Here is a 55,131-nt window from a genome sequence, read left to right as displayed (position 1 = left end):
ATCTTCACGCGGAAGTCGGCTCGCCCCTCCAGGAACATCGCGCCGTGCTCGTCGCGGCGCACGAGGTCGCCGGTGCGGAACCAGCGTTCGCCGTCCGCGTGCACGGGGTGGTCGCCGAACCCTCCCGGTTCGGTGCCGTGGTAGCCGGGTGACTGGAACGGGGTGCGCACCACGAGCTCGCCGGTGCCGGGCCCGGTGAGCACCGCGCCGTCGTGCACCAGGTCGGCCAGCACACCGGGCAGCGGCTCGCCGAGCGGCAGCGCGGCGCGGTCCTCGTCGCCGGGGAGCAGCTCGTGGTGGAAGCTGTCGTTGGTCTCGGTGCAGCCGTAGATGTTGTGGAACCGGGTGGCGGGGAAGACGGTCCGCAGTGCGTGCAGCTGGGCGGGCCGCATCGCGTCGCCGGTGACGATCGCGTGCTCGACCGAGGGCAGCGGGTGCTCCGCCGCGCCGGCGACCAGCTGGTAGAACAGCGGCACCGCCTGCACGACGTGCGGGGTCGTCGTGCCGAGCAGATCGGCGAGCCGGGCGCCGTCGGCGGCGGTGGCCGCGTCGACCAGCACCACGCACCCGCCGTGCCGCAGCGTCGCCCAGATCTCGAACAGGCACAGGTCGAAGTTCAGCGGCGCGTAGTTCAGCACGCGGCGGCCGGGACCGACGTCGAACCGGTCGTGCACCCAGTGCGTGAAGCGCTCGACCGCGTCCGCGTTGAGCGGCACCAGCTTCGGCATCCCGGTGGACCCGGAGGTGGTCAGCATGAACGAGACGTCGTGTGCCTGCCCGGCGACGGGTGTCGCGGCGCGGGAGCCGAGCACGGCGATGTCGGCGGCGGTGACGACCGCGCCGCAGCCGGCCCGCTCGAACAACGCGGTGAGCGTGTCCTCCGGCAGGGCGGGGGAGGGCAGGACGGCGGTCCGGCCCGCGGCGAGGCACCCCAGCACGAACGTGACCGAGTCGGCCGACTTCTCCGCCCGTACCCCCACCGGTCCCGGCGGGAGGCCCGCGACCCCGGCCGCGGCCGCCCGCACCCCGTCGGCCAGCTCGCCGTAGGTCACCACGGTGTCGCACCACACGAGCGCAGGGGCGTCCGGCCGCTCGTGTGCGTGCAGTGCGACGGCGGTGGCGATGGTGTCGGTCATGGCAACCTCCTTCTCGGGGCACGGGTGGGCACCCCGAGGCCCTTGCGCTGTGCGGACTCGTACAACCGGTAGGCCAGCCACACACCGCCCGCGTTCACCCCGGGCAGGTCGACCAGCACGATGTCGTCGGGGGCGCACCGGCCGGGATGCGTGCCAGCGAGCACCTGGCCGAGCCCGGCGCGGCCGGGGCCGGTGCGGTCGTCGGTGAACACCTGGTCGGCCAGCGACACCACGTGTTCCGGCGGGGGCTGCCCGGTCGCGTTCACGATCAGCGCCCCTCGCGGCGGCAGCCACTCGCCCCCGCACGGATCGGTGAGGACGACGAGGTTCGCGCCGAACGCCGCGTCCTGCGCCGACACGGGGCACGCGAGTCCCACGCCGGCCAGCTCGAGGTCGTCGGCGAGGTCGTCGGGCACGCCCCACCCGTCGGTCGCGTGGATCGCGACGTGGCTGGTGCCCGGCACGTGCACGGCCAGTTCGGCGAGCACGGCGTGTGCGGCGAGACCGGACCCGAGCACGGACACCGTGACGACCCGCGAGTGCAGGAACACCCGTGCGGCGCTCACGGTCAGCGCCGCGGCGCGGACGGCGCGCAGCCCGGCCGCGGGCAGCAGCATCCCGTGCCCCGCGCGTTCACCCCACAGCAACGCGAACCCGGTGCGGGGTACCGCGTCGAGGCGCCAGCTCCCGACCCGGCGCGTGGTGGTGTCACCGCCGACCTCCCGCCAGACGAGCTCGTCGACCACGGTGCGCGGCGCGTCGATCCCGGCGAGTGCCGGGGGCACCTCGTGGGTGCGCAGTCGCAGCAGGGTGTGCATCGGCGGTCCTCTGGTCGGCTTCGTCATCGACGTGGTCGTCGACGGGACCAACGGTGCCGGGACCGGCTTCTCGTGCACTTCTCAGCCGCTTCTCATGAACTTCTCGCCGGCGGCCATCCGGTGGGAAGCGGACGGGAAGCCGATCGGAAGTGAGCGAGAAGCGGCGTGCGGTCTGCTGGTGGAGCACCGGCGGAGAGGCCGCCGACAGCGCAGGAGGAGTCGGTATGAGCATCGTCCGCAGGTTCACGCTGTCCCTGGTCGTCGCCGTCGCGGCACTCGGCTGGCTCGGCGCCGCCACCACGGCGGCCGTCGCCGCGCCGGGAGACCACCAGATCTCGACCGCGGACGGCGTTCCGCCCGAGGACACCCACTGGTGACCCGCGGGGCGCACGTCACCGGCGCCGGGGCACTCCGGGGCGTCCTGGCGGGGCAGCGCCGGTCACCCGCGCCGCCGCGGCGAGCACGTCGGCGGCCGTGATCGTGCCGGTCCGCAGCGCCACGTGCCGTGCGCGTTCCGGCGGCGGCCCCCACCGCTCGGGTGGCGTGGGCCCGAACAACACCACCGACGGCACCCCGTAGGCGGTGGCGAGATGCCCCACCCCGGTGTCGTTGCACACCACCGCCGCAGCGTCAGCCACCGCGGCCGCCAGCCGCGCGAGGTCCAACCGCCCAGCCAGCACAGCGGACTCCGGCAAGCCGGCCCGAGCGGCCACCGCGCGGGCAAGGTCCCGCTCGGCGGCACTCCCGGTCACGACCACCCGGTGGTCCACGGCCAGAGCACGTGCCACAGCGGCGAACCCGTCGACGTCCCACCGTCGCGCGGCCTCGCTCGCCCCCGGATGCACGACGACCGCTCCCGGCGCCACACTCGCCACTCGTGGCCGCGACAACGACAGGTCCTCGGGCGACGCCGCGATCCCGTACCACTCAAGCAAACGGCACCACCGCGTGACCTCGTGCTGCTCCGCGACCCACTCAGGCCCCGCCACGGCAGGAAAAGCGGGATGCCGGTGTGTCAACACCCGGCCAGGTGAGGTTGCCAGCAGGTCGGCGATGCTCTCCGGCCCAGCGCCGTGCAGGTTCACGGCCACGTCCGGCGACCGATACCGCAGGGACCCCAACCCCGGTGTCGGCAGCGACTCGTCCACGCACCCGGTCAGCGCCACCAACGGCGTCAACCACGACGGCGCCGCCAGCACCAGCCGGTCGGTCACCGCGCGCAGACCGCGCAGCGCGGGGACCGCGACGAGCAGGTCCCCGATCCCGAGCGCACGCAACACGAGCATGCCCGGCAGGTACCCGTTTTCACCTCCCGTACGCGGGAACCCGGGAAACATGAACGTGTTGCTCTGGCACGTCCACGGTTCGTGGACCGACGCCTTCGTCCGCGGCGACCACCGCTACCTCCTGCCGACGCTGCCCGAGGGCGGCCCGTGGGGTGGCGGCCGCTGCGGCCGTGACTGGCCCGCCACCGAGGAGATCGTGCCCGAGCGGCTCGCGGACACCGACGTCGACGTGGTGGTCCTGCAGCGGACCGAGGAGATCGAGCTGGCGCAGCGGTGGCTCGGCCGCACCCCGGGACGGGACGTGCCTGCCGTGTTCGTCGAGCACAACACGCCCAAGGGCACCCCGCACCCGCTGTCCGAACGCGACGACGTGCTCGTCGCCCACGTCACCCACTTCAACGCGTGGATGTGGGACAACGGCACGGCTCCCACGACGGTCGTCGAGCACGGCGTCGTCGAACCCGCCGCCCGGTACACCGGCGAGCTGCCCAGGGTCGGCGTGGTGACCAACGAGCCCGTGCGGCGGTGGCGGATCACCGGCACCGACCTGCTGCCCCGGTTCGCCGACGTCGCGCCGCTCGACGTGTTCGGCATGGGGCTCGACGGCCTGGGAGACGTGGTAGGGATCGGCGCCGACCGGCTCACGTGCCACGGCGACCTGCCGCACGACCGGCTCCACCCCGAGCTGGCCCGGCGCCGCGTCTACCTGCACCTGCCGCGCTGGACGTCGCTGGGCCTGTCGCTGATCGAGGCGATGCAGATCGGCATGCCGGTGGTGTGCCTCGCCGCCACCGAGGCGGTCGAGGCCGTGCCCCGGGAGGCCGGTGTGCTGTCGACCCGGCTCGACGTGCTGGCGGACGGGGTGCGGGAACTGGTCGCGGAGCCAGAGCGGGCCGCGCAGCTGGGCAAGAAGGCGCGGGAGTACGCGTTGCGGCGGTTCGGGCTGGGCCGTTTCCTCGCAGACTGGGACCGCGTCCTGGCACGCGTGCGCGCGGGGAAACCTTGACCATGGTCGTCGCTTCTTCGTAAGTTGCTCACGGGTGATCATCCACGACGCCGTGAGCGAGGGAACCCGTGCCACAGAACAACGCCGTCCCGGTCCGGCTGGTGGTCGCCGTGCTGGCCCTGTTGCTGGCGCCGCCCGTGCTGCTGGCGCCGTCCGTCGCGGCCGCCTCCCCGGGCGCCGGTCCGGCCATCACGGTGCTGTCCGGCCGCCCGGACACCGTGACCGGTGGTGACGCGCTGCTGCGGGTGTCCGCGCCGGCGTCGACCCGGATCACCCGCAACGGCACCGACGTGACCAGCGCGTTCCGGTGGGATCCCGCCTCCCGCACGTTGACCGGGCTGGTCGACGGCCTCCGTCTCGGCGACAACCGGATCGTCGCGTACGCGCCCGGCCACCCGCCGGTGGCGTCGCGGCTGGTCAACCACCCGATCGAGGGCCCGGTGTTCTCCGGCCCGCACCAGCGGCCGTTCGTGTGCGAGACCGGGACCTTCCGGCTCCCGGTACTCGGACAGACCCTCGGCGCACCGCTCGACGACGACTGCTCGACCGCCACCAGGGCCGACCACTTCTACCGCACGACCGGAGCCCGGTACCGCCCGTGGCCGCGGGGCGCCACGGACTACCCGGACGACCTCGCGACCACCACCACGGCGCGCGGCGACACCGTGCCGTTCATCGTGCGCATGGAGACCGGCACCGTGAACCGCGGCATCTACCAGTCCACGGTGCTGCACGACCCGCTCACCGAACCGGAGCCGACGCCGTTCGACCGGCCCGCCGGGTGGAACGGAAGCGCGATCTACACGCTCGGCGGCGGCTGCACCGGCGGCTGGTACCGGCAGGGCAACGCCACCGGCGGCGTCGACGACGCGTTCATGCTCGGACAGGGCTTCGCGGTCGTGTCGTCGTCGTTGAACGTGTTCGGCATGAACTGCTCGGACCTGACCGCGGCCGAGACCGCGATGATGGTCAAGGAGCGGTTCGTCGAGCGCTACGGCCCGCCGCGGCACACGATCGGTTACGGCTGCTCCGGCGGCTCGTACCAGGCGCACCAGATCGCCGACAACTACCCGGGGATCTTCGACGGCATCATCCCGTCGTGCTCGTTCCCCGAGGTCGGGTTCGGCACCGTGTACATGATCACCGACGCGTGGCTGCTCGACACCTGGCTCTCCGGCGCGGACGGGTGGACCGCCGAGCAGAAGCGCGCGGTCACCGGCTTCGTCACCTACGCGACCGCGCCCAACGTGGCGCAGGGCGCCCGCCGCATCGACCCGCGCGTGTTCTGCGGCGTCCTGCCGCCGGACCTGCGCTACGACCCGGAGACCAATCCGGACGGCGCGCGCTGCGACGTGTACGACCACGCGGTCAACGTCTACGGCGCCGACCCGGCCACCGGGTTCGCCCGCAGGCCGCTGGACAACGTCGGCGTGCAGTACGGGCTCGCCGCCCTGCGCGACGGCACCATCACGGCCGAACAGTTCCTGGACCTCAACGAGGGCGTCGGCGGCTTCGACGCGGACGCGAACATCGTGCCCGCGCGGACGGAGGCGGACCTGTCCGCGGTCCGCGCGGCGTACCGGACCGGCAGGCTGACCAACGGCGGCGGCGGGCTCGCGGACATCCCGATCATCGACTACCGCGCCTACTTCGACGACGCGCCCAACGGCGACATCCACGTCCGCTACCACAGCTTCTCGATGCGGGCGCGGCTCGAGAAGGCCAACGGCACGTCGGCGAACCGGGTCAGCCTCCTCGAGGACGGCCGCCACGGCTACCTCAGCACGGCGAGCCCGATGGTGCGACACGCGATCACGCAGATGGACCGCTGGCTCACCGCGCTCGACCGGGACACGTCGCACGCGCCGAGGATCGACAAGATCGTGCGGGCCAAGCCCGCCTCGCTGCGCGAGGGCTGCAACACCCGCACGGCCTCGCCGGAGTTCGTGGCCCAGCCACTGGACCGCGACCCGGCGAGCACGTGCGAACGCCTGTACCCGTCGGGGTCGTTCCCCCGCGAGGTGGCCGGGGCGGACGTCGCGGCGGACGTGATCAAATGTCGCCTGACCGCCCCGGACCGCGCGGACTACGACGTCACCGACGCGGAATGGGCGCGGCTGCGCGACATCTTCCCGTCGGGCGTGTGCGACCACACGCTGCCCGGCGTCGAGCAGCAGGACCTCGCGGGAACGTGGCTGCGGTTCTGAGCCCGCCCGGCCGGTGCCGGTAACGCTCGATGACTCGCTGCCTCGATAGGGTCGGAGCCCTGCGGTGCTCGACCCGAGAGGCGTGATGTGGCCAGCCAGTTCGGCGCGTTGTTGCGGCAGCTGCGGTTGCGGGCGGGGATGACGCAGGAAGGTCTCGCCGAGCGGTCCGAGCTGGGGGTGCGCACGATCCGCGGGCTGGAGACCGGCGAGCGCGGCGACCCGCGTGTCGGCACGGTGCGCAGGCTCGCCGAGGCGCTGGCGCTGGACGGCACCGAGCGCGGGGAGTTGTTCGCCGCCGCCGGGCACGTCGCCGGGGAGCGGGAGCCCGGACCGAAGCCGGTGTCCCCGCCGGTGTCCCCGCCGGTGTCCCCGCCGGTGTCCGCAGTGGACGCCCGGCTCGCCGAGGCCGCCGGGCAGCTCGCGCACGCGGTCCGCGCCCGCTGGCAGCGGGAGGAGGAACAGCGCCAGATCCACGACCCGTTCCCGCTGCCGGTGCGGTGGCGGACGGTGGACGGGGACCTGATCGACTCGTGGGCCAACATCCGCCGGGCCGGGGCGGGCGGACGGGCCGCGCCACTCGACCTCTCCGGGCAGCTGGGCGACATCGTGGACGTCTACCGCAGGGTCGAGTCCGGGCGGCTGGTGGTGCTCGGCCGTGCCGGGTCCGGGAAGACGATCCTGACGTTGCGGTTCGTGCTGGAGCTGGTGAAGGACCGCGCGCCGGACGACCCCGTGCCGGTGATCTTCGGCCTGTCGTCGTGGCAGCCCACGACGACGCCGCTGCGCGACTGGCTGACCGAACAGCTCCTGCGTGACCACCCCGGGCTGAGCGCGCCCGGCCCCGACGGGTCGACGCTCGCCGCCGCCCTCGTCGCGACCGACCGGATCCTGCCCGTGCTCGACGGGTTCGACGAGATCGCGGGCGGGCTGCACCGGGCGGCGCTGGAGGCGCTCAACGGCACCACCCTGCCGCTGCTGTTGACCAGCCGTCCCGAGGAGTACGCCGCCGCCGTCGCCGGGACCGACGTGCTCACCGCCGCGGCCGGGGTCCGGATGACCGACCTGACCCTGACCGACCTCGCCGACTACCTGCCCCGCACCACCCGCAAACGGAACGGTGCCGCCTGGGCGCCGGTCCTCGCCGAGCTGCGCGACCACCCGCACAGCACGGCGAGCACGAACCTCACGCGGGTGCTGACGACGCCGCTGATGGTCGGCCTGGCCCGCACCGTCTACAGCGACACTCCCGACCACGACCCGGCCGTCCTGCTGGACACCACCCGGTTCCCCACGGCGGAGTCCGTGGAGGAGCACCTGCTCGGCAACTTCGTGCCCACCGTCTACCGGAACCAGGCCGACGACCACCGGTTCGACCCGGAACGCGTCGAGCACTGGCTCGGCCACCTCGCCCACCACCTCACCCGCCTCGGCACGCACGACATCGCGTGGTGGCAGTTCGGCGCCTCCCTCAGCCGGATCGTCCGCGTGCTCGTGGTCAGCGTCCTCGTCGCGGTGGGGGTCGCGGTGACGGACATCGTCGTCGAGACCGCCATCACCCGCGCCGTCAACGGGCCGCAGGTGGTGTTCGGGGTGCTGCTCGGGGTCACCGCGGGGCTCGTGTTCGGACTGGCGTACGGGCTCGCCGCCAGACGCCTGCCGGGGGTGCTCCAGCCCTCCCGCGTGCGCGTGCGGTTCCGGCGCGGTGTGTACCGGCGGGGCCACTTCACGACCCGCTTCCGCATCGGGGCGCTGGGCGGGGCCATTCTCGGGTTCGTGCTCGGCCTCATGCGCGAGTCGGTGCGTGCCCTGTTGGCCGGCCAGGGCCGCGGGATCGTGGTCGGGATCGCCGACGCGCTGATCTTCGCGGTCGTGTTCGCGCTCGCCGCGGGCCTCGTGTTCGGGCTCATGGCGCTGGGGGAGACGCCGCTCGACATCACCTCCGTGGGCAGCCCGGCCGAACTGCTGCGCGTGAACCGCAGGACCGTGGTCGTGCAGGTCCTCGTGTTCGGGCCGAGCTTCGCGGTCGCCGTCGCGGCCACGAGCTGGCTCGCGGTGACGCTGCTGAACACCCTGCCACCCGGGTGCCTGTTCGGCCTGACCTTCGAATGGAACCCGTTGTTCGGCCTCTCGTTCGGGTTGACGGGCGGGATCGGCGGCGCGTTCGGGTTCGCGCTCGCCCTGACCGCGTGGGGTCAGTGGGTGCTGTTCGCCCGCGTGTGGCTGCCGCTGACCGGGCGCCTGCCGGTCGCCGTCCACGCGTTCCTCGACGACGCGTACCGGCGGGGGGTGCTGCGCCGCGCAGGCGCGGTCTACCAGTTCCGCCACGCCCGCCTGCAGGACCACCTCGCGAACCGGTTCGCGGTCGGCCGCTGACCCGTTCTCGCTGGTGAGCGCGCACCGGCCAGATATGGCCGGTGACCTGGCCTGGCTCACCGCCGCCCCCGCTCCGAGCATCGGCGGACCGAGCGAAGGGGGCGACGAGGTGGAATCCGCGCGGTGGCTCGCGAGCTACGAGGAGATGCTGGCGCGCACGGCCGCGAACGCCGCGGCGGTGCGCGCGGCCGTGCGCGCCACGGCCGGGCAGGCCACGTCGCCGGGCGGCGAGGTCACCGTGACCGTCCGCGGGGGCGGTGCGTTCGACGGCGTCACCCTGACCCCGGCCGCGGGCGCACTGCGACCCGAACAGCTCGCGCGGCTCATCGTCGCCACCGCAGGGGAGGCGCAGCGGGCGGCCGGGGGCCGGGTCGCCGCGATCATGGCGGACTACCTCGGCCACGGCCCCGCCCTCGAGCACGTCACCCGCCACCTCCCGCCGGGCCCACCGCGGTGACCGAGCGGCCGGGGGAGGCGCACGCCGGCAGCCTCGACGTCGTCGCCGACCAGCTGGCGGTCGTCGCCGAGCAGCTGCCGGACGCGCTCGGTGACCGGCCGCTCGGCGCCTTCACGCAGTTCGTCGTCGCCGGGCTGCGGGACGCCATGGCCGAGACCGCCGCGGCCATCACCGTCGCGGTGTCCACATCGGACGCACTGAGCGCGGCGCTGCGCCGCGGCGACGCGGCCCCGGGTGGGCAGGCCGTCGACGGCCCGCCCACCGAGCTCACCGCCCTCGTCGCCGTCGCCGAGGCCGTGCGGCAGAAGACGTGGCTCGCCGACGCCGTCGGCGCCGACCACGTCCTCCCGGGCACCGCCGTCCCACTGTCCGGTATGGACGTCGCCGGACTCGGCTGGCTGACACCGTTCGTGTCGTTCCTCGCCGAGCCCCTGAACCAGCTGCGCGGCAACCCGGCCCCGGTGACCGAGGCGGCGCTGGAGTTCGAGCGTGCCGCGGCGGACGTGGCGGCGGCCGCGGCCACCTACCGCAGGGCCACGGCGCACCCGCACTCCGGGTTCGCCGACGGGCTCACCGTGCTCGCCGGGAGCGGTACCGTGCTCGCCGACGCGCTGACCGGTGCGGCCGACGCGGCCGCACGGGTGGTCCGCGCCGTGACGTGGATCGTCGCCGAGGCCGTCGCCGCGATCGTCCCGATCATGGTGGAGGCGATCGCGCGGGCGTCGGCGACGCTCGGGCAGAGCGTCGCCGCGGCGATCCCGAGGTGCGTGGCGATCGCGGTGACGGCGGGCGAGCGGACGGCGGACCGGCTGACCGCGCTGTTGGCGAGCGGACAGGACCTGCTCGAACTGGTCGGCGCGGCGATGGCGGTCACCAGGACCGCACGGCAGGCGTTCGAGGAGATCGGCTCGATGCCCTGAAAGACGCTCGCGGCCCGTGGCCCCGAGGGAGCGGACCGCGAAACGGGACGTGGCATGCGGACGAATCTGTTGCGCCGCTTGGCTCAACTTCTTCACAGGGGGCGAGCAAACGTTCACAAGAGCACGGTGCGGAACAGTCTCACTCTCTTGTGTGACCGGGCTCATTGAACAAATGTGGAACGTGTTCGCGCGAACATCGCTCGATCTCCAACCACAGCCGGGCCCCGACGAGGGCCGGGGCTCGGCTGCCCTGCAAAAGGAGAAACCACGCCATGGGAGAGTCACGCGCAAGCTCGACGAGACGAGTTCTCGGGGCTTCGCTCACAGTGGCCACCGCTGCGTTGATCGGTCTTGGCTTCGGTACGACGGTGGCACAGGCGGCCGAGGGTGACGTCCTGAACGCCGGCGCGGCCAACGCGATCAAGGACAGCTACATCGTCGTGTTCAAGGACTCGGCGATGTCCGCGTCGAGTGTGGCCGACCGGGTGTCGAGCCTGGCCGAGAAGTACGACAGCAAGGTCGACTACACCTACAAGTCGGCACTGCGGGGCTTCGCGGGCACGATGAGCGAGCAGGCCGCGCGCCAGCTCGCCGCGAACCCGCAGGTGGCCTACGTGGAGCAGAACCGCACCGTCCACACCACGGTGGACCAGCTGAACCCGCCGTCGTGGGGCCTTGACCGGGTCGACCAGCGCAACCTGCCGCTGGACAGCAAGTACTCGTACTCGACCACGGCGAGCAACGTCACCGCCTACGTGATCGACACCGGTATCCGCACCACCCACAACGACTTCGGTGGCCGTGCCGTGTGGGGCACCAACACCACCGGGGACGGCAACAACACCGACTGCAACGGGCACGGCACGCACGTCGCGGGCACCATCGGCGGTGCGGCGCACGGTCTCGCCAAGGGCGTCCGGCTCGTCGCGGTGAAGGTGTTGGACTGCAACGGTTCCGGCTCGTTCGCCGGGGTCGCCGCGGGCATCGACTGGGTGACGCAGAACCACACCTCCGGCCCGGCCGTGGCGAACATGAGCCTCGGCGCCTCGGGTTCGAACACGGCCACGGAGAACGCGGTCCGCAACTCGATCGCGGACGGCGTGACCTACTCGATCGCGTCCGGCAACTCGAACTCCAACGCCTGCAACTTCACGCCGGCCCGTGTCGCCGAGGCGATCACGGTGAACGCGTCGACCAGCTCCGACGCGCGTGCCTCGTTCTCGAACTACGGCACCTGCACCGACATCTTCGCGCCGGGGCAGAGCATCACGTCGGCGTGGAACACCAGCAACACGGCGACCAACACGATCAGCGGCACGTCGATGGCCGCCCCGCACGTGGCCGGCGCCGCGGCGCTCTACCTGGCCGCCAACCCGTCCGCGTCCCCGGCGACGGTCCAGTCGACGATGAAGACCAACGCCACCCCGAACAAGATCACCAACCCGGGCACCGGCTCGCCGAACGCCCTGCTGTACACCGGCACCGGTGGCGTGACCCCGCCCAACCCGTGTGCGGCGGTCACCAACGGGAACAACTACAACATCAACGACAACTCGACGGTGAACAGCCCGATCACGGTCTCCGGCTGCTCGGGCAACGCCGGTTCGGCTGCGACGGTCGAGGTCCACATCGTCCACTCCTGGATCGGTGACCTGGTCGTCGACCTCGTCGCGCCCGACGGTTCGGTCTACAACCTGCACAACCGCACCGGCAGCAGCGCGAACAACATCGACCAGACGTACTCGGTGAACCTCTCCGGGGAGTCGGCCAACGGCACCTGGAACCTCCGCGTCCGCGACGCGGCGACCTACGACACCGGCTACATCAACTCCTGGACGCTCGACGTCTGATCGTCCATTGGTGACAGTCACGTGAAGGCGGGGGGCGCCGGTCATCGACCGACGCCCCCCGCTTCGCGCCGTGCGCACCGCTCCCGCGTGACGAGGTCGAAACCCCGTGTCACTCCTCGGTGCCACCCGGCACGGCCACCCACCCGACCCCACCCCGCGTGTGTTCGGGCGGGCGGCCCCGCGCCCCTCGAAGACACGACGACGGCGCCGCGCGATCATCACGCGGGATCCGTGAGACTCACCCCCGTGGGCTACCGCGGAGCGGGGATGAGCGCGAGGCGCGCGTGCAGACCGGTGGTCGTCATGGCGCGGCGCGCCGCCTTGCTGCCCGGCACGATCAGCAGCGAACTGCCGATGGCCGCGCACAGTTCGTGGTGCTCGACCAGCACCGACAACCCGTCGGGGCCGAGGAACGTCACCCCCGTGAGATCCACGACGACGGGCGCGGGCGGCGACACGGCCGCCTCGGCGTCGGCGAGTGTCGCGCGCAACGTGTCGGCCGTGACGCCGTCCAGCTCACCCGTGACGCGCACCAGCACCCACCGGCCCTCGACGACCCGCTCCGCACGCAACCGCGCCGTCGGCTGGACGGAACGCCGAGCGTGTCTTCCCGACCGCATGCCACTCGCCATTGGACGGCCTCCCCACCAGCGCGTATGACACTCAGCTCCCTCCGTGTCACCCTAAGCACGCGCACGTGGCGCCGCCAGTCGACGCAGGTCAGAGGCCGTTCAGGCGAGGAGTTCGCGGGTGAGCACGGCCCGCCACCACTGCTCGACCCGGTCGGGTGACCACCCGCGTTCGCCGGTGAGCGTGGTGAAGACGTCGATCGTGCACACCGCGGCGTAGACGTCGACCGCGGTGGGCTCGTCGGTGCGCAGCGTGCCGGGCGGCCACGAACCGAAGACCTGCCCGCGGACCTCGTCGGCGGCGGCGCGCCCGTCCGCGTAGAGCCGCGCCAGGTCGGGTTCGGTCCGGCCCGCCTCGCGGACCAGCGCGATCACGTCGCCCGCGCGTTCGAAGAGGCGGCGGTCGAAGGCGATCATCGCCGCCAACTGGTCCGCCGGGGCCGTCGCGGTCTCCAGTTCGGCCAGCTGCCGGGACCGGTCGCCCGCCAGGGCCGCGGCGTCGACCAGTGCCTGCGCCAGGCCGGCCTTGCTGCCGTAGGCGGCGTAGACCGTCGGCACGGAGACCCCGGCGGCCGCGGCCACGTCCCGCACGGTCGTCGCGGCCCAGCCCCTGGCCACGAACAACTCGCGGGCGGCGTGGGCGATGTCGGCGCGGGTCTCCTGTGCCTGGGTCGCCCGACGCATCGACTCGTAGCGGCGCTTCGAATTCACCTTACGCATGCTATAACGAATACATGGATGTTCAAAGTCGAGTCGGTGGTGTCGCGGTCATCGGCTTCGCCGCGGTGATCGTCGGCGCCAACGTGATCGCGGTCAGCGGCGGTCTCCCGCTGCCCGGTGCGGGCATGGCGGAGGTCGGCGACTTCTTCGGCACCTCGTCCGCCGCCGCGCTGTCGTCCGCGTTCACGCCACTGGCCTGGTTGCTGGTCACCGTGTTCGGTGCGAGCGCGGTCGCCGCGTTGTGGCGGGCGGACCGCGTGTGGGCGCTGGTCGGGTTCGCGGGCGTGCTGCTGCAGAACGCGACGTTCGCGGCGATCATCGCGACCCGTCTCGCGCTCACCTCAGTCACGGACGACGCGTTGTGGGCGCTGCACAACGGGTTCTTCGCGCTGAACGGCACGTTCCTGGCGATCGCGCTGGTCGGGTTGTCGATCGCGGGCACCCGCGCGGGGCTGGTCCGTCCGTGGCACGCGACCGTCGGGTACGCGGCGGCCGCGCTGCAGTTCACGTCGGCGTCGCTGGCGTTCGCCGTGGTCGACGGGGACCTGGGTTTCGTGGGGCTGACGGGCTGGGGGCTGTGGGTGGTGTGGCTCGTCGCCTACGGCGTCGTGTTGCTGCGCGGGTCAGACACCCGGGTCCACGGTGGTGAGGCGACGGCGTAGGTGCGCGCGTTCCGGGTCGGTGCCCGCCAGGTCCAGCGCGGTCCGGTAGGCGGCCGCTGCCTCGGAGTGCCTGCCCAGCCGGTGCAGCAGGTCGGCGCGAGCCACGTGGTAGGGACCGTAGGCACGCAGCAGCGGCTCGTCCGCCAGCCCGTCGAGCAACGCCAGCCCGGCGTCCGGCCCGTCGCGCATCGCCACGGCCGCCGCCCGGTTCAACGCGACGACCGGAGACGGGGTGAGCGCGAGCAGCACGTCGTAGAGCGCCACGATCTGCGGCCAGTCCGTACTCGCGAGGTCCGCCGCCTCGTCGTGCAGTGCGGCGATCGCGGCCTGCACCCCGTACGGCCCGGGTGGTCCGCCGGTCAGCGCGACCGCCGCCAGGTCAGCGCCCTCGGCGATCATCGGCCGGTCCCAGTGACCGCGGTCCTGGTCGTCGAGGAGCAGCAGCTCGCCGCCGGGCCCGGTGCGTGCGGCGCGACGGGCGTGGGTGAGCAGCATGAGCGCGAGGAGCCCGGCGACCTCCCGTTCGGCGGGAAGCAGGCGGCGCAGGATGCGGGTCAGCCGTATCGCTTCCTCGGCGACGTCGGTCCGCTGCAGGTCGGGGCCGTTGCTGGCGGCGTAGCCCTCGGTGAAGATCGAGTACAGCACCCGCAGCACGCCGGGCAGCCGCTCCGGCAGCTCGTCGGCCTCGGGGGTGCGGAACGGGATGCGCGCCTCGCGGATCTTCTTCTTGGCGCGGGTGATCCGCTTCGCCATCGTCGCCTGGGGGACGAGGAACGCGCGGGCCACCTCGGGGGTGGTCAGCCCGGCGAGGCAACGCAGCACCAGCGCGCCCCGGTCCTCCTCCGCGAGCGCCGGATGACTGCACGTGAAGAACAGCCGCAGCCGCTCGTCGGGCAGGTCGCCGGTCAGCTCGGCGGGTGGCACCGGGCCCGCCCGGTCCGCCTCCACCCGCAGGACGGCGAGCCGGGCGGTCAGTGCCTGGTCCCGGCGGAGCCGGTCGACGGCCTTGCGGCGCGCGGTGGTCATCAGCCACGCGCCGGGCTTCGGTGGTACGCCGTCGACCGGCCAGTGCCGCAGCGCCGCCTCGATCGCCTCGGACGTGACCTCCTCGGCCAGGTCCAGGTCGCCGAAGCGGCGGACGAGAGCCGCCAGCAGCCGCCCGTGCTCCTCGCGGAACACGGCGGCCACCGACGCCGTCACCTCGGTCACCGCTGCTCAGACCCCGAAGTCGGCGACCGGCCGGACCATGACCGAGCCGCTGCCGCGCGCGCCAGGGCACCGCGCCGCCCATTCCAGCGCGACGTCGAGGTCCGGCACGTCGATCACGTAGAACCCGCCGAGCACCTCCCGCGTCTCGGCGAACGGGCCGTCGGTCACGGTCTTCGCGCCCTGCGCGTCGACGCGCACCGTGGTCGCCGTGACCAGGTCGGCGAGCGACTCCCCGGACACGAAGGCCCCGGACTCCTTGATCTCCTTGTCGAAGACCATCCAGTCCTCGGGCGTGCACTCGGTGTTGTCGCCCGTCTCGTCGACCGCCCCGGCGTTGATCAACAGCATGTACTTCAAGGTCCGACTCCCTCATCCCGTGGTGGTGTCACGCGGCGACCGTCGCCGCATGACACCACTACGGACGGGGCCCGGCCAAATGGACACACCTCCGGAGATTTTTTCCCGGTGGTCTACCGGCCCGCGGCCGCCGCGGTCGTCGCGTGGCGCGGGGCGTGGTGGTGCGGGGACGGGATGACCGCCACCGGGCACTCGGCGTGGTGCAGCGTCGCGTGGCTGACCGAACCGAGCAGCACCCGGTGCAGGGCGCCGTGGTGGTGGCACCCGACCACGAGCAGCCGCGCGCCGGCGGACCGGTCGACCAGCGCGTGCGCCGGCCGGTCGGCGAGGACGTCCGTCCGCACCCGCACTCCCGCGTACCGTTCGCGCCACGGGGCGAGCAGCCGTTCCGTGTGCTCGACGCCGTCGCGCAGGTGGCCGGCGTGGATCGCGTGCAGCGGGGCGTTCTGCCTGGCCGCGAAGTCGAACGCGAACCCGACCGCCGGATCGTCCGCGGTGGTGCCCGCCAGGCCCAGCACCACCGGGGCGTCACCCGCGATGGTCGGAGCGTGACGGACCGCGACGAGGGGGCGTGCCACGCTGTGCACCATCTCGGCCGCGACCGAGCCCAGCACGAACCGGGCGACCGGGCCGTGTTCCGCGGCGCCCAGCACGACCAGTGCCGCGTCGGTCTCCTCGGCCAGCTCCCCGAGCACGTCGCCGGGATGACCGGCCCGGATGGTGGTGGACACCGCCAGGTCGGGGTGAGCGGCAACGCAGTCGGCGGCCAGTTCGCGCACCGCGTTGTCGCAGTGCGTGGACCTCGGCCAGCGTTCGCGCAGGCCCACCGGGGTCCACGACAGGTCGGTGATGTCGATGGGGCGCTCGTACGCGCGGGCCAGCAGCAGTTCGCCGCCGCGGCGGGCCGCTTCCGCGGCGGCCCACATGACCGCGGTCCGCGCGGTCGTGGAGCCGTCGAAACCCGCGAGCACAGGGCGTTTCCGGGTGGCTGATGTCATGGGGTCGGACATGTGGAGCTCCTTCCCGGGGCCACCCTCCATGGTCGCACCCTCCTGTGTGGTCATCAATCGTTTGCCCCGCGCCCCGGTTTCCGGCATGTTGGACCACGGTGAGCACCGGAATCGCGATCGTCGTCTTCGTGGTGGCGTACCTCCTGATCGCCACGGAGCGGGTGCCCAAGACCGCGGCGGCGCTCGGCGGCGCCGGCGTCGTCCTCGGGCTCGGCGTGGTCGGGTCGGAGGACGCGTTCTACTCGGCCGAGACCGGCGTCGACTGGGACGTCGTCTTCCTGCTGCTCGGCATGATGATCATCGTCGGGATCCTGCGGCGCACGGGTGTGTTCGAGTACGTCGCGATCTGGGCTGCGAAGCGGGCACGGGGCTCACCGGTCCGCGTGATGGTCCTGCTGGTGCTGATCACGGCGGTCGCGTCCGCGTTCCTCGACAACGTGACGACGGTGCTGCTGATCGCGCCCGTGACCCTGCTGGTCTGTGAACGGCTCGACATCAACCCCGTGCCGTTCCTGCTCGCCGAGGTGTTCGCGTCCAACATCGGCGGCGCCGCCACCCTGATCGGGGACCCGCCGAACATCATCATCGGCAGCCGCGCCGGGTTGACGTTCAACGACTTCCTCGTCCACATGGCACCGATCGTGCTGGTCGAGCTGGTCGTGTTCACGCTGATCCTGCCGTGGCTGTTCCGCGGCTCCTTCACCGTCGCGCCGGACAAGGCGGCCGGGGTCATGGAGCTGAACGAACGCGAGGCGATCCAGGACACCCGGCTGCTGGTCAAGTGCGGCCTCGTGCTCGCCGCCGTGCTCACCGCGTTCGTCGGGCACTCGGTGTTCCACGTCGAGCCGTCCGTGGTCGCGCTGCTCGGCGCGGGTGTGCTCGTGCTGATCTCGCGGGTGCCGCCCCGGCACTACCTGGACAGCGTCGAGTGGGAGACGCTGCTGTTCTTCGCCGGGCTGTTCGTCATGATCGGCGCGCTGGTCAAGACGGGCGTGATCGGTGACCTCGCCTCGGTCGTCACCGACGCCACCGGTGGTGACGCGCTCCTCGCCGTCATGCTGATCCTGTTCGTGTCCGCGCTGCTGTCCGGGGTGATCGACAACATCCCGTACGTGGCCACGATGAGCCCGCTGGTGCTGGACCTCTCGCACAGCATCGAGAACCCGGAGCACGCCCAGGCGCTGTGGTGGTCGCTCGCGCTCGGCGCGGACTTCGGCGGCAACATGACGGCGATCGGGGCCAGCGCCAACGTCGTCGTGCTTGGCATCGCCGCGCGGGCGGGCAGCCCGATCTCGTTCTGGGAGTTCACGAGGAAGGGCGTCGTCGTCACGGCGATCACGGTCGTGGTCGCCGCGCCCTATCTGTGGCTGCGGTACTTCGTCCTCGGCTGAGCGCTCAGCGGCCGAGCGCGACCTGCAGCAGGCGGGACGCGGTGATCACGCCGACGAGTACCTCGTTCTCCAGCACCGCCGCGAGCGGGCACTGCAGGCGCGCCATCACGGCGGCCACCTCGACGATCGTGTCGTCGTGGTTGACGACCGCCAGCTCCGGCCGGTCGTCGCGCACGAGCGAGCGCACGGTCTTGCCCCTGAGCTTGTCCGCGACCCGGTCGGCCATCGACTCGGACAGCACACCGGCGAGCGACGGGTCGTCCTGGACGTAGCTCGGCACGAGCATCCGGACGACCTGCGACGCGGGAAGGATCGAGTGCGGGCGCCCGTCCGGCGGTTCGGTCACCACGAGCCCGGGCAACCGGTGCTCCGCCAGCAGGGTGACCGCTTCCCAGGCGTCCGAGTCCAGCCCGATCACGGGGAAGTCCTCGGCCATCTCACGTGCGTGCACGCCCCCAGGCTACGGCCGGCGCGTGCCCCCCGCACCGACGTAACCCCGCGAGTCGCGCGCCCAGACATAGCGAGTTGTGGGGGGGGGGGGGGGGGTGGGTGTGGGTTCTAGAAGGCAACAACTGACTGCGGGGGGGCGCGCACCGCGGCGCGCCCCCCGCCCTGTTGGGGGGGGGGGGGGGGGGGGGGGGGCGCCGCCCCCCCCCCCCCCCCCACAACTCGGTGTGCGCGAGAGCGCGACTCGCGGGGTTGGGGCGTTGGTCAGTGGGTGGCGCGCAGTGGCATCGCCGGCTGCTCGTTGGTGAACGCCGGGGGCATGACCTTGTCGGTGAACGTGTAGAGGTCCAGCACCGTCCGCAGTCGTGGCGTGAACCTCGCGACCGTGGCGTTCAGCGCGTGCGGGCTGGTGTTCGGCCAGCGGCCCGTCTCGATCCGGGTCAGCAGCGCCCCCAGCGCCACGACCTCGTCGGCCGCGCTGAACGCGCCGTGGTTGCCGCGGTCGACGTACAGCTGCCGCAGCCGGGTGGGCTTGCCGTGCAGGCGGACCTGCTCGCCGTACCAGCGCGCGTCCGACGTGATGAGTCCCTCGCCGAGGCCGTGCAGGGTGACCACCGGCACCGGCGTGGTCCCGGCGCTGACGCCGTACCGCTTCGCCCACGCCACCGCGGCCGGGTCCGCCGCGATCCTGGGCGCGTCGGCGAGCGCACGCAGGTCGGCGCCCAGGTCCACACCCGCCGCCCGGTACGCCTCCCGCACGAACGGCAGGTCACCGGACCGCACCAGCTGCCGCGCGTAGTCGACCCCGGTGTTCCACGACGGGTTGCCACCCGCCCGGCGCTCGATGTCCACCCGGCCGCTCGGCCCGAGCGAGGCGACGTAGGCCGACTCGGTCCACCACGCCTGTGCCCGGATCGCCGTCTCCACGTCGGCTGGCGGCCGGTCGTGCGCGCTCGCCCACCTCGGCAGCTGACCGATCGCGCCGATCAGCGCCAGCCGCGCCCGGCCCGCGGGCGTGGTCAGCGCCTGCCGCACACCGTCCCGCAGCACCCGCACGCTGTGCGCCGGGTCGGTCGCCTTCACCAGCTCGAGCTCCTGGTCGTCGGTCAGCAGGGTGCGGATCCCGAACGTGACGTCCAGGCCGCGGTTCAGCGTCGCGGGCACGTCGTGCTGCGCGCCGATCACCAGCGCACCGTCGAACCGGTCGGGGTGCCGCTCCGCGAGCCGCGTCGCGATGCCGCCGCCCATGGAGAACCCGCTCGCGACGGTCCGCCTCGGTTCGGCGACGTGGTCGGTGAACCAGTCGAGCAGCGCGATCTGGTCCGTCAGCGCCTCCTGGATGGCGAGGCCGGTCCGGCCGCGGTAATCGGAACCGGCCAGCGCGAACCCGTGGTCGAGCAGCCACTGCTCGGTCTCCGCCCGCACCGAGAGCGTGACCCCCGGCGGGATCGGCACACCTTCCGGTATGTACCCGTGGCTGTACAGGACCAGCGTGCCGTTCCACCGCTCAGGTGTCTCGACCCGGTACTCGGCGCCGTCGATGGCCCCGGTGTAGGTGTGCCGCCCCGGCCACAACTCCGCGGCGGCCGTGCTCTGCCCGGTCACCAGGGCCGCGATCGCCGCGACCAGTACGACGAGCACTCGCAGTCGTGTCATCTGTCTTTCCTTCGCTCGCATCGGCGTTGTCACCGGTACGTCGAAGCGGCGGAGCCGAAATCGACAGGACACGAACAGGGGCCGCGGCGGCGTGGGTGGCCGGGTCGGGACAGCTCGCCGTGATCGCGGTCCTCACCGGGGACACGCGAGGACCGCGATCGTGATCAGCAGTCCGGCACCGGCCAGGAACGGCAGCGACACCGCGGTGAGCGCCGTCAGCCCACACGAGACGACGCGCCTGCCCCGCCCGGGCACCGGCGTGTCGTGCCGCAGCCGGGCGATGCGGAGGTCGACCGCGTTCTGGGCCATCGGCAGCGCCATGCTCGGCGCCCCGTGCCGCGCGACCGTCAGCAGCGCCGTGCGCACCGCGGCGCGGCCGCACGTCCGGACGGCGGCGACGTCGGCGCACAGCTCGACCAGGTCCCGGATGGCCCTGGGCGCCGCGCGGAACAGCGGCACGAACGGCAGCGTGCCGCGCAGCGCGTCGACGACGGCGATCAGCAGGTGGTGCCGACCGGCGAGGTGCGCCCGCTCGTGCGCGAACACGGCGGCCACCTCCGTCTCGCCGAGGTGGGTGGTGAGGCCGTCGGTGGCCACGACCACGCCCGGCCGCCCGGCCATGCTGAACGCCAGCGGCGTGGCGTGCGCCAGCCACAGCACGTCGGGCGGCCCGTCGTGTTCGCGGCCGGCGAGGCGGAGCACGTCGTAGCTCTCCCGCCGCTTCCGTGCCCGTTGCCGGGCGCCGCTGGTGAACACGACCAGCACCCGCACGGCCAGCGCGCACAGCAGCGCCACACCGAGCAGCCCGGTGAGCTTCTCCACCTCGGGCGGCGACCCGTGCTGGATCACCAGCCAGCAGTGGTGCAGGACCGCGAGCACCGGCGCGCCGTGCCCGGGCAGGAGCAGCAGCACCACCCCGGTCACGGCGGCGAGCACGGCACCGGTCATGGAAAGCAGCCACGCCACGACGACCAGTGCCGGGTCGCGTCGGCGCAGGTCGAGCCGTCGCAGCAGCACCGGCGCGAGCCAGCCCGCGGCGACCGCGCACGCGAGCACCGTGAGCGCGGGGATCACGTGCGCCGCACGCGCTTGCGCCGCAAGGCGCTGCGCAGGATGTCGGTCTCCTCGTCGGACCCGGACGCCACGAAGTGCATGAGCACCGCGTGCGGGTCACCGGAGGCCGCCAGCACCTCGCGGAGCGCACGCGCCGCGGCCTCCTCGCGGGTCAGCGTCGGCCGGTACAGGTAGGCCTTGCCGTGCAGCTCCCGCTCCACCCACTGCTTGCGGTGCAGGTTGTCGAGCACGGTCATCACGGTCGTGTAGGCGAGCGACCGGTCGAGCCGGTCCAGCACGTCGCGGACCTTCCTCGGTTCCGCCGCGCGCCAGAGCACGTCCATGACCGCGGCTTCCAGCTCGCCGAGACCGTGCATGACACCTCCTCGTCGGGGCTCATGCTACGAGAACCCCGGGCGACGCAGGTGTTCGACGGACTCCGGCGGGGAACACGTCAGCATCCCCGACTGCACGGGAGCACGAGATGACCGACTCCGCCGAGTACGAGGACCTGCCAACGGGGGCGCTGCGTGACCGCGTCGGCTCGCTCACCGCGGACGACCTCCGGCACCTGATCGACGAGGAACGGGAGCACGACAACCGGGCGCCGGTGATCGAGGTGCTCGAGTCCCGGCTCGCGCAGCTGCGGGAGGGCGAGGCGCCGGGGTAACGCGGTCAGGACCGCCACGCCGCGAGGCGCAGACGGCTTTCGAAGCGGCGGCGTTCACCCGTGACCGGGTCGTCGAACGCCAGCACCTTCGCCAGCAGCTGCAGCGGGCGGGTGAAGTCGTCGAGCGGCCGGTCCTCGAGCACGGGGTAGAACGGGTCGCCGACGATGGGCGCGCCGAGACCGCACATGTGCAGCCGCAGCTGATGGGTGCGGCCGGTCGACGGCAGGAGCCGGTAGCGGGCCAGCCCGTCACGGTGGGCGAGCAGTTCGACGCGGGTCTCCGCGTTCGGCGAGCCGGGCACCTCCTGGGCGGTGAGCACGCCGCGTTCCTTCACGATCCGGCTCCGCACCACCGTCGGCAGCGCCAGGCCCGGCCGGTGCGGCGCGATCGCCTCGTACTCCTTGTGGACGCGGCGGTCGCGGAACATCGTCTGGTACTTCCCGCGCAGCTCGCGGCGCACCACGAACAGCACGAGCCCCGCGGTCGGCCGGTCAAGCCGGTGCGCGGGCACGAGGTCGGGGAGCCCCAGTGAGGTCCGCAGCCGCACCAGCGCCGTCTCCGCCACGTGCTGCCCGCGGGGGATGGTCGACAGGAAGTGCGGCTTGTCGGCGACCACGATGTCGTCGTCCGCGTGCACGATCCCGACCTCGAACGGCACGGGAACCTCGTCGGGCAGGTCGCGGTGGAACCACACGAACCCGCCCGGCAGGTAAGGGCTGTCGGCCGCGTAGGGCCCGTCGACGCCGACGAACCGCTGCTCGGCCAGCATCGCGTCGATCCGTGCCGGGTCGACCCGCGGCAGCCGCGCGACGAGGTACGCGCGGACCGTCGGCCACGTGCCGTCCTCGGGCAGCCGCAGCCGCGCCGGGTCGAGCCCGCCGCGTTGCGGCAGTGGGGAGACGGTGGTCCGGCGCACGGCTCGTGTCTACCAGGCCCCCGGTCACCACCACGGCGGACACCCCTCTTGCCTGCCCGCCGTGGTGGTGCCACCCGACACGTTATGCCTGGTCAGCACGCCCCGCGACGGTCGTTCGACCCACACGAGACGCGAAAGCCGCCTCCGGGACGTCGAGTGTCCCGAATCCGCCCGTCCGGCGAGGACCCCCCGGAGGGAAACCCTGCACCTACAGCTCGTCGAGCCCGACCAGACCGTCCTGGATGGCCCGCGCCACCAACGCCGCCTTGGTCGAAGCGGGTCGGCCGACGTTGGCGTACCGGATGCGGACGCGGTCGATGTAGCTGTTCACGGTCCGCACCGACAGGCCGAGCTTGCGGGCCACCATGTCCTTGGACTCGCAGGCGAACCAGTTGACGAGCACGTCGACCTCGCGCGGCGTGAGGCCCGGGCGGCCGGGCCGGTTGTCGGTGCTCATGGCGCGCGCCATCAGCGGCGGCGTGTACGGCAGGTGGCTGCCCGCCGCGTGGATCGCGCCGACGAGATGGCCGGGGCCCTCGGTCTTCGCGAGGAAGGTGGACACGCCGATGTCGAGGCAGGTGAGGATGGTGTCGCGGTCCTCGCGCATGGTGTAGACGACCACCTGACGGCCGTTGTCGACGAGGCGCCGCAGGTCGGTGAACGCGGGTACCTGCTCGGTCAGCTGCAGGTCGAACACGACCACGTCGGCGTCGGCGCCCGGCCCGGTCCACGCCACCGCCGGGGTGGGACCGGAGTCCACGACCTCGATCGGCGGGTCGGCCGCCGCGCACCACGCCTCGAGCCCGGAGACGATCGCCGGGTGGTCGTCCACGACGACCGCCGTCGTCACGTCCGCGCTTGCCATGTGGCCTCCACCCAGACCTCCTTCCCGTCCACCAGCCTCGTCACTGTGACGCCGTCACCTCCCGTCGGTTCCGGTTCCGGTCCCGGCACCTCTCGTGCGTCGGCGACGACGCTCACCGTGACCCCGTCGGACGAGCCGAGCACCGTTACCCGTGCCCGCGTCCCGGCGGCCGCGAGCGCCCGCAGCACCGGTTCGGTCAGCGCGCGGCGGGCCGTGAGCGGGGGCGTCGGGTGCTCGCCGCACGAGCCGAGGTAGACCGTGACCCCGTTGCGTTCCGCCAGGTCGAGACAGGCGCGCAGTTCGTGCAGCAGCGGGTCGACCACCTCGTCGTGCTCGGCGAACAACCGGCGCAGCCGCGCGGCCGCCACCGCGTAGGTGGTGCGCACGCGGTCGTCGGACAGGTCGGCGGCGCCGGTCTTCAGGTCGGTCAGCAGCGGCACGGTCGACGTCGCGAGGTCGCCGTACCTGGCGCGGCGGTCGGCGTGCAACTGCTCGGCGATCGCGTCGGCGGTGCGCATCCGCGCCACCCGTTCCGCCGCGGCCGCGGTCCTCGCCGTGAGGCTGCGCAACGCCATGGCGGCCGCGAGCACGGGCAGCTCGCAGCCGAGCACGACGGCGGTGACGACGACCAGGTCCGCGGCCTGCCCGCCCTGCCCGGTCGCGACGAGCTGGCCGAAGCTGCCGACCGTGTGCACGCCGAGGAACACGGCCGTGGCGAGCGCGCTGTGGTCGACCAGCAACAGCAGCCCGAACCAGCCGATCACGCCGTAGGACCACTCCGCCTCGGACATCAGCTCCTCGGCCGGGATGGCGGTGGTGGCGAGCGCCGACGCCGCGAACACGGCCGCGACGAGCACCCAGCGCGGGCGGCCCAGCGGCCGGTCCCGCAGGATCTGGACGCCCACCACGGCGACGACCACGGTCAGGACCGCGAACGCGAGCCACTGCCGCGGGAGGCTCCGGTAGACGTCCGGGTTGGCCAGCAGCAGCGGCAACGCGAGCCCGTACAGGGTGCCCGCGGTGATGGCGAGGGTGGCGAGGCGCAGACCGCGGAAGACGTTGCCCGCGACGAGTAGTTCAGTCATGCGGCCACTCCAGGCGGACGCGGGTGCCCGCGCCGGGGCTGGTGGTCACCGTCGCGCGCCCGCCCGCCCGCGTCATCCGCTCCTCGATCGAGCCGGAGACGCCGCGGCGGTGCGGGGAGACCCGCCCTGGCGCGAAGCCGTGGCCGTGGTCGGTGATCTCGACGGTCACGGTCCCGTTCGCACGGGCCACCGTCACCGTGGCGGTGTCGACGCCGGCGTGCCGCGCCACGTTCGTGAGGGCTTCCCGTGCCGCCGCGGTGATCGCCGCGGCCGGGGCGGTGGGCAGGGGGACGGCGCCGAGTGCCTGCCAGGTCACGCGCACCGGCCCGTCCCGTGTCACGTCGTGGAGCGCCGCCACCAGGTCGACGGCCGAGTGGTCCGCCGCGAGGGTGTGGTGTGCCGCAAGGGCTTCCAGATCACGGGCCGCCTGCCGGGACAGCCACGGTTCCGACCCGTCGACCATGTGCGCGCCGACCGCCAGCAGGGTGGCCGCGGCCGTGTCGTGGAGTACCGCCAGGTGTTCGCGTTCGTCCGCGCGGCGGGCGGCGGCGACCGCGGCGGCCCGGCGTGCCCGTTCCGTCGCAGCCACCGCACGGTCCGCTCGCCGCGCTCCCGTGCGCACCAGCAGGAACAACACCCGCGACAGTGCCGCCTCCGCGAACGTCCACAGTCCAATGAGGACGGTATCGGCCCAGAGCTCCGGTGCGGCGAGGAGAACGCCGAGCAGGTGTGCGCTCGTGACGGCGGTCGTCAGCAGCACGGCACCGGTCATCGTCGTGAACCACTGGTGTGCCACGACCGTGATCGAGACGATCGCGAGCACCCAGTTCGTGCTGTCGCTCAACGAGTCCGGCGGTACGACCCACCGTTGTGTGAAGCACAACGCCACGACCACCGACGTGTCCGCGGGCAGCAGCCACCGGCGGGACGAGTGCCGCGCGTACACGGCGGTCCACGAACCCAGCGCCACCACCGCGATCGCGACGGCCCAGCCCGGGTTCTGGAACGACCCCGCGGCACACGCGCACACCAGGACCGCCGTGCGGACGAGCACGGCGTAGCGCCGGCCGAGCCTGCGAAGCTCGATTTCGGTGACGGATTCCATCCACCGCTTATGTTATCGGTCAGCCGGCACTGCGGTAACGGCGCCGCGCGGGACTGCGGCCCATGTACGCCGTCAGGTCGGTGACCGCCCGCGCCAACACGCCGAGGTCCTTCGCGACCAGTGCCTGCGCGCCGTCGCACAACGCCTGCTCCGGCTGCGGGTGCACGTCGACGATGATGCCGTCCGCGCCCGCGACGATGGCCGCCCGGCTCAGCGGCAGCACCAGTTCCCTGCGCCCGCCCGAGTGCGAGGGGTCGATGATCACCGGCAGATGGGAAAGCTGCTGGACCACCGGTACCGCGGAGACGTCCAGTGTGTTGCGGGTGGCGGTCTCGAACGTGCGGATGCCGCGCTCGCACAGCACGATCTCCAGGTTGCCGCGCTGCGCGATGTACTCGGCGGCCATCAGCCATTCCTGGATGGTCGAGTTCATCCCGCGCTTGAGCATCACCGGCACACGCGTCTCACCGATCGCCTGCAGCAGCGCGAAGTTCTGCATGTTCCGCGTGCCGATCTGCAGCATGTCCGCGTACTCGGCGACCATCGCCACCTCGTGCGCGCTCACCACCTCGGTCACGATCGGCAGCCCGGTCTCCTGGCGCACGTCGGCGAGGATCCGCAGCCCCTGCTCGCCGAGGCCCTGGAACGCGTACGGCGACGTCCTCGGCTTGAACGCGCCGCCACGCAGCATCGTCGCGCCGGCGGCCTGCGCCATCTGCGCCGCGGCGAGGGTCTGCTCCGGCGTCTCCACCGCGCACGGACCCGCGATCAGCGTGACCGTGTCCGGCCCGATCGGCACGCCGCGCACGTGCACCACGGAGCGTTCCGGGTGGTGTTCGCGGCTCACCAGCTTGTACTCGGTGGACACGCGCGTCACCTGGGCGACACCGGGCATGCCCGCGAGGTCGAGCGCGGAGAACGTCTCGACGTCGCCGATCAGGCCGATGATCACCCGGCTCACGCCGCGGCTCACGAACGCCTGTCCACCGACGGCCTCGACGCGGGTCACGACGGCATCGACGGCCTCGGTCTCCACACCCGGCATCATGACGACGACCACGGCACTTCCCTTCTCATGCTGCCAGGTCCGGCCGCAGCCGGGTCGCGCCGCGCAGGTACACGTGGCGGACCGCGGAGCGCGGACGATCGCTTTCGACGTGGGCGAGCAGCCGGACCACCCTCGGCAGCGCGCCGGGGACGGCGACCTCGGTCGCGCACAGCAGTGGGACGTCGACGAGGCCGAGGTCCCGCGCGGCACTCGCGGGGAAGCAGCTCGTCAGGTCCGGAGTCACGGTGAACACGATGCTGATCAGGTCGTCTGCGGTGAAACCGTTGCGCCGCACGACTTCCGCGAGCAGTTCGCGGGTCGCCGCGAGGACCTCGGCAGGGTCGTCCCGGTCGACCTGGACCGCGCCGCGGACCGCCTGGACCCCCATGGCGTGCGCGTCAGGCCTTGAACTGGCCGGGCCGCCTGCCTTCACCGGCGGGACCGCGGTAGGCCTGCGCGATGTTCAGCCAGGCGTCGGCGTCGGCGCCGGTCGCGGTGAGCGCGAGGTCGTCGCGGTGGCGGCGGCGCGTGGCCAGCAGGCACAGGTCCTCGGCCGGGCCGGTGATCTTCTGCTCGGCGTCGGCCGGGCCGAACTCCCACGTGGCGCCCGACGGTGCGGTCAGCTCGAAGCGGAACGGCGCGGCGGGTGGGGTCAGCCCACGCGCCTGGTAGCCGAAGTCCCACGTGAGCGAGACGAACAGCGCGATCCACCACAGCCGATCGGTGCGCTCACGGGTGACGCCGAGCGCGTCGGCGATGTCCTGGCCGTGCGCGAAGAGCTCCATCATGCCCGCGGAGGCGAGCACGGCGGGCGGCAGCGGCCGGACCAGCCACGGCACGACTTGGTCGGCGGGCACCGCGGCGAGTGCCTTGATCGCCGTGTCGCGTTCGGCGCGCCAGCGCGACAGCAGCACCTCCGGCGGGTCGCCGAGGTACTCGGCGAGCGCGGCGTTGACCGCGCCCTCGAAGTTCGCGGCGGCCTTCGCGGCCATCGCGCCGAACAGTTCCGCGTCGGAGGCGGCGGTGCCCGCGAGGCGGAAGATGAACGCGAGGTGCGCGACCTGGTGTGCCACGGTCCAACCGGGGGCCGGGGTCGGCCGTTGCCACGCCGACTCGTCGACACCGGCGACGAGTCCCTCGAACTCCTCGGCTTCCGCGGTCAGGTCGGAGATCACGTCTCGCTGTGTCACGCGCCTTGTCCTCTCGCCCGTCGCTTTCTCCGTTCCAGGATGACCGCGACCGGGCGAGCTTGTCTTATCCGCGCATGCCTTGTGTGCCGCTTCGACGGAAGCCCGCCGACTGGGCAGGCGGTCCGATGTGGACGATGCCGAACGAGTCGAAGCAGTTGATGCGGATCTTCATCACGAGGTCGTCCTTGACGATGACGAACAGCTCACTCGGCCGCTGGTAGTCGTCGACGATCCGGTACGTACGGAACAGCGTGCCGTCGAGCATCGCGAAGAGCGCCTTGTGCACGGCGTTCTTCGCCGGCTGGGCCGCCGTCGCCGACCAGTCGTCGAGCACCTCGATGCCGGTTTCCAGCCGAAACCGCGCGCGGGGGAGGGTGGTGTCCTGCCTGCGGGACTCGTCCATGGGCTGCACCTTGTTCTCCGACAGGGAATCGCGGCGGTGGGACACGATCCATAACAGTGTTGTATTACGAAGGTAGCGGCGTTATGTAATGTTGTCAACATGAGTCCGCGACCTCGTGACCCGGCGACCCGGTCGGAACTGATCGAAATATCCGCACGCCTCCTCGCCGAGGAGGGCCCGGAGGCGATGTCGAGCCGTCGCATCGCGAAACTGGCGGGTACCTCGACGATGGCCGTCTACACCCATTTCGGCAGTATGAGTGGTCTGGTGCGGGAGATGGTCCACGAGGGCTTCGGGCGGCTGGCGGCCGCGTTCGAGCGTATCGGGACGTCCGAGGACTCCGTACGGGACCTCGCGGTGATCGGTCGCGTGTACCGCAGGACGGCGGTGGACAACGCGCACCTCTACTCGGTGATGTTCGGCGGCCGCACGCTGGCCGGCTTCGAACTCACCGAGGAGGACCGGCAGTACGGCCGGTTCAACCTGGTGCCGGTGGTGAACTGCGCGGCGCGCTGCATCGAGGACGGGCGGTTCGCCCAGGAGGACGCGATGCTGGTGGCCCACCACATGTGGCTCGCCATGCACGGCCAGGCCACGTTGGAGATCGGCGACTATCTGATCGATCCGTGCGACGCGGACCGCGTCTTCGAGAGCCAGCTGGTCACGCTGATGGTGGGCGCGGGTGACTCCGCCGAGGCGGCGACAGCTTCCGTGCTCGCCTCGGCGGAGGTGTTCGCCCGCGATTTCCCTCCAGAGGCGTCAGAACCGCTGGACGCGCCGGACGAGGCCGACGGGCTCGACAGCGGAGCGGGGCGGCGTGAACGGGCCCCAAGTGAAAGCGGGTAACCACCGGTGCGAGTCGCGGGTCCAGTCCAGTGCCGTGATCTGGTGGTGGCTGCGCCGCCCGGCCAGTGACCGGTAGAGGTCGTAGCGGGTCGCGGTGAGCGTGGCGGCCGGGTCCCCGTCCCCGATCATCCACTGTGTACTGCCGACCGAAACGCGCAGCGCGGGCAGGTCGTGTGCGCTCACCGCGTCGGCGAAACCGCCTGCCAGCACCGCGAACGCGCCCGCGAACGCCGGGTGCGCCGCGGGCAGCTCCGCGCCGATGGCGTAGCGGATGTCCAGCTCGTGGGTGAACGCGTCCATCACGAGGATGTTGCCGCACCGGCCGCCGGCGTCGGCGAGCAGCAGGTCCGCCTCCGCGCCGAGCTTCTCCCACGTCGCGACCAGCTCCGGGATGTCCATGTCCGCGGAGGAGGACGACTGGGCGGGCGGCCACCCCGACATCCGGCCGATCGCCGCCGCGGCGACGCCGACCAGGTGCGTCAGCAGGCCCCGCAGCGTCCAGTCAGGACACGCCGGGACGACGGGGTCGTCGACCGGTCGCGGCTGCGCGAGCAGTTGCGCCACGTTGCGGCGCACCTGCCGGTAGCACTCGTGGTTGGGATTCCGGTCGCCGCGCAGCGTCGGTGCGCCCACCTCGTCCAGTTGCGTGTCCATGGGTGACCCCCAGGTTGTGTGTGCCGCTTGGTTCCGGTCCGGTCAGGCGGATCGCGCCGTCGGCGGGTCGTACCGGTGCATGCCGCCGTCGAGGAACAGCAGCGCCTGGCCCGCGCCGCGACTCGCGCTGCGCACCAGACCGAGGAAGATCGAGTGGTCGCCGCCTTCGTAGACCTCCTCGAGGTCGCACTCGAGCCAGGCGAGGGAGCCGGTCAGCAGCGGCACGCCGGTGTGGCGCCCGGGGAACCAGTCGATCCGCTCGAACTGGGCCATGCCACCGGGGCGGCCGCGGCTCGCGAAGTAGCGCGCCAGCCCCTCCTGGTCGCTGCTGAGCACCGAGACGCCGAAGCCTTTGGCGTCCAGGATGGTCTCGTGCATGCGCGCGGTGCGGGCCACACAGCACAGCACCATCGGCGGGTCGAGCGAGACGGACGTGAACGCGTTGGCGGTCATGGCGTGTGCCAGCGTGCCGCGCGCGGTGAGGACCGTGATGCCCGTGGCGAACTGTGCCATCACGTCCCGCAGCGCGCGTTTGGCGGTCTCCTGTTCCGCGCCGGTGCGCAGCACGGTCACCGGCTCGGTGCCCGGTTGCGGCTCGCGCCGCCGCGGCGTCACCGGGACCCGCCGGGGAGTTCGTCGTACGCGGCCATGCCAGTCCTCCCTTCCGGCAGGACGGTGCGACCACCCGGCCGGGATAGTGTTGACTGTGGTCACCGCGGCTCTTCCGCGGAATGCGCGCCGATCACCGCCGACTGACGGTTTCCAGCATGCAGTGCGACGGCGACGCGGAGCTACTCTCCTTGTGCGGTGGGGCGGACCGGCGCTGGTAGGGCGGGTGCACGACTCCGAAGATGCGGTCCGGTGGATAAGAAGACAATTGGCCGCCGTGGTCGCATTCCAGGATATTCGCGACACCGCCGCACGGCCTTACTCTGCGGAGAGGCACACCATGAAATGAGCAGACCATGCGAGCTGAAATAAATGTGCTGGGAACGTTCGAGGCGTCCATCGACGGCGTCTCGATCGTGCCGACAGCGGCGAAGCCACGCCACCTGCTTGCGGTGCTCGCGCTCAACGCGGGCCGGGTCGTGACCGCCGCGACGCTCATCGAGGAACTGTGGGGGGCCAAGGCGCCGCGCAGTGCCAGCAGCACTCTGCAGACCTACGTGATGCAGCTGCGGAAGTTCATCGGGGGTGCGTTGCCCGGCGCGGACCGGTACGAGCCGAGGAAGATCCTCGAGACGCGGCACACGGGTTACGCGCTGCTGGTGGACCGGGACACCCTGGACGTGAACAGGTACATGCGGCTGGCCGCGGCCGGCCGCGCGGCGGGCGCCGACGGCGACTACGTGACCGCGGAGCGGATGCTGCGGGCCGCGCTGTCGGTGTGGCGTGGTCCGCTCCTCGTGGACGTCGCCGTCGGGCCACACCTGGAGATCGAGTCGACGCGGCTGTCCGAGAGCAGGCTGACCGACCTGACGCTGCGCATCGACGCCGACTTCTGCCTCGGCCGCCACCACCAGTTGCTCGGCGACCTCGCGGCGCTGTGCGCGCGGCACCCGCACATGGAGAACTTCCGTGCGCAGTTCATGCTCGCGCTCTACCGCTGCGGCAGGCCGGGCCAGGCACTGGAGGTCTACCACGAGATGTGGGAGACGATCCGCGACCAGTTCGGCGTCGACCCGTCGCCCCGGCTGCGGATGCTGCACCAGGCCGTGCTCGTGGGGGACCCGGTCATCGACGACCCGAGGTTCATGGTCAACGAATGGGTGCCGGACGCCATCGCGCGCTGAGCCCGTAGGCGACAAGGGAGGAACGAATGCCCGCGATCCTGGGTACGTTGCGCAGGCTGGTGCTGACCCCGAAGCTGCGAGCGGTGACGTTCGCCGACCGCGGCTTCCCGGCCGCGGGCACACCGGCGGCGGAGCACCTGGAGGCGATCCCGCAGTCCGTGGTCTGCGGGTTCGAGTGGGGGATCGAGCACCGAGGGCTCTGGGACGTGGAACGAAGGCTCGCGACGGTGTCGCCCGAGCTGCGCGGCTTCGCCTACGAGGGCGCGGCGATGGCCTATGCGGTGCGTGACGCGATGGCGGGCGGCAAGGGCACGCGGACCAAGGAACTGCTGGAGGGGCCCGGCCTGCCGCACATCTTCCTCACCTACATCGGCATCGGCTTCGCGATGGCGCGGCTGCCGAGGGTGCTGTGGCGCGGGATCATGCCGGACCTGGAGGGTGTGCCGTTCTTCCCGACCATGAGCTGGCTGGCCGTCGACGGCTACGGGTTCGACCGGGCCTACTTCCACACCCGTCAGGTGGTGGACGAGCAGCGGCCGTTCAGGCCGTACCCGTGGACCGGCCGGCCCGACTACTTCCCACGCGCGGCGGACCAGGGAGTCGGGCGGGCGCTGTGGTTCATCCAGGGTGCGCGGCCTGCCCAGGTCGCCGCCGCGGTCGAGGCGTTCCCGGCGGCCCGCCGCGCGGACCTGTGGAGCGGGGTCGGTCTGGCCGCCACCTTCGCGGGCGGTTGCTCGGCCGAGGGGCTGGCCGAGGTGGTCAGGCTGGCGGGCGGACACGCGGACGAGGTGGCGCTGGGCGCGGTGTTCGCGGGCACGGCCCGCATGGCGGCGGGGCACCTGCCCGAGCACAGCAAGCTCGGGGTGGAGGTCTTCACCGGCGGATCCGTCGAGGACGCGGTCATCCTGGCGGCCACGGTCGCGGTGGAGCACGACGACGCGGGGCCCGGCGAGAGCCCGGCCTACGAGCTGTGGCGGGAGCGGATCAGGGCCCACTTCCGGGGCTCCGTCACGAAGGCCGCCTGACCGTCCGGCACCGTGCAGGCGCTTTCGGGTCACGCGATGCCCGAAAGCGCCGATCAGTGCATGGCGGCCGAGCACAGCGAACACACAAAAACAGCGAACACAGAAAGCAGCGGGACACAGAAAAGCCCCGTCCAGCGCCGATGCGGGACGGAGCGTTCCCCTGGTTGGTCAGGCTCCCGGCAGGGCGGCCTCCTCAGCCCCACCGGGAACCCGTGCACTGGCGACCAGCATGGTCTCGTCCAGTTGGGCGAGCAGCGCGGGCGGATCGAAGATCAACCGCGGTCGGAGCCACACGTCGACGGCACGGTGGGACGCACCGTCGGCGACCGCGAACGGACCGAAGGCCGCCACGTAGACCTCCGCGGAGTCCGCGCCGACCGACCGTGCGATCAGGTGCCAGGTGCCGTCCGGCACGTCGGCGATCGTGAACTCGCCTGCGCGGGCGAGCGTCGCGTGCCCGATCGGCATGCCCTGCGCGATCCGGTCCGGGAACAGGCCCATGACGATGTGGCCCGGCCGGGAGTCCGGCGCGTGGTGCACGTGCCCCCGCACCGTCGAGTGCTGGCCGTGCAGGCGCAGGTGGTCGTCCAGCGGGGCGACGTAGCCGTCGTACTGCCGGTACGTGGTCGGCGAGACGCCGACGCTCATCCGGAACCGGGAGCTGAACGTGCCGATGCTGTTGTAGCCGACCAGATGGCTGATGTCGGCCACGGTCAACGAACTCGTCAGCAGCAGGCGCTTGGCCTCCTGCAGGCGCAGCGCGGACAGGAAGCGGCCAGGCGAGATCCCCGTCACCCGCTGGAACATGCGGGAGAAGTGGAACTTGCTGAACATGGCGGTGCGTGCCATGTCGTCGATGGTGATCGGTTCTCCTAAATTGTCCTGCATCGCGCGGATCACGCGCTCTACCGCTTTTACGATGAAATCGTCCATTGCTGGCACCGATCAATCGAAGGATTATCTCAACGTTTGGCTTAATCGACCGTATGGTGGTAGGAATTTGCTGGCAACCAGGGTCCTTTCCGGCTCGATGTTCGGACTACCGGCGGCTCAAGATCGGTCGACGGAGACTCAAGGGACACTCGATTTCGCAGGTAGGCGCATCCCGGTAAGTGCGGGTGGGCACAGGAGGAGATGCGGGCGCCGTCAGCGGTCAGCAGAATCGAAAGCAGTGGCCGGAACGGTTTCGAACCGCTCGCGATCCGGCGTGCGGCACAGATAGGAGGAGCCGTGGCAGCAGACGCCGAATTCGACGACAAGGTCCGGACAAGTACCTTGGAGGCATTCGCGGACACAATTGTTCCGGGTGTCAAACGCGGTCCGGACGACCGGGCGATCGCCGGTGTGTGCGACGATCCCGGCGCGGTCGAGGCCGGTGCGCTCGAACTGCTGAACGATCCCGCGACCGGGATCACCGCCGGGCTCGGTCCCCTGTCGGAGTCCCTCAACGGGCACGCCGCCGCGTACGCCGCGGAGCACGGCCGCGCCCTCGACGAGGACGTGCCCGCGTTCGTCGCGCTGGACTACGAGGACCGGGTGGCGCTGGTGGCGACGCTGACGACTCCCGGCCACCCGGAGCAGAGCGGCTGGGTGCTGCTCGCCATGTTCACCAACATGGCCTACGACAGCGCCGCGCACCGCAGCACCGGGGAGGCCATCGCCGACGGCCATCCCGGTCTGATCCAGATGGGCTTCGCCAAGCCGGACAGTGACGGCCTGTGGCGCTTCCCCGACTTCAGCTATGGCCAGGAACTGGCCAAACGCCACCCCAACACGACGGAATCCGGGAGCCCGGCATGAGCGCGACGGAGAGCACCGACGTCCTGGTCGTCGGCAGTGGCTTCGGCGGGTCCATCGCGGCCTACCACCTCGCGGCGGGCGGCGCGAAGGTCGTCGTGCTGGAACGCGGCCCGTGGTTGGAGGGCAAGGACTTCGACCACGACTACCTCCTCGGCAAGTCCTACACGCGGGTGTTCGACTTCGTGGCCGGGGACGGGATGAGCGTCCTCGGCGGCAACTGCGTCGGCGGCGGCAGCGTGGTCTACTTCGCCGCGCTGCCCCGCGCTCCGCACTACGTCTTCGAGAAGCAGGGGTCGATCGGCCGCCGCATGTGGCCGGCGTCGATCACCCGGGAAACCCTGGATCCGTGGTACGACCGGGTGTCCGAGGTGCTGCCGGTCAGTCAGCAGGACTGGAACGACATCAGCTACGCGGGCGGGCTGTGGGCCGCCGCGTGCCACCACTCGGGCCACACCGCGAACCCCGTCCCGGTCGGCATCGACACGGCCAAATGCACCAACTGCAACTGGATGATGGCGGGCTGCCGGTTCGACGCGAAGCGGTCGATGCTGCTGAACTACCTGCCTGCCGCGTTGTCGCACGGCACGGAGATCCGGCCGCTGCACGAGGTCCAGAAGATCACGCGCACCGGGGACGGGAACTACCGCGTCCACTACAACAACATCGACGACGTCGACTACCGGGTCACCACCGGCAGCGGCGTCATCGAGGCGAAGATCGTCGTCCTCGCCGCGGGCTCGGCCGCCACCCCGGTGATCCTCCAGCGTTCCGAGGAGGAACTCGGGAAGATGCCGCACGGCGTCGGCCGGTACTTCTCCGGCAACGGCGAACGCCTCAACACCGCGATCATCAACGAGGAACGCGTCGGCGAGGTGCTCGGCCTGCGCAGGCCCAACGGCGCGGTCTACGAGGCGAACCAGATCGGCAAGGGCCCGGTCGTCGCCTGCTGGGACAACATCGACGGCGACAAGCCCGAGTACTCCCGCTTCTCGATGGAACAGCTCTACTTCCCGCCCGGTCTGGGCACCATCCTCGCCCAGGTGCCCGGCAAGACCAGCGCCACCTGGTTCGGCAAGGAGAAGAAGGAGATGCTCAAGAAGTGGAAGTCGTGGCTCACGATCTTCCTCATGACCGAGGACGACAACGAGGGCGTCTTCGGCCCGCCGCCGCCCACCGGCAACGCGTACCGCATCTCCCAGCAGATGCTCGGCAAGGGACCGCTCAAGTACGACCCGACGCCGAACACGTTGCGTGGCTGGGCCGAGGCCGACGCCGCCGCGAAGGAGATCCTCGAGCGCGACGGCCTCGCGACGGTGGCGCCGTGGACGAACGACCTGGTGGGCGCGTACACGGTGCACCCGCTGTCGTCCTGCCGGATCGGTGACGACCCGGCCACCTCGGCCCTGGACGACCGGCACGAACTGCGCGGCCACCCCGGCATCTTCGTCACCGACGGTGCCGCGGTGCCGAGTGCGCTGACCGTCAACCCGGCGCTCACGATCGCGGCGCTCGCCGAGCGGGCGATCCCCGGCATCGTGCGCGCGGCCAGGGACCGGGGCGTCGACGTCACCTACGGTGCGCCGCTGCCGACGGCGGCGAACACCAGGCCGGTGACAGGCGCGGCCTGAGCCAGCATTAGTCCTTTGTGGACAGATCAGAGTATTGAGTGGTCCCCGGCGTTGTGTCACGCTGGTCGTGCGGAACGCGTCCGCCGGGGTTTCCACCCGACACGTGTCTGGGAGGTCAGTGTTCATGTCGTCGCTCGAGGTTCCGGGATTAGACGTTTCCGGGCGGGTCCGCGCCCGGGACATCCAGATGGCGGGGGTCGCCGACGTACGTCGGCGGGTGCTGATGGTCTCCGGGGCCATCGACGCCGTCGACTACGACGTGTCGGTGTCGATCAACCTGCCGGAGCCCGGCCGGTGGCAGATCATCAAGTCGGAGACCAACCTGACAGACCAGACCTGGGTCGCCATGCAGGTCACGACCGACGAGGACACGCACTTCGTCGAGGGCGGCGACGCGATGGTGATGTCGCGCCAGTTCGCCAAGTCCTTCCTCACCCCCGACATGCGCAGGCTGACGTTCTTCGACGGCGAGGTCCGCCCCGGCGAGGCCGTGCTCAAGGTGTTCGAGATCGAGACCGACGCGCGCAGGCCCGCGTACGCGCACGCCAGGTACAGCCCGGTGTCCTCGGACAGCGCGGAGCGCTCCGAGGAACTGCTGCAGCAGATGGTCACCGACGGCATGCCGGACCGGCCGACCATCGAGGTGATCGTGCCCGTCACGGTCATCGGGTGACCCGGTTCCTGCCGCACCCCGACCTGCTCGCCTCGCCGCGGCACCGGGACTGGCCCGCTTATCCGGCGCCCGAACCGGTGCCCGCCTGCCCGGTGCCGGGCAGCGCCGACGTGGTCGTCGTCGGCGCGGGTCCGGCCGGTCTGGCGGTGGCGGCCGCGCTGTGGCACCTCGGGGTGCACGACGTCGTGATCGTCGACCGCGACGGCAGGCCGGCCGGCCGGTTCCTTGACCGGATCGACCGGCTCGGGCAGCGGGTGCTGCGCTCGCCGTACGAGCACCACCCCGGGGTCGAGGGCTACCGCGACTGCGAGCTGCGCGACTTCGCCAGGATGCACTGGTCGTTGCTCACCCCGGTCGAGCGCCGCGAGGTCCGAATGTCGCAGGCGGGCCACCGTTCGGTGGTGCCCGTCGACGTGTTCGAGGCCTACTGCCGCCACACCTCGGCGATCCACGGCGTACCGGACCGGTTGTGGCGCGGCGAGGTCCGCGAACTCGACCTCGGCGGCAGGCGGGTGACCGTGAGGGGTGACGGGTTCGCCGTCGACGCCCGGTACGTCGTGCTGTGCCAGGGCGAGGAACGCCGGGAGGCGCCTGCCGGGTGGTGGTCCGGCGAACGCCCCGCCGCGGTCGGGTACTGGGACGAGCCACCGCCCGCGAGCGCGGGACACGAGGTGGTCGTCGGGGCCGGGCTGACGTCGGCGCACCTGATCCACAACGCGCTCGACCGCGGTGCCGGCGTGTCGTGGGTGCTGCGCCAGGAGTCCGAGCGCTACCAGTGCTCGGACGTGAACGCGTCGTTCTTCCGCGCGGAAGGGCGGGCCCGCTTCGACGGCGTGCCGTGGGCCGACCGCATGGCTCTGATGCGGCGCGAACGACGTGCCTCTGTGATGTTCGAGTTCCGCCCGTCGCTGCGGGCCGCGGAGGCCGACGGACGGCTCACGGTGCACCGGGGCGCCGAGGTCGCCGCGGTCGGCGACGGCGAGGTGCTGCTCGCCGACGGCACGCGGGTCGCCGGGGACCACGTGTGGCTGGCGCTGGGCACGGTCCCGTCGGCGGGTACGGGCCTGCTGCCCGGCGACGTCGTCGGCGCGCGGGACGGCTGGCCGGACCTCGACGAGCGCACGCTCGCGTACCGCGCCGAGCCGAGGGTGTTCGTGGCCGGTGCGCCGACCTGCATGGTGCTCGGCCCCGCCGGGCGCAACATCGACGGCCACCGGGTGGCCACCGCCCGTATCGCCACGAGCGTCACCGCGGGCCTGCGAGAACAGTCGGCGGTGGTGCATGTCTGAGTACGACACCGTCTTCACCCTCCCCTCGGTCGACGAAGAACCCGGCACCGAGCTCGGTGTGCTGCTGATGGGCCTCGGGCCAGAGCGGTTGCTGGCCGGGCTCGGCGTGGCCGCGGACCGAAACGACCCGGTCGCCGTCGCCCTGGTCGCGGACCAGGTGCGGCACGGAGCGCGGCGGGACCTCACGGTCGCGGCGGCGCTCGACGCGGGCGGTCGGCGGTGGCGGTCGGCGCTGCCGCGGTTGACGGCGGCGGCCCCGGCCGGCGCGTACCGGTCCGCGGCGCTGCGCAGGCAGTGGGCGGCGGCGGAGGCCGTCGTCGCCGCGGCGGGCGTGGCGGCGGGTGCCGCGGAACGGGTGTACCTCGCGGCCTGCTGGCTGCGCCGCGAGGAGATCGAACGTCTCGCGATCAACGACGACCCCTAGGTCCCCTGGAGGAACGCCGTGGCCCACCTGCCATCCCTGCCCGACGACGCGGTCCTGATGGACGTCTTTCGCGCGTACCCGGAGACGTCCCGGCCGCTGCTGGACTATCACGAGGTCGTCATGCGCGGCCCGTCCCCGTTCACGGCGGGGGAGCGCGAGCTGATCGCGGCGTACGTCTCCGGTCTCAACGCCTGCGGCTACTGCCACGGCGTGCACACGGTCACGGCGGAGGCCTGTGGCATCCCCGAAGGGGCGGCCCCCGCGGCGGTCTCGGACGTCGACACGGTCCTGGTCGAGGAGCGCATGCGCCCCGTGCTGCGCTTCGTCGGCAAGCTCACCACCGCGCCGTCGTCGGTCACCAGGGCCGACGCCGACGAGGTCCTGGCCGCGGGCTGGGAGGAGCGCGCTCTCCACCACGCCGTCATGGTGTGCGCCCTGTTCAACTTCATGAACCGCATGGTCGAGGGACACGGGATCCGCGCCGGTGCGGACTACTTCGCGACGTCCGGCAAGCGCCTCGAGGAGGTCGGCTACTCCGGCCTGAACAAACTCCTCGGCTGACGCTGCCGGTACGGGATCACACGTTGTACATCGCGTTCGGGTCCTCGACCGACAGCTGGCCGGTCAGGATGGCGTGGTGCAGGTGCCGCACACGTGGCGACGGTTCGACACCGAGGTGTTCCACCATCTCCGCCCGCAGCCGCCGGTAGGCCGCGAGTGACTGGCTCTGCCTGCCGCTGCGGTACAGCGCGATCATGTGCTGTACACAGAAGTTCTCCAGCATCGGGTGCCGCACGCACAGGGTCGCGAGCTCGCCGAGCAGCTGGTGGTGTCGCCCCAGTTTCAGGTCGGCCTCGATGCGCAGGTGCAGGTCACCGAGCCGGTTCTCGTCGAGGCGCATGGCCTCGATCGCCAGTTGTGGTCCGATCGGGAGGTCGGCGAGCGCCGGTCCGCGCCACAGTCGTAACGCCTCGGCGAGTGTCCGCGACGCACGCTCGTGGTCGGAGTCGTTGACCGCCTGCCTGCCCGCAGACGAGAGCTGCTCGTAGCGGATCGCGTCCACCGCGGTCGGCTCGACGGCCAGCAGGTAGCCCGCCCGCCGGGTGATCAGGATGTCCTTGGCGGTCAGCCCTCCCTGGTCCGCCAGTGCCATGTCCAGGTTTCTGCGCAGCTTGAGGATGTAGGTGTGTAACGTCGCCACGTCGCTGCGTGGTGGATGGCTTCCCCAGATCTCGTTGGTCAGGGTGTTGACGGTGACCACCCGGCCCGCGTTGAGCGCCAGAATGGCCAGTAACTGGCTCGGCTTGCTCGCCGTCGGCACGATGGAAACCCCGCCGACGTCGACCTCCAGAGGACCGAGCACGTTGATTTCGATTTGCATGTTCTCTCTCTTTTCGATGATGCCCGGACCGATCCGGAAAACACGAATGCCCATTCACCGAACTCAGTGAATGGGCATTCGGAAAATGGACACAGCTCCGCTGTCAAAAAGCGTGACAGATGCTTGAGTGGCTGTCAAGCGGCATTCGAGTACACGATCGGGGGATACGTCGCCGGATACGCCGCGGTATCGCCGCGTGCATTCTGCCAACAATTTTCCATGGTGTCCCATGGCCCTCTCCCCATCGTCGTGTTCCGTGTTCTCACGTCACCCTGGTGCCCTCGCGTTCGGCGACCAGGACGTACAGCTCGGCCAGGTCGTACTCGGCCCGGCCGGGGGTGCCGTAGCGGGTGAGCCGGCCCCGGCTCGCCCACTTGCGGATCGTCGCCTCCGGCACCCCGGCCGCCAGCGCCGCCAGTTGGGTCGGCACCGTCATGCGGCGGAGGTTCGTGGTCACTCGCCACCTCCCATCGATGAGTCCAGCCCGCCGTCGCGCATCAGCTGCAACCACTGGCTCGGCGGCCACTCGTGACCCGCCTCGCAGCGGATCCACTTCGGCGGATGGCCCTCGGCGCGCAGCGTCCAGCCGCAGCCGGGACGCGGGCACGGGCCGAGCGACATCTCGGTGGCTGTCTCCGGGGTGAGCACCGCACGGGCCCGGTCGGCCAGCGCCGCGAGCTCGTCGGTGAAGTCCGCGCCTGCCGGGTGCGCGGTGAGCCATCCGAAGTGGATCAGCACGAACGTCGACAGACGGGGGATGCTCAGCTCGTCCGGCCCCGGTACGCCGCGCTCACCCGCCACCAGACCGCACCACGACGCGAGCACGCCGAGGATGTCCGAACGGATGCTGACCACCGCGTCCCGCAGCACGATGCCGTGGGGCCGGTGGCCGCTGACCCGCTCACGCTGCCGGGGCGGCCGCACGTCGAGCATGTAGGCGCACATGTCGTAGAGCTGCGGCAGCTCGATCAGGTTCTCCTCGGCAAGGTCACGGCACTCCGTGCAGACGGAGAGGCCGCTGATGGTGCGGGACGCGACGCCCCCGTGGCGCTGGCTGCGGCAGAAGTCCCGGTCATGGCCCTCGCGCACCCCGTCAGCCATGGTCGTCACTCTCCATCCCGTGTCGGCGGTCATGCCGTCACCCGTTCGCCGAAGCCGCCGCGCAGGGCGGTTTCGGCGATCACGTAGGCGAGGTGGGTGTTCGGGGCGTCCGCGCTCAGCAGCTCGACCAGCACGATGTCGTCCTGCTGCTCGCGGCCGGGTCGGGCGCCGGCGAGCAGCAGGCCGAGGTCCGAGGAGATCGCGGGCGGGCGGCCGCGTCCGCCGTTGAACGTCGTGCCGGCGGCCGTGTGCGTCACGTGGCCCGCCACGACGTTGCGGTCGGGGTGCGCGGGCAGCAGTGCGAGGTCGTCGACGTAGATCTGATCGGCGTGCTCGACGAGGTCGGCGGGCAGGTCGTGCCCGGATGCGTTCACCAGCACGGTGCCCCGCACGAGGTCCTTGACGCCCGCGTGCTCGCCGCCCTCCGAGAGCCCGTCCTCGCTCACCACGACGACCAGGTTCGCGCCGAACAGCGAGTCGGCCAGCGCGGTCACCATCGACAGCCCGATGCCGCCCAGGTCGAGCTGGTCCAGCAGGCGTGGCTCGAGCGTGCCGGCCTCCGGCGAGTCGATGACCCGCACGGCGACGTGCACGATGTCGGGTACGTGCTTGGCGAGGACGGCGAGCTGTGCCTGGGTCTCCTCCCTGGTGCCGAGCATCGCGACCGTGATGCCGCCGGGGGGCAGCAGTTCACGCGTCGCGAGCGAGGACAACGCGGCGAGGTGGACCATCCGCAGCGCGGCGGTCGGGACGGCGCAGCTCAGGCCGGGCGAGACCCCTTCGGCGAGCAGGTACCGCTCGTCACCGGCCCATGGCAGGAGCCGGCAGGTGTCCGCCCGTTCCCGGTCCGGGTGGTTGATGGCACGTTTGATCAGCTCCTCGGCGAGCACCGCGACCGGGTCGAGGCTCTCGAGGGTGCGCCACACATCTTCTGCGTCGAGTCGCAGGACCGTGTCGGCCATCGCGCTCGCCTCTCCACTTGTCAACCTGATGTGGGCAAATCTTCTCCTGCTCCCTACTTCCGTCCCATCGGTCCGCTATCGCCGGGCGATAGCGGGTGGTTAACCCGTGAAATGTCAATGCAAAGCGACCGGTCGTTGACTGGTTCTCGAGCAGGGAACGCCTGCCGACGAAAACACACTGGGTCGAGGGAAGATAATCATGTTCAGTCTGCAGAAGATCGCCGCCGCCACGCTCGTCACACTGGCCGGTGCCGCCGGGTTGCTGGTCGTTGCCGGACCGGTCGGCGCGTTAGGTCAGGACGATGCGGTGCACAGTGAGGTGACCGTCCTCGCGGACTCGCCCTGGGACTCGCCGACTCCGTGACGCGAGCAGCGCGTTGACGCTGCCAGGGTTTCCGGCCTGGTGTCGGTGACGCCATTTCCGCGGGGCATCCGCGGAAATGGCGTCACCGTATATCGCCGGCCGGAAAGTCGCGGCGGCGTCAGCTGATGATGTTCACGATGTTGGGGAACAGCGTCGCCTTGACCGACTCCAGCTCGGCGGCCAACTGTTCGGCCTCCTTGGAATCGGCGCCGGCGAGCAACTCCTCGGCCCTGGCCACCTCGCACCGGGCGCGGTCGAGTTCCCCTGCTCCCTGGTGCACGTCGGAGATGAGGATCAGGGCCTTCGCGTGCCACACCGTCGACCCCAGGTCCTCGAACAGCTGCCTGGCCTCGGCGAGGTGCTCGATGCCCGTCGCGCTGTTGCCCCTGGCCAGCGCGATCTCCCCGAGCGCGTACAGGGACTGCGCCTCGATGAGCCGCTCACCGACCCGGCGGGCCAGCGAGTGCGCGTGCTGCAGCGTGGACTTCGCGTTGTCCAGCCTGCCGGACCGCAGCCGCACCACGCCCACCCCGTACAGCGCGTGCGCCTCACCGATCCGGTCGCCGATGTTGCGCACGATCAGCAGCACCCGGTTGAGCGCCCTGTGCGCCTCGTTCACCTGGTTCTCGCCGAGGTACAGCTCGGCGAACCGGATGACCACCTGCGCCTCGCCGCGCAGGTAGTTGGCCCGGCGGATGCACTCCAGCGCCTGTTCGAGCAGCTGACGGGCGTCGTCGGTGTTGCCTTCGTCGATCCGCAGCTTCGCGAGGCTGCGCAGGATGCCGGACTCGCCGACCGGGTCGCCGACCTCGCGCATCAGCCGCAGCGACTCGTGGTACTTGGTGAGCATCGCCGTCGACCGGCCGCGCAGCCGGTCGACCATGGCCGCGTTGCGCAGCACGAGCGCGCACCCGTGCACCTCGCCGTCGGCGCGGAAGATCGCCAGGGCGGCCGTGAAGCGTTCCTCGGCCGTCGCCAGCCGCCGCTGCGACATCGACATCGAACCCAGCGAGTACAGCATCGCAGCCTCGCCGCGCCGGTTCCCCGCCCGCCTGGTCGCCGCGAGCGCCACCTCCGCGGTCTCCCGCCAGTCGTCGAAATGACCCTTCACCTCGAACAACGTCACCGCGGTCAGCGCGAGGTCCCAGCACAGTTCGTCCTCGCCGACCTCCGCGGCGAGGCGCACCGCCGCGACGAGCGACCGGCGCTCGGACTCCAGCCACTCCATGGGGTCGTCGATGTCGCTGCCCGTGTCCCCGTGGGGGCGCCATCGCGGACCGTTGCCGTGCAGGATCGTGTAACCGCCGCCGTACTCCTTGCAGTGCGCGTCCTCCGCCTTCGCGAGCAGCGCGCCGATCAGCCGGACCACCGCGGCGTGGCGCTCCTCGTCCGTCTCCTCCTCCCGCAGCCGCTCCTGCGCGTACACCCGGATCAGGTCGTGGAAGCGGTAGCGCGGGTTCTCGCCGGGGTAGGCGACGGTGTCGAGCAGCTGGGTCTCGACGAGGTGCTCCAGCACCTCCTCGGCGTCGAACGGGTCGCGGTCCAGCAGCGCGGCCGCCGTCCAGCCCGCGAACTCAGAAGGCGGCACCAGGGCGAACAGCCGGAACAGCAGCTTGCTGTCGGGCGGGAGCACCCGGTAGGTCAGCCCGATGCTGGACCGCAGCTCCAGCCCGTGGTAGGTCAGCTCGTCGAGCCTACGTGCGGTGTTGCGCAGCCGTGCGACCAGGACGTCCAGCCGCCAGTGTGGCCGGGACGCGAGCCGGGCGCCCGCGATCCGCATGGCGAGCGGCAGGCGCCCGCAGAAATCGACCAGTTCGACCGCGGCGTCGCGTTCCGCCGTCATCCGCTCCGGGCCGATGATCTTGGCGAGCATCTCCAGCGAGAGGGCCTCGTCCAGCGGGTCGATGGCGACCAGGTGCGCACCGGGCAGCCCGGACAGCGGCGACCGGCTGGTCGCGATCACCGCGCAGCCCGGGCCGGCGGGCAGCAGGGTGATGACCTCCTCCTCGCTCGCCGCACCGTCCAGCACGACCAGCACCCGCAGGTTCGCGAGCCTGCTCCGATACATGTCGGCCTTTTCCTCGGCGTCCTCGGGGATGCTGCTGCCGTCGACGCCGAGGGCACGCAGGAACCGGTCGAGGACGTACTGCACCCGGCCCACGCCGGACGGCGCCTCCAGGTCGGCGTACAGGTGGCCGTCCGGGTAGACCTCCCGGAGCTCGTGGGCGGCGCGGATGGCGAGCGTGGACTTGCCGACGCCGCCCTTCCCGGAGATCGCGACGATCCGCATGCCGATGCGGCAACGCCGGTGGTCGTCGGCCAGCGCGTGCCTGATCTCGGCGAGCTGTTCCTCCCGGCCGGTGAAGTCGGCGATGGTCGCGGGCAGCCTGCGGGGCATGACCAGGGGCGTGTCCTCCGGCGCAGGCGCGCGCGGCGGACCTTCCGGCAGTGGTATCGCGGCGGTGTCGGGGAGGTCGAGCTCCGGGACCCGGTTCAGTATCGACGTCTCGAGGTCCTGCAGGGCCTTGCCCGGCTCGATGCCGAGCTCGTCCACCAGGGTGGTCCGCGCCCGTCTGCACACCTCGAGTGCCTCGGCCTGCCGTCCGGATCGGTACAGGGCGAGCATGAGGAACTCGTACAGCCGCTCCCGCAGCGGGTGCTCCCCGACCAGCGTGGTCAGCTCGCCGACCACCTCCTCGTGCCTGCCGAGCGCGAGGTCGAGCTGGATGCGTTCCATGACCGCCGTCAGCCGGGCGTGTTCCAGCTGGTCGGCGCCGCGGCGGACGAGATCGCTGTCGAGGTCGGCGAGTGCCTTGCCGCGCCACAGGTCGAGCGCGGTGCGCAGGGTCGCGACCGCCTCGGAGTTGCGACCCGCGCTCGCGTGCGCCCGCGCGGTCGCGACGAGCGCGGCGAACTGTTCGGTGTCCAGCTCGTCGGGCGGCACGTCGAGTTGGTAGCCGGGGCTGCGGGTCCGGATGCGCGACGCGACACCGGCGTCGACGAAGATCTTGCGGAGAACGGAGACACAGATCTGGACCTGTGCCCTGGCGGTGGTCGGTGGCGTCGTGCTCCACACGGCGTCGATGAGCAGTTCCACTGGTACGACACGATTCGGATTGAGCGCCAGCATCGCGAGCACTACCCGTTGTCTGGGCCCACCGAGATCGTATTCACGTCCGTTGCTGGACAGATCCAGTGGGCCCATGAGTCGTAACACCAGCGCCTACCCCCAAACACGACGTCGGAGACCAGGCGGCCGCGCACAACGAGTCCCCCTCGCGGCGAAGCCAGACATGATCAGCTGTCGTTGGCCAATCAGCCTACGACAGTTACCAGTTTCGTCGAGGGTAACCCACGACGCACACGAATAGTAGGGGGCGCGAAATCGAAATCGACACCGCGTGATCATGCCGCCTGCCGGTGCGAATGGCACGCGCGGAGATGCGCGCGGCCCGCCCGGGTCGGGAGTATGGGACAACACGTACCGACCGTCGCCCACCCGGCGCGGAAACCGTTGCCCGCCTTCGGTTCCCGCGCGCGGTGCGCGGAGGAGATTGGACGCTGGGCCATGACCGAATCGAACTGGAAGGTGGTCGTCGACCGCGGCCGCCTGACGATTTCCAGCGACGCCTTCACGTTCACGACCAGCGGCACGGACCCCATGCACCTCGAGGCCGTCGTCGCCGACCTGCAGAGCGCGGTGCGCGAGACGTACGGCCAGTACTGCGGCCTGTCGAGGGCCGCGGAGATGGTGGGGGAGCGGTGGGGCTTCCTGATCGTCCGCGACCTGCTCACCGGCCCGAAGTCCGCCGCCGACCTGCACACCGGCCTGCCCCTCATGTCCGTGAAGCTGGTGACCAGGCGGCTGAAGGAACTGACCTACAGTGGCGTCGTCCAGCCGCTCGACGACGACGTCGACAGCGACCACGTGCGCTACGAGCTCACCGAGTACGGCCGCGCGCTGGAGGACGCGGTGCTCGCGTTCGGCCGGTGGGGTGCCGCCACGCTCGCGACGCCCCGTCCCGAGGACATCGTCACCGACGCCTCCCTGCTGGTGGCGCTGAAGGCGACGTTCCTGCCGGAGGCGGCGCGTGGCGTGCGGGTGAGCTACGAGCTGCGGATCAACGACCACGTGCTCAACGCCAGGATCGACGACGGCGTGCTCGACGTCGCCCCCGGTCCGCTGCCCGGCGCGGACGCCGTGCTCGACCTGGGGTTCGTGCTGCTCGCGCTGATGACCGGCGAGATGACCGCCGACGACGTCCTGGCCACCGGCCAGGCACGCGTCGAGGGTGATCCCGCGCTACTGCACCGTTTCGTCGAGATGTTCCAGCTGCCCGAGCTGCCGGCACCGAAAGTGCCGGCTTGATCGGGCAACCGGAGGTTCCTCGTCGTCTGGACGCCGAGGCGGAATTGGACCGTCGGGCCGATGGCTCGTACTCCCGTTGCTGGCAGTCTGGACAGACCACCTTCTGCGACAAGGATTTGAGCGCATGACGGCTTCTGTCGGCACGGATCGCCTACTGGGACCGGGTGGGCTGCTCAACACCCGGTACCACAAGGTTGCGATGACGGTCTTCCTCGTCGTCGTGCTCGGCCACTGGGGGGAACACCTCGTACAGGCCTACCAGATCTACGTGCTGGACTGGCCCCGCCCGCAGGCCGGTGGCGTGCTGGGGTTGGCCTTTCCTGTGCTGGTCTCCTCCGAGTGGCTGCACTACGGCTACGCCATCGTGATGCTGGTGGGGTTCGTGACCCTGCGGCACGGGTTCGTCGGCAGGTCGAGGACGTGGTGGAACGCCGCCATGTGGATCCAGGTGTGGCACCACTTCGAGCACCTGCTGCTCCTGCTGCAGGCGATGACCGGCGCGTATCTCATGGGGACCGAGGTGCCGACGAGCGTCGCGCAGCTGGTGTTCCCGAGGGTCGAGCTGCACCTGTTCTACAACGCGATCGTGTTCGTGCCCATGGTCGTGGCGATGGTCCTCCACATGCGACCACGTCCGGCGGAGCGTGCGCTGATGCGGTGCACCTGCGCGGTGGGAGCCGGTGCCTGACACGGCAGGACTGTTCGTGCCCGCCACCCTGATGGCCCAGGGTGGCGGGCACGACCACGTCCTGACCGTGGGGGTCAGCATCGGCCCGCTGGTGCTGCGGATCGCCCTGCTCGCCGCGGTCCCGGTCGTCGCGGGCTTCGCCCTGCTGCGTGGTTTCCTCGCGGAACCCGACCGCCGCGCGCTGGCCGCGGTGATCGGGTTCGCCGGTGGCGCCGCCGTGCTGGAACTGCTGCTCTCCGGTGGTCTGAACCTGTCGCAGCGGCTGGTGCCGGTGCTGCTCGGGCTGCTTGCCGTCCCCCTCTACCTGGTGCTCTCCCGCGACCCGAGGTTCGCGCGGGCGGTCGGCCGGGCGCGGCGGTTCGCGCCGTGGGTCTTCTGGCCCGCGGCCGCGTTCGCGGGTGAGCAGTTCGTACTGGCCTGGCTCGCGGGCGCGGACGACACCGCGACCGCGCTGCACACGGGTGTGGTGCTCGCGCTCGTCGCGCTGGCCTGGTTCGCCGTGGCCGCCCCTCGGCGCGCCGCGAGCACACTGGGCGTACGCCTCGGCGCCGCGCTGCTGGCCGCGGCGCTCATCGCCGGTGCGGGCCAGGCCACGGTCCTGCGGCCCGCCGAGCCCGCACAGGCTTCGACCGGCGCCTGAGACTGCCGGTCGGCACGCGAAAGAAGGGTCGAGGGACGGGTTCCGTCCCTCGACCCTTCTCCGTGTTCTGACGCGGAATCTAGGCCGCTTCCGGCAGTTCGTCGTCGTGCCTGCGACGGCGGGCTTCATCGTCGGCCGCGATGTCGGCCAGGATGTCGGCCCAGACGATGCCCCGCGCGAGGTTTCCGTGGGGAATCGGCTGTACCACGGCCTCGTCGAGGAGGCGGCCCGTCGAAAGCTGCTCGTCACGCTGCTGGGTTCGGTCGAACGGAGACACAGCGGTCTCTCCCATCCTGTTGTCGGTGCGATTATCCGGACAGATTGCGGTCGTGCGGGTGGATCGTGACGGGAACGCCGTTGAACACCGCGTTCCCGGACGGAACGTCCACCACGAGTTCGTCGGTGAGCGCGTTCGCGTTGACACCGGCGTGCTGGGCGGCGACGCGTTGCCTGCCGCCCTCATGACCCCAGCCGTGCGGGAGGCTCACCACGCCCGGCATGATCACGTCGGTCGGTTCGACGTCGACGACCACCTCGCCCGCCGCCGAGCGCACGACCGCCTGCTCACCGAGCCCGAACCTGGCGACGTCCGCCGGGTTGACGTGCAGCGTGCACCGGTTGCTGCCGCCGACGAGCGACGGGACGTTGTGCAGCCAGCTGTTGTTGGACCGCAGCTGGCGCCGCCCGATCAGCAGCACGTCCGGGGTCGGTGCGGCCAGCCGGGCACGCAGCCGGTCGAAGTCGGCGACGATCGGCTCCGGGGTGAGCTCGACCTTGCCGGACGGTGTGCACAGCAGTTCCTTCAGGCGCGGTTCGAGTGGGCCGAGGTCGATGCCGTTCGGCTTCTCCTTCAGCTTCGCGAGGGAAAGGCCGTAGGGACCGAACTTCAGCAACGTGTCGAGGATCTGCTCCGTGCCGTCGTCGCCCTCGATCGTGGCACGCAGTGCCGCGACGTCCATGCCCTCCACCGGCGAGCCCGGCATCTGCGTCGCGCCGGTCAGCAACTGGCCGATGAACATCTCGTCGACGCCGGACGGGTCGGCGGCGGCACCGGCGCCGGCCGCGATCAACGTCAGCCGCGCCAGGATCTCCGCCTCCGACCGCTGGTCCGGTTCGAGCGGCAGGGCCGCGGGCGAGTAGCGGGTGTAGTTGCGCACCATGACGATCTGCATCAGGAAGTCGTAGTGCGACATCTGCAGGATGCGGGGTGGCGGGAGGATCACGTCGGCGTGCCGGGTGGTCTCGTTGAGGTACGGGTCGACGCAGACCATGAAGTCCAGTGACTGGAACGCCCGTCCGAACCGCGGCCCGTTGGGTGCCGCGACCACCTGGTTGGCCGCGACGTTGATCAGCGCGCGGACCTGGCCGTCGCCGGGGGTCTCGATCTCGTCCGGCAGCGTCGCCGTCGGCAGTTCGCCGAGCACCTCGGGGAACCCCTTGACACGGCTGCGCCAGCGGTCCCACTCGAACGGCTGCCCGGTGCGGAACACCTCCAGCGCTGCGGTCCGCGTGAACATGGTCCCGCCCGGCCGGTCGAGGTTGCCGGTCAGGATGTTGATCACGTCGACGAGCCACTGGGTGATCGTTCCGAACTCCACCACGGACCCGCCCATGCGCGAGTACACGGCCGCCGTCGGCGCCTCGGCCAGCTCGCGGGCGAGCCGCGCGACGTCGGCGGCGGGCACGCCGCACATCCGCTCGGCCACCTCGGGAGAGAACTCCGCCGTCAGCGCGCGGAGCTCGTCGAGCCCGTCGACGTCGAGTGTGACCGCGGCCAGGTCGTCGGCGAGGAGCGTGTGGACGATCCCGAGCAGCAGGAACGGGTCCGTGCCCGGACGGACGAACAAGTGCTCGTCTGCGGTCTCCGCGGTGCGGGTGCGGCGCGGGTCCACCACGACCAGCTTGCCGCCGCGCTCACGCAGTGCCCGCAGCCGGGCAGGCATGTTGGGCGCGCAGAACAGCGAACCGTGGGACTCCATCGGGTTGGCGCCGACGACCAGCAGGTAGTCGGTCCGGTCTACGTCCGGCACGGCGATGGCGAACGGGTCGCCGTAGAGGTGCCCGCACGCGACGTGCTTGGGCATGTGGTCGATGGTGCCGGAGGAGTAGACGTTCTTCGAGGCCAGCGACTGGATCAGCGGCACGCGGTAGAGGAACCCGGCCATCGTGTGGTAAGTCGGGTTACCGAAGTAGACGGCGACCGCGTCGCGGCCGTGCTCCTCGATGACCCCGGTGATCCCGCGTTCGACCGCGGCGAACGCCTCGTCCCAGGAGACCTCCCGCCACTCGTCGCCGTCCCGGACCATCGGGTGGCGCAGGCGGTCGGGGTCTTCGTCGAGGCGCCCGAGGCTCGCGCCCTTGGGGCAGATGTAGCCCTTGGTGAACGGGTCCTCGGCGTCACCGCGCACCTTCGTGACGCGGCCGGTGGGATCGAGGTCGATCTGCAGGCCGCAGACCGCGTCGCAGATGGGACATGTCCGGTGCGCGGTGGTCATCGGCACTCCTGTGGTGGGATCGCCCGTACGGGCGATGGCCACGGGAGTCCCCGGCGGGACGCCCGTGGCCGATGTGGACAGTTGGTGCGTTCCGCTCACGCGGCCTTCGGCAGCTCCGCGGGCCCCTCGGGCCCGCCGAACGCGGGCTCGACGCCCGGGGCCACCTCGAACGTGAACGGTTCCCTGCTTTCCTTCGCCGGGCCGAACAGCGACTTCCACAGCACCTTCAGCGCGAAGCCGGGCCGCATCATCGCCTCCGGCTTCTGGACGAGACCCGCGGTCTTGAAGTACTCGGCCGTGATGCTGCCGTCGTGGGTGGCGGCGATCTGCACCCGCTTCAGGAACCAGTTGCCCATCTTCACCTTGAACGTGCGCTCGCCCTCGACGCCCGGCAGGCTCAGGTCGATCTGGTTGGTCATCTCCCACGCCTGGTCGATGGCGTCCTTGGCCAGATCCCGGAAGAAGTCCTGCGGCACCGGCGCGGCACCGCTGTGCAGGTGCCGGCGGATGACCAGCGCGCACAGCGCGGCGACGCTCATACCCTGTGCGTACACGGGGTTGAACGTGGTGACGGCGTCACCGGTGACCAGCAGGCCCTCGGGGAACCGGCGCAGCTTGTGGTAGTGGCGGCGCAGCGTCGTCGGGAACTTGAACGGCATCGCCTTGTCGACCGGGTCCGCGTACCGCAGCGTGTTGTAGACGTCCTTGGCGGGCAACGACTTCAGCCACGCCATGAGGCCCTCGTAGTCGGTGGGCGGGTGGTCGCCGAGGATGCCGTACGTGGTCAGCTCCACCTTGCCGTCCTCCACCAGGAAGAACACGTTGCCCCTCGGCACGACGGCGTTCGCGATCTGGTTGATCGCCACGTCGTTGACGAACCCGTTCGCGCCGGGGCGCAGCCGGAAGTGCTGCGTCACGTAGCCGAGGTCGATCTTCTTGCGCTCCTCGAACGGCTTCTCGTAGCCGAGCTGTTCCAGCCAGACCGGGGTCCGCGAGCCGCGGCCGGTGGCGTCGACCACCAGGTCGGCCTCGATGACCTCGTCGGTGTCCGTGCCGCGCTTCTGCACCCGTGCACCGGTGACCGTGCTCTTGTCGGCCGTCGTGGTGAGACCGAGGATGTCGTGCTCCTCGATGAAGCTCACGTTCTCGATCTTCTGCACCCGCTCGCGGATGAACCACTCGAACATCGGGCGGACCACGCCGAGGGTGGTCAGGCCCGCGGTCTGCTGCTTGAGTCGGTTGCCCCGCGCGTACCAGCGGCAGCTGCCGGACAGGTCACCCGTCGGCACGCCGTAGTCGACCATCTCCTTGGTGAGCCCGGGGAAGAGCTCCTCCATCACCTGCACGCCGCGTGCGAGCAGCCCGTTGGCCTGGTGGCTCTGCGGGCAGAACCGCCGCACGCCCTTGACGCCGACGAGCTTGTCGCGGTCCACGATCAGCACCTCGTCGTAGGCGTCCGCGAGCACCCTGGCCGCAAACAGGCCGGCAATGCTGCCGCCCAGCACCACCGCGCGGGTTCCGGCGTCCTGGCCCATCGCGGTCACCTCCTTGATTCCGTGGGGTCGTGTCACAGCTGAACAGTCGTGTTCATCGGCAGTGAGCCGACGAGGCCACCGTCCACACCGAGGTCCTGGCCGGTGATGTAGGTCGCTCGGTCGGACAGCAGGAAGGTCACCGCGTCGGCGACTTCCTCCGGCGTACCGATCCGGCCCGCGGGCACCAGCCGTCCGCACACGTCGCGGGCCTCGTCGGTGGGAGCGAGTTCGTCGAGCATGTCCGTGCGGACGAAGCCGGGGCTCACGGAGTTGACCCGGATGCCCTGGCTCGCCAGGTCCGCGGCCAGCAGGCGGGCCAGACTGGCGACGGCTGCCTTCGTCGAGGCGTACATCGTCGCGAGGCCCATCGCGAGGCCCATGCCGCGGTGCACGAGACAGGTGCTGTTCAGCACGACGGAACCGCCGTTGTCGAACAGCGGCAGCGTCTTCTGGACGGTGAAGAACGCGCCCCTGAAATTGACGCCGACATACCGGTCGAAGTCGGCTTCGCTGACGTCCGCGCGCGGGGCGATGGGATTGTAGGAGGCCATTCCGGCGTTGGCGAAGACGCCGTCCAGCCTGCCGAAGCGGTCGCGGACCCGGGTGGCGAGCTCGTCGAGCTCGTCCTCACGGGACACGTCGGTGCTCACCGCGAGTACCCGGTCGCCGCTGGGGTCGAGTTCCTTCGCCGCCAGGTCGATCGTCTCGACGCGACGCCCGGCCAGTACCACGTTCGCGCCCGCGTCGACGAGCTGCCGCGCGGTGGCAAGACCGATGCCGCTGCCACCACCTGTGATGAGAACTGTCTTGCCGTCGAAAGCAGCCATGCGAAAAGCGTCACACCCGCCAGGTGACGAGGCATCTCCAGTGTTGCGGCATGGGAGAGGCGGCCGGGTCGTCGATGCCACGTGGGTCCTCCAGGACGTGCCGACGCCCCGGCGCCGGGCAGGCTTCCGTTCCCGTTCTTCGCGCCGCACGGGGATTCCTCGGCGCGACGCACGACGACGTCGAGCTCCTCTGTGAGGCGCTCGACATCGTGGCTGTGGCAAGGCTCAGAGGTCCCGCAACCGGATCGTGGGGTTGGTCGTGGCCAGCGCCAGGATCTCCCGGTAGTCGCCGACCAGCTTCTCGATCGTGGGTTCGAGGAAGTCCGCCTTGCTGTACCTGGCGTGCGCGGCGATCTCCCCGGTCGGCAGCAGGTCCAGTGTGAACACGATCCCGTTCGGGATCTCGGAGGTCTCCGAACTGGACTCGACCCGCTTGCGCACCTCGGTGTAGGTGAGGTCGCCGACGGTGGTCTCCTCCATGAGGTCCGGGAACTGGAACGACTGGAACGCGCAGGCCGAGAGGTTCCCGGCCTCGTAGGGCTTGTTGAGGTCCGGTGCCTCGGCCGCGATGTGCGCGTACGGCAGGTCGTGGGCGTAGGCCTCCAGGCAGGTCGTCCTGGTCCGGTTGACCAGCTCGGAGAACGCCGGGTTGTCGGACAGGTCGGTGCGCAGCGGCACGAGGTTGAAGAACGGCCCGACGGCCTCGGCGAAGCGCGGGTCCCCACGGCCGGACGACAGGATCGGGGTCACCACGTCGACGTCGCCGGTCTTCTTGTGCCACAAGACGTTGAACGCGGCGAGCAGCACCATGAACGGCGACGCGCGGAGCGCCTTGGCGAGGTTGCCGGCCGCGGTGGCCAGCTCGGGCGGGAAGATCTGCCGGTGCACCGCGTACCTGTAGGGCACATCGGGCTGGTCCGTAGCGACCATGGACGTCTGGGCGCCGTCGAGCTTGCGCCGCCAGTACGCCCGCGCGCGTTCGGCGTTCTCGGCGGCCAGCTCCTCCTGCTGCCAGGCAGAGAACTCCTTGTACTGCACGGGCTCGGGCAGGTCGGCAGGACCGAAACCCTTGTGCTGAGCGTAGAGCGCGGCGATCTCACGGATCAGCACGGACATCGAGTAGCCGTCGCTCGCCGTGTGGTGGGTGAGGAGCACGAGCACCGCGTCGCGCTCGTCGAAACGACCCAGCACCGCGCGGATGTGCGGCAGGTCCGCCGCGCGCAGCTCGAAGTACTCGACCTTGTTGATGAAACTGTCCGCGCGCTCGTCCCTCGACCGGGGGTCGTCGTCACCGGACAGGTCGATCACCTGGACGTCGACCCGGGACGGCGGCAGCACCCGCTGGTAGTCGTCGCCGTCGCCGCGGATGACCTCGGTGCGCAGGATCTCGTTGCGCACCACCACGTCGTCGAGCGCGGCCTGGAGCACGGCTACGTCGATCTCGCCGGTCACCCGCCACGCGAGGTTCACCAGGTGCCGGGGGCCGAACGCGCCCTCGTCGTCACCCTTGTCGAAGATGCAGAACAGTTCGAGATTGGCCGACAAAGGAAATCGGTTCCGCTGACCTTCCGATGACTCCGGCGTTTCGGCGATGGTCATTTCCCGGACTCCTCGACGTCGCGGCTGAATTGGGCGCGGCGACGTGTCTGCCGCTGGTGGTCGACGGTAGCAACCGGCTGTCGGGCCCCGGTTATCCCAACGTGCCGACCGGCCCGGCAATAGGGGAGATGCAGGTTTCGCCCAGCGGATGTCAATGTCGTCTCAGCGACCAGGAGGAACGATGACCACAGCGCGCACGCAGGTTTTCGAGAACATGGCCATCGACTACGTCGAGTTCTACGTCGACGACATCGGCCACAACCTCGATTGGCTCGTCGATGGTTACGGGTGCACGGTCCGCGCGGCGAGCGGTGCGGACGACGGACGCGCCCCGGTGCGGACGTTCTGCGTCGGCCAGGGCGACATCGACCTGCTGCTCACCACGCCGCTCGAGAGCGACCACCCGGCGGCCGCCTACGTCGAGCGGCACGGTGACGGGGTGGCGAACATCGGCCTGCGGGTGCGGGACGCGGCCGCCGCCTTCGCCGAGGCCGTGCACGGTGGTGCGCGGGCGGTCATGGCACCCACCGAGCGGGACGGCATCGTGACAGCGACGATCATCGGTTTC

General features: G+C 71.4%; 57 protein-coding genes (2 of these 57 only partly in view). 24 read left to right on the top strand and 33 right to left on the bottom strand.

Annotated elements, in window-relative coordinates:
- Both ACIBVP_RS27740 and ACIBVP_RS27735 read right to left on the bottom strand, forming a co-directional pair.
- Positions 1-1,136, bottom strand: partial view of an AMP-binding protein gene (locus ACIBVP_RS27740; protein ID WP_396109281.1) — the 5' portion only. The gene continues 298 nt to the left of window position 1, outside the view; the window shows 1,136 of its 1,434 coding nt (coding positions 1-1,136); it begins with the start codon at positions 1,134-1,136; its stop codon lies beyond the left edge, outside the window.
- The gene (locus tag ACIBVP_RS27735) at positions 1,133-1,954 is read right to left on the bottom strand and encodes a hypothetical protein (protein WP_396109280.1); all 822 of its coding nucleotides are present in this window, start codon (positions 1,952-1,954) and stop codon (positions 1,133-1,135) included. Before ACIBVP_RS27735 ends, ACIBVP_RS27740 begins: the two co-directional genes overlap by 4 nt.
- Positions 1,955-2,178: 224 nt before the next feature.
- On the opposite strand from ACIBVP_RS27735, the gene ACIBVP_RS27730 reads away from it, so the two are divergent.
- Positions 2,179-2,331, top strand: coding sequence for a hypothetical protein (locus ACIBVP_RS27730; protein WP_396109279.1), 153 nt, complete (start codon positions 2,179-2,181; stop codon positions 2,329-2,331).
- Between the two features lie 15 nt (positions 2,332-2,346).
- Here ACIBVP_RS27730 and ACIBVP_RS27725 read toward each other — a convergent pair whose 3' ends face one another.
- Positions 2,347-3,240, bottom strand: a complete 894-nt coding sequence (locus tag ACIBVP_RS27725; RefSeq protein ID WP_396109278.1) for a glycosyltransferase family 9 protein — start codon at positions 3,238-3,240, stop codon at positions 2,347-2,349.
- Positions 3,241-3,289: 49 nt separating this feature from the next.
- Here ACIBVP_RS27725 and ACIBVP_RS27720 point away from each other — a divergent pair, with 49 nt between their 5' ends.
- From ACIBVP_RS27720 to ACIBVP_RS27695, 6 genes are all read left to right on the top strand, one after another.
- Positions 3,290-4,246 carry a glycosyltransferase gene (locus ACIBVP_RS27720; protein ID WP_396109277.1) on the top strand — a complete coding sequence of 319 codons (957 nt, stop codon included), beginning with the start codon at positions 3,290-3,292 and terminating at the stop codon, positions 4,244-4,246.
- A gap of 68 nt (positions 4,247-4,314) precedes the next feature.
- Positions 4,315-6,453 (top strand): DUF6351 family protein, encoded by a 2,139-nt coding sequence (locus tag ACIBVP_RS27715; RefSeq protein WP_396109276.1) that lies wholly within the window; start codon positions 4,315-4,317, stop codon positions 6,451-6,453.
- Positions 6,454-6,540: 87 nt separating this feature from the next.
- Positions 6,541-8,826, top strand: coding sequence for a helix-turn-helix domain-containing protein (locus ACIBVP_RS27710; RefSeq protein ID WP_396109275.1), 2,286 nt, complete (start codon positions 6,541-6,543; stop codon positions 8,824-8,826).
- Between the two features lie 13 nt (positions 8,827-8,839).
- Positions 8,840-9,283: a YbaB/EbfC family nucleoid-associated protein gene (locus ACIBVP_RS27705; RefSeq protein ID WP_396109274.1), complete on the top strand. Its 444-nt coding sequence runs from the start codon at positions 8,840-8,842 to the stop codon at positions 9,281-9,283.
- A complete protein-coding gene (locus tag ACIBVP_RS27700; protein ID WP_396109273.1) occupies positions 9,280-10,203 on the top strand; it encodes a hypothetical protein in 924 nt (307 codons plus the stop codon). The genes ACIBVP_RS27705 and ACIBVP_RS27700 overlap by 4 nt, the downstream gene beginning before the upstream one ends.
- Positions 10,204-10,475: 272 nt before the next feature.
- Complete coding sequence (locus tag ACIBVP_RS27695) at positions 10,476-12,053, top strand: S8 family peptidase (RefSeq protein WP_396109272.1); 1,578 nt, start codon at positions 10,476-10,478, stop codon at positions 12,051-12,053.
- A 251-nt stretch (positions 12,054-12,304) separates the two neighbouring features.
- Here the strand turns inward: ACIBVP_RS27695 and ACIBVP_RS27690 are convergent, their stop codons facing one another.
- A complete protein-coding gene (locus ACIBVP_RS27690) occupies positions 12,305-12,673 on the bottom strand; it encodes an STAS domain-containing protein (RefSeq protein WP_396109271.1) in 369 nt (122 codons plus the stop codon).
- Positions 12,674-12,784: 111 nt separating this feature from the next.
- Complete coding sequence (locus tag ACIBVP_RS27685; protein ID WP_396109270.1) at positions 12,785-13,393, bottom strand: TetR/AcrR family transcriptional regulator; 609 nt, start codon at positions 13,391-13,393, stop codon at positions 12,785-12,787.
- 23 nt (positions 13,394-13,416) lie between these two features.
- On the opposite strand from ACIBVP_RS27685, the gene ACIBVP_RS27680 reads away from it, so the two are divergent.
- The gene (locus ACIBVP_RS27680; protein ID WP_396109269.1) at positions 13,417-14,064 is read left to right on the top strand and encodes a hypothetical protein; all 648 of its coding nucleotides are present in this window, start codon (positions 13,417-13,419) and stop codon (positions 14,062-14,064) included.
- Here ACIBVP_RS27680 and ACIBVP_RS27675 read toward each other — a convergent pair.
- The 3 genes from ACIBVP_RS27675 to ACIBVP_RS27665 all read right to left on the bottom strand — a co-directional run bounded on the left by ACIBVP_RS27675 (position 14,026) and on the right by ACIBVP_RS27665 (position 16,640).
- The gene (locus ACIBVP_RS27675) at positions 14,026-15,273 is read right to left on the bottom strand and encodes an RNA polymerase sigma factor (protein ID WP_396109268.1); all 1,248 of its coding nucleotides are present in this window, start codon (positions 15,271-15,273) and stop codon (positions 14,026-14,028) included. The two genes, ACIBVP_RS27680 and ACIBVP_RS27675, sit on opposite strands and share 39 nt — an antisense overlap.
- Before the next feature lie 6 nt (positions 15,274-15,279).
- Positions 15,280-15,630 (bottom strand): YciI family protein, encoded by a 351-nt coding sequence (locus tag ACIBVP_RS27670; protein WP_396109267.1) that lies wholly within the window; start codon positions 15,628-15,630, stop codon positions 15,280-15,282.
- 113 nt (positions 15,631-15,743) lie between these two features.
- The gene (locus ACIBVP_RS27665) at positions 15,744-16,640 is read right to left on the bottom strand and encodes a universal stress protein (protein ID WP_396109266.1); all 897 of its coding nucleotides are present in this window, start codon (positions 16,638-16,640) and stop codon (positions 15,744-15,746) included.
- Between the two features lie 98 nt (positions 16,641-16,738).
- Between ACIBVP_RS27665 and ACIBVP_RS27660 the strand changes: the two genes are divergently transcribed.
- Positions 16,739-18,031 carry an SLC13 family permease gene (locus ACIBVP_RS27660; protein ID WP_396109265.1) on the top strand — a complete coding sequence of 431 codons (1,293 nt, stop codon included), beginning with the start codon at positions 16,739-16,741 and terminating at the stop codon, positions 18,029-18,031.
- A gap of 4 nt (positions 18,032-18,035) precedes the next feature.
- On the opposite strand, the gene ACIBVP_RS27655 is transcribed toward ACIBVP_RS27660, so the two are convergent.
- The 4 genes from ACIBVP_RS27655 to ACIBVP_RS27640 all read right to left on the bottom strand — a co-directional run bounded on the left by ACIBVP_RS27655 (position 18,036) and on the right by ACIBVP_RS27640 (position 21,564).
- Entirely contained in the window at positions 18,036-18,482 is a 447-nt protein-coding gene (locus ACIBVP_RS27655) for a CBS domain-containing protein (protein WP_396109264.1), read from the bottom strand.
- 260 nt (positions 18,483-18,742) lie between these two features.
- Entirely contained in the window at positions 18,743-20,134 is a 1,392-nt protein-coding gene (locus ACIBVP_RS27650) for an alpha/beta hydrolase family protein (RefSeq protein WP_396109263.1), read from the bottom strand.
- A 132-nt stretch (positions 20,135-20,266) separates the two neighbouring features.
- Positions 20,267-21,208, bottom strand: coding sequence for a M56 family metallopeptidase (locus tag ACIBVP_RS27645; protein WP_396109262.1), 942 nt, complete (start codon positions 21,206-21,208; stop codon positions 20,267-20,269).
- Entirely contained in the window at positions 21,205-21,564 is a 360-nt protein-coding gene (locus tag ACIBVP_RS27640) for a BlaI/MecI/CopY family transcriptional regulator (protein ID WP_396109261.1), read from the bottom strand. Before ACIBVP_RS27640 ends, ACIBVP_RS27645 begins: the two co-directional genes overlap by 4 nt.
- 107 nt (positions 21,565-21,671) lie before the next feature.
- On the opposite strand from ACIBVP_RS27640, the gene ACIBVP_RS27635 reads away from it, so the two are divergent.
- The gene (locus ACIBVP_RS27635) at positions 21,672-21,857 is read left to right on the top strand and encodes a hypothetical protein (RefSeq protein WP_396109260.1); all 186 of its coding nucleotides are present in this window, start codon (positions 21,672-21,674) and stop codon (positions 21,855-21,857) included.
- A gap of 5 nt (positions 21,858-21,862) precedes the next feature.
- Here the strand turns inward: ACIBVP_RS27635 and ACIBVP_RS27630 are convergent, their stop codons facing one another.
- The 8 genes from ACIBVP_RS27630 to ACIBVP_RS27595 all read right to left on the bottom strand — a co-directional run bounded on the left by ACIBVP_RS27630 (position 21,863) and on the right by ACIBVP_RS27595 (position 28,470).
- Positions 21,863-22,774, bottom strand: coding sequence for an RluA family pseudouridine synthase (locus ACIBVP_RS27630; RefSeq protein ID WP_396109259.1), 912 nt, complete (start codon positions 22,772-22,774; stop codon positions 21,863-21,865).
- Positions 22,775-22,982: 208 nt separating this feature from the next.
- Positions 22,983-23,639 (bottom strand): DNA-binding response regulator, encoded by a 657-nt coding sequence (locus ACIBVP_RS27625; protein WP_396109258.1) that lies wholly within the window; start codon positions 23,637-23,639, stop codon positions 22,983-22,985.
- On the bottom strand, positions 23,621-24,724 hold the full coding sequence (locus tag ACIBVP_RS27620; RefSeq protein WP_396109257.1) for a hypothetical protein: 1,104 nt from the start codon (positions 24,722-24,724) through the stop codon (positions 23,621-23,623). The genes ACIBVP_RS27625 and ACIBVP_RS27620 overlap by 19 nt, the downstream gene beginning before the upstream one ends.
- Positions 24,717-25,829 carry a sensor histidine kinase gene (locus tag ACIBVP_RS27615; protein WP_396109256.1) on the bottom strand — a complete coding sequence of 371 codons (1,113 nt, stop codon included), beginning with the start codon at positions 25,827-25,829 and terminating at the stop codon, positions 24,717-24,719. The genes ACIBVP_RS27620 and ACIBVP_RS27615 overlap by 8 nt, the downstream gene beginning before the upstream one ends.
- Positions 25,830-25,848: 19 nt before the next feature.
- On the bottom strand, positions 25,849-26,889 hold the full coding sequence (gene aroF, locus ACIBVP_RS27610) for a 3-deoxy-7-phosphoheptulonate synthase (RefSeq protein ID WP_396109255.1): 1,041 nt from the start codon (positions 26,887-26,889) through the stop codon (positions 25,849-25,851).
- Between the two features lie 13 nt (positions 26,890-26,902).
- Positions 26,903-27,265 (bottom strand): chorismate mutase, encoded by a 363-nt coding sequence (gene aroH / locus ACIBVP_RS27605; RefSeq protein ID WP_396109254.1) that lies wholly within the window; start codon positions 27,263-27,265, stop codon positions 26,903-26,905.
- Between the two features lie 10 nt (positions 27,266-27,275).
- Positions 27,276-28,067 carry a TIGR03084 family metal-binding protein gene (locus ACIBVP_RS27600; protein WP_396109253.1) on the bottom strand — a complete coding sequence of 264 codons (792 nt, stop codon included), beginning with the start codon at positions 28,065-28,067 and terminating at the stop codon, positions 27,276-27,278.
- Positions 28,068-28,131: 64 nt separating this feature from the next.
- A complete protein-coding gene (locus ACIBVP_RS27595; RefSeq protein WP_396109252.1) occupies positions 28,132-28,470 on the bottom strand; it encodes a DUF6235 family protein in 339 nt (112 codons plus the stop codon).
- Between the two features lie 99 nt (positions 28,471-28,569).
- Between ACIBVP_RS27595 and ACIBVP_RS27590 the strand changes: the two genes are divergently transcribed.
- On the top strand, positions 28,570-29,316 hold the full coding sequence (locus ACIBVP_RS27590; protein ID WP_396109251.1) for a TetR/AcrR family transcriptional regulator: 747 nt from the start codon (positions 28,570-28,572) through the stop codon (positions 29,314-29,316).
- Here ACIBVP_RS27590 and ACIBVP_RS27585 read toward each other — a convergent pair.
- Together ACIBVP_RS27585 and ACIBVP_RS27580 are read right to left on the bottom strand one after the other, a co-directional pair.
- The gene (locus tag ACIBVP_RS27585; RefSeq protein WP_396109250.1) at positions 29,230-29,970 is read right to left on the bottom strand and encodes a maleylpyruvate isomerase family mycothiol-dependent enzyme; all 741 of its coding nucleotides are present in this window, start codon (positions 29,968-29,970) and stop codon (positions 29,230-29,232) included. The genes ACIBVP_RS27590 and ACIBVP_RS27585 overlap by 87 nt on opposite strands.
- A gap of 42 nt (positions 29,971-30,012) precedes the next feature.
- The gene (locus ACIBVP_RS27580; protein ID WP_396109314.1) at positions 30,013-30,483 is read right to left on the bottom strand and encodes a flavin reductase family protein; all 471 of its coding nucleotides are present in this window, start codon (positions 30,481-30,483) and stop codon (positions 30,013-30,015) included.
- 452 nt (positions 30,484-30,935) lie between these two features.
- Between ACIBVP_RS27580 and ACIBVP_RS27575 the strand changes: the two genes are divergently transcribed.
- Together ACIBVP_RS27575 and ACIBVP_RS27570 are read left to right on the top strand one after the other, a co-directional pair.
- Complete coding sequence (locus ACIBVP_RS27575) at positions 30,936-31,763, top strand: BTAD domain-containing putative transcriptional regulator (RefSeq protein WP_396109249.1); 828 nt, start codon at positions 30,936-30,938, stop codon at positions 31,761-31,763.
- 26 nt (positions 31,764-31,789) lie between these two features.
- Positions 31,790-32,788, top strand: coding sequence for a DUF1702 family protein (locus ACIBVP_RS27570; protein ID WP_396109248.1), 999 nt, complete (start codon positions 31,790-31,792; stop codon positions 32,786-32,788).
- Positions 32,789-32,956: 168 nt separating this feature from the next.
- On the opposite strand, the gene ACIBVP_RS27565 is transcribed toward ACIBVP_RS27570, so the two are convergent.
- Positions 32,957-33,688 (bottom strand): helix-turn-helix transcriptional regulator, encoded by a 732-nt coding sequence (locus ACIBVP_RS27565; protein ID WP_396109247.1) that lies wholly within the window; start codon positions 33,686-33,688, stop codon positions 32,957-32,959.
- 330 nt (positions 33,689-34,018) lie between these two features.
- Here ACIBVP_RS27565 and ACIBVP_RS27560 point away from each other — a divergent pair, with 330 nt between their 5' ends.
- The 6 genes from ACIBVP_RS27560 (at position 34,019) to ACIBVP_RS27535 (ending at position 39,163) form a co-directional block, all read left to right on the top strand.
- Positions 34,019-34,588, top strand: a complete 570-nt coding sequence (locus ACIBVP_RS27560) for a DUF5987 family protein (RefSeq protein WP_396109246.1) — start codon at positions 34,019-34,021, stop codon at positions 34,586-34,588.
- Complete coding sequence (locus tag ACIBVP_RS27555) at positions 34,585-36,216, top strand: GMC family oxidoreductase N-terminal domain-containing protein (RefSeq protein ID WP_396109245.1); 1,632 nt, start codon at positions 34,585-34,587, stop codon at positions 36,214-36,216. The genes ACIBVP_RS27560 and ACIBVP_RS27555 overlap by 4 nt, the downstream gene beginning before the upstream one ends.
- Before the next feature lie 187 nt (positions 36,217-36,403).
- Positions 36,404-36,889, top strand: coding sequence for a DUF6423 family protein (locus ACIBVP_RS27550; protein ID WP_396109313.1), 486 nt, complete (start codon positions 36,404-36,406; stop codon positions 36,887-36,889).
- A complete protein-coding gene (locus ACIBVP_RS27545; protein ID WP_396109244.1) occupies positions 36,886-38,178 on the top strand; it encodes an FAD-dependent oxidoreductase in 1,293 nt (430 codons plus the stop codon). Before ACIBVP_RS27550 ends, ACIBVP_RS27545 begins: the two co-directional genes overlap by 4 nt.
- On the top strand, positions 38,171-38,602 hold the full coding sequence (locus ACIBVP_RS27540) for a DUF6187 family protein (RefSeq protein ID WP_396109243.1): 432 nt from the start codon (positions 38,171-38,173) through the stop codon (positions 38,600-38,602). Before ACIBVP_RS27545 ends, ACIBVP_RS27540 begins: the two co-directional genes overlap by 8 nt.
- 18 nt (positions 38,603-38,620) lie before the next feature.
- A complete protein-coding gene (locus ACIBVP_RS27535; protein ID WP_396109242.1) occupies positions 38,621-39,163 on the top strand; it encodes a carboxymuconolactone decarboxylase family protein in 543 nt (180 codons plus the stop codon).
- 16 nt (positions 39,164-39,179) lie between these two features.
- Here the strand turns inward: ACIBVP_RS27535 and ACIBVP_RS27530 are convergent, their stop codons facing one another.
- From ACIBVP_RS27530 to ACIBVP_RS27515, 4 genes are all read right to left on the bottom strand, one after another.
- A complete protein-coding gene (locus ACIBVP_RS27530; protein WP_396109241.1) occupies positions 39,180-39,983 on the bottom strand; it encodes a BTAD domain-containing putative transcriptional regulator in 804 nt (267 codons plus the stop codon).
- A 262-nt stretch (positions 39,984-40,245) separates the two neighbouring features.
- Positions 40,246-40,440 carry a transcriptional regulator gene (locus ACIBVP_RS27525; protein WP_396109240.1) on the bottom strand — a complete coding sequence of 65 codons (195 nt, stop codon included), beginning with the start codon at positions 40,438-40,440 and terminating at the stop codon, positions 40,246-40,248.
- Positions 40,437-41,084 (bottom strand): hypothetical protein, encoded by a 648-nt coding sequence (locus ACIBVP_RS27520; protein WP_396109239.1) that lies wholly within the window; start codon positions 41,082-41,084, stop codon positions 40,437-40,439. The genes ACIBVP_RS27525 and ACIBVP_RS27520 overlap by 4 nt, the downstream gene beginning before the upstream one ends.
- 29 nt (positions 41,085-41,113) lie before the next feature.
- Positions 41,114-42,046, bottom strand: a complete 933-nt coding sequence (locus tag ACIBVP_RS27515) for a hypothetical protein (protein ID WP_396109238.1) — start codon at positions 42,044-42,046, stop codon at positions 41,114-41,116.
- A gap of 199 nt (positions 42,047-42,245) precedes the next feature.
- Between ACIBVP_RS27515 and ACIBVP_RS27510 the strand changes: the two genes are divergently transcribed.
- The gene (locus ACIBVP_RS27510) at positions 42,246-42,410 is read left to right on the top strand and encodes a hypothetical protein (protein WP_396109237.1); all 165 of its coding nucleotides are present in this window, start codon (positions 42,246-42,248) and stop codon (positions 42,408-42,410) included.
- A 118-nt stretch (positions 42,411-42,528) separates the two neighbouring features.
- Here ACIBVP_RS27510 and ACIBVP_RS27505 read toward each other — a convergent pair whose 3' ends face one another.
- Positions 42,529-45,615 carry a BTAD domain-containing putative transcriptional regulator gene (locus ACIBVP_RS27505; protein ID WP_396109236.1) on the bottom strand — a complete coding sequence of 1,029 codons (3,087 nt, stop codon included), beginning with the start codon at positions 45,613-45,615 and terminating at the stop codon, positions 42,529-42,531.
- 363 nt (positions 45,616-45,978) lie between these two features.
- Here ACIBVP_RS27505 and ACIBVP_RS27500 point away from each other — a divergent pair, with 363 nt between their 5' ends.
- The 3 genes from ACIBVP_RS27500 (at position 45,979) to ACIBVP_RS27490 (ending at position 48,107) form a co-directional block, all read left to right on the top strand.
- Positions 45,979-46,779, top strand: coding sequence for a winged helix-turn-helix transcriptional regulator (locus ACIBVP_RS27500; protein ID WP_396109235.1), 801 nt, complete (start codon positions 45,979-45,981; stop codon positions 46,777-46,779).
- Positions 46,780-46,903: 124 nt separating this feature from the next.
- A complete protein-coding gene (locus ACIBVP_RS27495) occupies positions 46,904-47,467 on the top strand; it encodes a hypothetical protein (protein WP_396109234.1) in 564 nt (187 codons plus the stop codon).
- Positions 47,460-48,107, top strand: a complete 648-nt coding sequence (locus ACIBVP_RS27490) for a DUF6239 family natural product biosynthesis protein (protein WP_396109233.1) — start codon at positions 47,460-47,462, stop codon at positions 48,105-48,107. Before ACIBVP_RS27495 ends, ACIBVP_RS27490 begins: the two co-directional genes overlap by 8 nt.
- Positions 48,108-48,186: 79 nt before the next feature.
- Here the strand turns inward: ACIBVP_RS27490 and ACIBVP_RS27485 are convergent, their stop codons facing one another.
- The 5 genes from ACIBVP_RS27485 to ACIBVP_RS27465 form a co-directional block, all read right to left on the bottom strand.
- Positions 48,187-48,384: a hypothetical protein gene (locus tag ACIBVP_RS27485; protein WP_396109232.1), complete on the bottom strand. Its 198-nt coding sequence runs from the start codon at positions 48,382-48,384 to the stop codon at positions 48,187-48,189.
- A 31-nt stretch (positions 48,385-48,415) separates the two neighbouring features.
- Entirely contained in the window at positions 48,416-50,602 is a 2,187-nt protein-coding gene (locus ACIBVP_RS27480) for a molybdopterin oxidoreductase family protein (protein ID WP_396109231.1), read from the bottom strand.
- Positions 50,603-50,697: 95 nt separating this feature from the next.
- Entirely contained in the window at positions 50,698-52,173 is a 1,476-nt protein-coding gene (locus ACIBVP_RS27475) for an NAD(P)/FAD-dependent oxidoreductase (protein WP_396109230.1), read from the bottom strand.
- A complete protein-coding gene (locus tag ACIBVP_RS27470; protein WP_396109229.1) occupies positions 52,170-52,964 on the bottom strand; it encodes an SDR family NAD(P)-dependent oxidoreductase in 795 nt (264 codons plus the stop codon). Before ACIBVP_RS27470 ends, ACIBVP_RS27475 begins: the two co-directional genes overlap by 4 nt.
- 225 nt (positions 52,965-53,189) lie before the next feature.
- Positions 53,190-54,563 (bottom strand): condensation domain-containing protein, encoded by a 1,374-nt coding sequence (locus ACIBVP_RS27465; RefSeq protein ID WP_396109228.1) that lies wholly within the window; start codon positions 54,561-54,563, stop codon positions 53,190-53,192.
- A 181-nt stretch (positions 54,564-54,744) separates the two neighbouring features.
- On the opposite strand from ACIBVP_RS27465, the gene hppD reads away from it, so the two are divergent.
- Positions 54,745-55,131 carry the 5' end (the start) of a 4-hydroxyphenylpyruvate dioxygenase gene (gene hppD, locus ACIBVP_RS27460; RefSeq protein ID WP_396109227.1) on the top strand. Its footprint extends 693 nt past the window's final position, so only the first 387 of its 1,080 coding nucleotides appear in the window; its start codon is at positions 54,745-54,747; its stop codon lies off the right edge, out of view.

Source organism: Actinophytocola sp. NPDC049390 (genome assembly GCF_044466355.1).
In the GTDB taxonomy this organism is placed as follows: Bacteria; Actinomycetota; Actinomycetes; order Mycobacteriales; family Pseudonocardiaceae; genus Actinophytocola.
This window is presented reverse-complemented; position numbering and strand designations above follow the sequence as displayed.

Excerpts from the sequence above, each read along its gene's own strand:
- ACIBVP_RS27540 (WP_396109243.1), top strand. The coding sequence starts at position 38,171 with ATGTCTGAGTACGACACCGTCTTCACCCTCCCCTCGGTCGACGAAGAA.
- ACIBVP_RS27505 (WP_396109236.1), bottom strand. The coding sequence starts at position 45,615 with ATGGGCCCACTGGATCTGTCCAGCAACGGACGTGAATACGATCTCGGT.
- ACIBVP_RS27620 (WP_396109257.1), bottom strand. The coding sequence starts at position 24,724 with ATGACTGAACTACTCGTCGCGGGCAACGTCTTCCGCGGTCTGCGCCTC.
- ACIBVP_RS27730 (WP_396109279.1), top strand. The coding sequence starts at position 2,179 with ATGAGCATCGTCCGCAGGTTCACGCTGTCCCTGGTCGTCGCCGTCGCG.
- ACIBVP_RS27590 (WP_396109251.1), top strand. The coding sequence starts at position 28,570 with ATGAGTCCGCGACCTCGTGACCCGGCGACCCGGTCGGAACTGATCGAA.
- ACIBVP_RS27690 (WP_396109271.1), bottom strand. The coding sequence starts at position 12,673 with ATGCGGTCGGGAAGACACGCTCGGCGTTCCGTCCAGCCGACGGCGCGG.
- ACIBVP_RS27625 (WP_396109258.1), bottom strand. The coding sequence starts at position 23,639 with ATGGCAAGCGCGGACGTGACGACGGCGGTCGTCGTGGACGACCACCCG.
- ACIBVP_RS27470 (WP_396109229.1), bottom strand. The coding sequence starts at position 52,964 with ATGGCTGCTTTCGACGGCAAGACAGTTCTCATCACAGGTGGTGGCAGC.
- ACIBVP_RS27665 (WP_396109266.1), bottom strand. The coding sequence starts at position 16,640 with ATGTCCGACCCCATGACATCAGCCACCCGGAAACGCCCTGTGCTCGCG.
- ACIBVP_RS27520 (WP_396109239.1), bottom strand. The coding sequence starts at position 41,084 with ATGGCTGACGGGGTGCGCGAGGGCCATGACCGGGACTTCTGCCGCAGC.
- ACIBVP_RS27735 (WP_396109280.1), bottom strand. The coding sequence starts at position 1,954 with ATGCACACCCTGCTGCGACTGCGCACCCACGAGGTGCCCCCGGCACTC.
- ACIBVP_RS27530 (WP_396109241.1), bottom strand. The coding sequence starts at position 39,983 with ATGCAAATCGAAATCAACGTGCTCGGTCCTCTGGAGGTCGACGTCGGC.
- ACIBVP_RS27515 (WP_396109238.1), bottom strand. The coding sequence starts at position 42,046 with ATGGCCGACACGGTCCTGCGACTCGACGCAGAAGATGTGTGGCGCACC.
- ACIBVP_RS27635 (WP_396109260.1), top strand. The coding sequence starts at position 21,672 with ATGACCGACTCCGCCGAGTACGAGGACCTGCCAACGGGGGCGCTGCGT.
- ACIBVP_RS27575 (WP_396109249.1), top strand. The coding sequence starts at position 30,936 with ATGCGAGCTGAAATAAATGTGCTGGGAACGTTCGAGGCGTCCATCGAC.
- ACIBVP_RS27640 (WP_396109261.1), bottom strand. The coding sequence starts at position 21,564 with ATGCACGGTCTCGGCGAGCTGGAAGCCGCGGTCATGGACGTGCTCTGG.
- ACIBVP_RS27495 (WP_396109234.1), top strand. The coding sequence starts at position 46,904 with ATGACGGCTTCTGTCGGCACGGATCGCCTACTGGGACCGGGTGGGCTG.
- ACIBVP_RS27580 (WP_396109314.1), bottom strand. The coding sequence starts at position 30,483 with ATGGCACAGTTCGCCACGGGCATCACGGTCCTCACCGCGCGCGGCACG.
- ACIBVP_RS27500 (WP_396109235.1), top strand. The coding sequence starts at position 45,979 with ATGACCGAATCGAACTGGAAGGTGGTCGTCGACCGCGGCCGCCTGACG.
- ACIBVP_RS27615 (WP_396109256.1), bottom strand. The coding sequence starts at position 25,829 with ATGGAATCCGTCACCGAAATCGAGCTTCGCAGGCTCGGCCGGCGCTAC.
- ACIBVP_RS27720 (WP_396109277.1), top strand. The coding sequence starts at position 3,290 with ATGAACGTGTTGCTCTGGCACGTCCACGGTTCGTGGACCGACGCCTTC.
- ACIBVP_RS27585 (WP_396109250.1), bottom strand. The coding sequence starts at position 29,970 with ATGGACACGCAACTGGACGAGGTGGGCGCACCGACGCTGCGCGGCGAC.
- ACIBVP_RS27650 (WP_396109263.1), bottom strand. The coding sequence starts at position 20,134 with ATGACACGACTGCGAGTGCTCGTCGTACTGGTCGCGGCGATCGCGGCC.
- ACIBVP_RS27595 (WP_396109252.1), bottom strand. The coding sequence starts at position 28,470 with ATGGACGAGTCCCGCAGGCAGGACACCACCCTCCCCCGCGCGCGGTTT.
- ACIBVP_RS27680 (WP_396109269.1), top strand. The coding sequence starts at position 13,417 with ATGGATGTTCAAAGTCGAGTCGGTGGTGTCGCGGTCATCGGCTTCGCC.
- ACIBVP_RS27725 (WP_396109278.1), bottom strand. The coding sequence starts at position 3,240 with ATGCTCGTGTTGCGTGCGCTCGGGATCGGGGACCTGCTCGTCGCGGTC.
- aroH (WP_396109254.1), bottom strand. The coding sequence starts at position 27,265 with ATGGGGGTCCAGGCGGTCCGCGGCGCGGTCCAGGTCGACCGGGACGAC.
- ACIBVP_RS27465 (WP_396109228.1), bottom strand. The coding sequence starts at position 54,563 with ATGACCATCGCCGAAACGCCGGAGTCATCGGAAGGTCAGCGGAACCGA.
- ACIBVP_RS27550 (WP_396109313.1), top strand. The coding sequence starts at position 36,404 with ATGGCGGGGGTCGCCGACGTACGTCGGCGGGTGCTGATGGTCTCCGGG.
- ACIBVP_RS27695 (WP_396109272.1), top strand. The coding sequence starts at position 10,476 with ATGGGAGAGTCACGCGCAAGCTCGACGAGACGAGTTCTCGGGGCTTCG.
- ACIBVP_RS27480 (WP_396109231.1), bottom strand. The coding sequence starts at position 50,602 with ATGACCACCGCGCACCGGACATGTCCCATCTGCGACGCGGTCTGCGGC.
- ACIBVP_RS27555 (WP_396109245.1), top strand. The coding sequence starts at position 34,585 with ATGAGCGCGACGGAGAGCACCGACGTCCTGGTCGTCGGCAGTGGCTTC.
- ACIBVP_RS27510 (WP_396109237.1), top strand. The coding sequence starts at position 42,246 with ATGTTCAGTCTGCAGAAGATCGCCGCCGCCACGCTCGTCACACTGGCC.
- ACIBVP_RS27570 (WP_396109248.1), top strand. The coding sequence starts at position 31,790 with ATGCCCGCGATCCTGGGTACGTTGCGCAGGCTGGTGCTGACCCCGAAG.